Annotated in this window: 47 protein-coding genes and 3 pseudogenes (1 of these 50 running past the window's edge); 35 read left to right on the forward strand and 15 right to left on the reverse strand. The window is 46.4% G+C overall.

Features of this window, described 5'->3' with window-relative positions; all coding sequences use genetic code 11:
* Positions 1 to 691: 691 nt before the first annotated feature.
* The 6 genes from C558_RS0113940 (at position 692) to C558_RS0113965 (ending at position 5,088) form a co-directional block, all read left to right on the forward strand.
* The gene (locus tag C558_RS0113940) at positions 692 to 1,399 is read left to right on the forward strand and encodes an HAD family hydrolase (RefSeq protein ID WP_018756895.1); all 708 of its coding nucleotides are present in this window, start codon (positions 692 to 694) and stop codon (positions 1,397 to 1,399) included.
* A 48-nt stretch (positions 1,400 to 1,447) separates the two neighbouring features.
* The gene (locus C558_RS0113945) at positions 1,448 to 2,104 is read left to right on the forward strand and encodes an HD domain-containing protein (RefSeq protein ID WP_018756896.1); all 657 of its coding nucleotides are present in this window, start codon (positions 1,448 to 1,450) and stop codon (positions 2,102 to 2,104) included.
* A 296-nt stretch (positions 2,105 to 2,400) separates the two neighbouring features.
* Positions 2,401 to 2,880 carry a MarR family winged helix-turn-helix transcriptional regulator gene (locus C558_RS0113950; protein ID WP_245583802.1) on the forward strand — a complete coding sequence of 160 codons (480 nt, stop codon included), beginning with the start codon at positions 2,401 to 2,403 and terminating at the stop codon, positions 2,878 to 2,880.
* 54 nt (positions 2,881 to 2,934) lie between these two features.
* A complete protein-coding gene (locus C558_RS0113955) occupies positions 2,935 to 3,777 on the forward strand; it encodes an SDR family oxidoreductase (protein WP_018756898.1) in 843 nt (280 codons plus the stop codon).
* Positions 3,774 to 4,262, forward strand: coding sequence for an anthrone oxygenase family protein (locus tag C558_RS0113960; RefSeq protein ID WP_018756899.1), 489 nt, complete (start codon positions 3,774 to 3,776; stop codon positions 4,260 to 4,262). Before C558_RS0113955 ends, C558_RS0113960 begins: the two co-directional genes overlap by 4 nt.
* Before the next feature lie 274 nt (positions 4,263 to 4,536).
* Complete coding sequence (locus tag C558_RS0113965) at positions 4,537 to 5,088, forward strand: hypothetical protein (protein ID WP_245583803.1); 552 nt, start codon at positions 4,537 to 4,539, stop codon at positions 5,086 to 5,088.
* 614 nt (positions 5,089 to 5,702) lie between these two features.
* On the opposite strand, the gene C558_RS0113975 is transcribed toward C558_RS0113965, so the two are convergent.
* Positions 5,703 to 7,421: an alpha-keto acid decarboxylase family protein gene (locus C558_RS0113975; protein WP_018756902.1), complete on the reverse strand. Its 1,719-nt coding sequence runs from the start codon at positions 7,419 to 7,421 to the stop codon at positions 5,703 to 5,705.
* A gap of 264 nt (positions 7,422 to 7,685) precedes the next feature.
* Between C558_RS0113975 and C558_RS0113980 the strand changes: the two genes are divergently transcribed.
* On the forward strand, positions 7,686 to 9,155 hold the full coding sequence (locus tag C558_RS0113980) for an erythromycin esterase family protein (protein WP_018756903.1): 1,470 nt from the start codon (positions 7,686 to 7,688) through the stop codon (positions 9,153 to 9,155).
* Between the two features lie 76 nt (positions 9,156 to 9,231).
* Here C558_RS0113980 and C558_RS0113985 read toward each other — a convergent pair whose 3' ends face one another.
* Complete coding sequence (locus C558_RS0113985; protein WP_018756904.1) at positions 9,232 to 9,975, reverse strand: suppressor of fused domain protein; 744 nt, start codon at positions 9,973 to 9,975, stop codon at positions 9,232 to 9,234.
* Between the two features lie 167 nt (positions 9,976 to 10,142).
* Here C558_RS0113985 and C558_RS0113990 point away from each other — a divergent pair, with 167 nt between their 5' ends.
* The 5 genes from C558_RS0113990 (at position 10,143) to C558_RS0114010 (ending at position 14,636) form a co-directional block, all read left to right on the forward strand.
* Complete coding sequence (locus C558_RS0113990; protein ID WP_018756905.1) at positions 10,143 to 10,568, forward strand: MarR family winged helix-turn-helix transcriptional regulator; 426 nt, start codon at positions 10,143 to 10,145, stop codon at positions 10,566 to 10,568.
* Between the two features lie 3 nt (positions 10,569 to 10,571).
* Positions 10,572 to 11,618: a hypothetical protein gene (locus C558_RS0113995; RefSeq protein ID WP_018756906.1), complete on the forward strand. Its 1,047-nt coding sequence runs from the start codon at positions 10,572 to 10,574 to the stop codon at positions 11,616 to 11,618.
* Between the two features lie 132 nt (positions 11,619 to 11,750).
* Positions 11,751 to 12,635, forward strand: coding sequence for a helix-turn-helix transcriptional regulator (locus C558_RS0114000; RefSeq protein ID WP_018756907.1), 885 nt, complete (start codon positions 11,751 to 11,753; stop codon positions 12,633 to 12,635).
* A 218-nt stretch (positions 12,636 to 12,853) separates the two neighbouring features.
* Positions 12,854 to 13,057, forward strand: coding sequence for a helix-turn-helix domain-containing protein (locus tag C558_RS0114005; protein WP_018756908.1), 204 nt, complete (start codon positions 12,854 to 12,856; stop codon positions 13,055 to 13,057).
* 343 nt (positions 13,058 to 13,400) lie between these two features.
* Entirely contained in the window at positions 13,401 to 14,636 is a 1,236-nt protein-coding gene (locus tag C558_RS0114010; protein WP_018756909.1) for a site-specific integrase, read from the forward strand.
* A 79-nt stretch (positions 14,637 to 14,715) separates the two neighbouring features.
* On the opposite strand, the gene C558_RS0114015 is transcribed toward C558_RS0114010, so the two are convergent.
* Together C558_RS0114015 and C558_RS0114020 are read right to left on the reverse strand one after the other, a co-directional pair.
* Positions 14,716 to 15,717: an N-acetylglucosamine kinase gene (locus tag C558_RS0114015; protein WP_018756910.1), complete on the reverse strand. Its 1,002-nt coding sequence runs from the start codon at positions 15,715 to 15,717 to the stop codon at positions 14,716 to 14,718.
* Positions 15,717 to 17,018, reverse strand: coding sequence for a 6-phospho-beta-glucosidase (locus tag C558_RS0114020; RefSeq protein ID WP_018756911.1), 1,302 nt, complete (start codon positions 17,016 to 17,018; stop codon positions 15,717 to 15,719). The genes C558_RS0114015 and C558_RS0114020 overlap by 1 nt, the downstream gene beginning before the upstream one ends.
* Positions 17,019 to 17,285: 267 nt before the next feature.
* Here C558_RS0114020 and C558_RS0114025 point away from each other — a divergent pair, with 267 nt between their 5' ends.
* The 11 genes from C558_RS0114025 to C558_RS32575 all read left to right on the forward strand — a co-directional run bounded on the left by C558_RS0114025 (position 17,286) and on the right by C558_RS32575 (position 34,281).
* The gene (locus C558_RS0114025) at positions 17,286 to 18,149 is read left to right on the forward strand and encodes a MurR/RpiR family transcriptional regulator (protein ID WP_018756912.1); all 864 of its coding nucleotides are present in this window, start codon (positions 17,286 to 17,288) and stop codon (positions 18,147 to 18,149) included.
* A 179-nt stretch (positions 18,150 to 18,328) separates the two neighbouring features.
* On the forward strand, positions 18,329 to 19,243 hold the full coding sequence (gene murQ, locus C558_RS0114030; RefSeq protein ID WP_018756913.1) for an N-acetylmuramic acid 6-phosphate etherase: 915 nt from the start codon (positions 18,329 to 18,331) through the stop codon (positions 19,241 to 19,243).
* A gap of 22 nt (positions 19,244 to 19,265) precedes the next feature.
* A complete protein-coding gene (locus C558_RS0114035) occupies positions 19,266 to 20,726 on the forward strand; it encodes an ABC transporter substrate-binding protein (RefSeq protein WP_018756914.1) in 1,461 nt (486 codons plus the stop codon).
* An 86-nt stretch (positions 20,727 to 20,812) separates the two neighbouring features.
* Entirely contained in the window at positions 20,813 to 21,715 is a 903-nt protein-coding gene (locus C558_RS0114040) for a carbohydrate ABC transporter permease (protein WP_018756915.1), read from the forward strand.
* An 18-nt stretch (positions 21,716 to 21,733) separates the two neighbouring features.
* The gene (locus C558_RS0114045) at positions 21,734 to 22,594 is read left to right on the forward strand and encodes a carbohydrate ABC transporter permease (protein WP_018756916.1); all 861 of its coding nucleotides are present in this window, start codon (positions 21,734 to 21,736) and stop codon (positions 22,592 to 22,594) included.
* Between the two features lies 1 nt (position 22,595).
* On the forward strand, positions 22,596 to 23,792 hold the full coding sequence (locus C558_RS0114050) for an anhydro-N-acetylmuramic acid kinase (RefSeq protein ID WP_018756917.1): 1,197 nt from the start codon (positions 22,596 to 22,598) through the stop codon (positions 23,790 to 23,792).
* A 291-nt stretch (positions 23,793 to 24,083) separates the two neighbouring features.
* On the forward strand, positions 24,084 to 25,052 hold the full coding sequence (locus C558_RS0114055; RefSeq protein ID WP_018756918.1) for a GNAT family N-acetyltransferase: 969 nt from the start codon (positions 24,084 to 24,086) through the stop codon (positions 25,050 to 25,052).
* A 2-nt stretch (positions 25,053 to 25,054) separates the two neighbouring features.
* The gene (locus tag C558_RS0114060) at positions 25,055 to 25,759 is read left to right on the forward strand and encodes a PIG-L deacetylase family protein (protein WP_018756919.1); all 705 of its coding nucleotides are present in this window, start codon (positions 25,055 to 25,057) and stop codon (positions 25,757 to 25,759) included.
* A gap of 18 nt (positions 25,760 to 25,777) precedes the next feature.
* Positions 25,778 to 26,923: an exo-beta-N-acetylmuramidase NamZ family protein gene (locus C558_RS0114065; RefSeq protein WP_018756920.1), complete on the forward strand. Its 1,146-nt coding sequence runs from the start codon at positions 25,778 to 25,780 to the stop codon at positions 26,921 to 26,923.
* A gap of 39 nt (positions 26,924 to 26,962) precedes the next feature.
* Complete coding sequence (locus tag C558_RS0114070) at positions 26,963 to 27,883, forward strand: N-acetylglucosamine kinase (RefSeq protein WP_018756921.1); 921 nt, start codon at positions 26,963 to 26,965, stop codon at positions 27,881 to 27,883.
* 695 nt (positions 27,884 to 28,578) lie between these two features.
* Positions 28,579 to 34,281, forward strand: a complete 5,703-nt coding sequence (locus tag C558_RS32575; RefSeq protein WP_018756922.1) for a family 10 glycosylhydrolase — start codon at positions 28,579 to 28,581, stop codon at positions 34,279 to 34,281.
* A gap of 100 nt (positions 34,282 to 34,381) precedes the next feature.
* Here C558_RS32575 and nagA read toward each other — a convergent pair whose 3' ends face one another.
* Genes nagA through C558_RS0114090 form a run of 3 tightly spaced genes read right to left on the reverse strand, consistent with a single transcriptional unit; the run spans position 34,382 to position 37,151 of the window.
* On the reverse strand, positions 34,382 to 35,560 hold the full coding sequence (nagA, locus tag C558_RS0114080) for an N-acetylglucosamine-6-phosphate deacetylase (RefSeq protein ID WP_018756923.1): 1,179 nt from the start codon (positions 35,558 to 35,560) through the stop codon (positions 34,382 to 34,384).
* Complete coding sequence (gene nagB, locus C558_RS0114085) at positions 35,557 to 36,285, reverse strand: glucosamine-6-phosphate deaminase (protein WP_018756924.1); 729 nt, start codon at positions 36,283 to 36,285, stop codon at positions 35,557 to 35,559. Before nagB ends, nagA begins: the two co-directional genes overlap by 4 nt.
* Before the next feature lie 8 nt (positions 36,286 to 36,293).
* Complete coding sequence (locus C558_RS0114090; protein WP_018756925.1) at positions 36,294 to 37,151, reverse strand: MurR/RpiR family transcriptional regulator; 858 nt, start codon at positions 37,149 to 37,151, stop codon at positions 36,294 to 36,296.
* Positions 37,152 to 38,054: 903 nt separating this feature from the next.
* Here C558_RS0114090 and C558_RS0114095 point away from each other — a divergent pair.
* From C558_RS0114095 to C558_RS33170, 3 genes and pseudogenes are all read left to right on the forward strand, one after another.
* Positions 38,055 to 38,513 carry a phage holin family protein gene (locus tag C558_RS0114095; RefSeq protein WP_018756926.1) on the forward strand — a complete coding sequence of 153 codons (459 nt, stop codon included), beginning with the start codon at positions 38,055 to 38,057 and terminating at the stop codon, positions 38,511 to 38,513.
* Positions 38,514 to 38,775: 262 nt separating this feature from the next.
* Positions 38,776 to 39,210: an ArpU family phage packaging/lysis transcriptional regulator gene (locus tag C558_RS0114100; RefSeq protein WP_156826135.1), complete on the forward strand. Its 435-nt coding sequence runs from the start codon at positions 38,776 to 38,778 to the stop codon at positions 39,208 to 39,210.
* A gap of 189 nt (positions 39,211 to 39,399) precedes the next feature.
* Positions 39,400 to 39,552, forward strand: a pseudogene (locus C558_RS33170) (LuxR C-terminal-related transcriptional regulator); the annotation flags it as partial.
* An 18-nt stretch (positions 39,553 to 39,570) separates the two neighbouring features.
* Here C558_RS33170 and C558_RS0114110 read toward each other — a convergent pair.
* Positions 39,571 to 39,921: a DUF1360 domain-containing protein gene (locus C558_RS0114110; RefSeq protein WP_018756929.1), complete on the reverse strand. Its 351-nt coding sequence runs from the start codon at positions 39,919 to 39,921 to the stop codon at positions 39,571 to 39,573.
* A gap of 425 nt (positions 39,922 to 40,346) precedes the next feature.
* On the opposite strand from C558_RS0114110, the gene C558_RS33790 reads away from it, so the two are divergent.
* The 3 genes and pseudogenes from C558_RS33790 to C558_RS33175 all read left to right on the forward strand — a co-directional run.
* Positions 40,347 to 40,490 carry a hypothetical protein gene (locus C558_RS33790; protein WP_018756931.1) on the forward strand — a complete coding sequence of 48 codons (144 nt, stop codon included), beginning with the start codon at positions 40,347 to 40,349 and terminating at the stop codon, positions 40,488 to 40,490.
* A 26-nt stretch (positions 40,491 to 40,516) separates the two neighbouring features.
* Positions 40,517 to 42,091 carry a recombinase family protein gene (locus tag C558_RS0114125; protein ID WP_018756932.1) on the forward strand — a complete coding sequence of 525 codons (1,575 nt, stop codon included), beginning with the start codon at positions 40,517 to 40,519 and terminating at the stop codon, positions 42,089 to 42,091.
* Between the two features lie 14 nt (positions 42,092 to 42,105).
* Positions 42,106 to 42,204, forward strand: a pseudogene (locus C558_RS33175) (LuxR C-terminal-related transcriptional regulator); the annotation flags it as partial.
* Between the two features lie 75 nt (positions 42,205 to 42,279).
* Here the strand turns inward: C558_RS33175 and C558_RS0114130 are convergent.
* From C558_RS0114130 to C558_RS0114150, 5 genes are all read right to left on the reverse strand, one after another.
* Complete coding sequence (locus C558_RS0114130) at positions 42,280 to 42,531, reverse strand: YolD-like family protein (protein ID WP_018756933.1); 252 nt, start codon at positions 42,529 to 42,531, stop codon at positions 42,280 to 42,282.
* Between the two features lie 158 nt (positions 42,532 to 42,689).
* Positions 42,690 to 44,915 carry a helix-turn-helix transcriptional regulator gene (locus tag C558_RS0114135; protein WP_018756934.1) on the reverse strand — a complete coding sequence of 742 codons (2,226 nt, stop codon included), beginning with the start codon at positions 44,913 to 44,915 and terminating at the stop codon, positions 42,690 to 42,692.
* Positions 44,916 to 45,014: 99 nt separating this feature from the next.
* The gene (locus C558_RS0114140) at positions 45,015 to 46,670 is read right to left on the reverse strand and encodes an extracellular solute-binding protein (RefSeq protein WP_018756935.1); all 1,656 of its coding nucleotides are present in this window, start codon (positions 46,668 to 46,670) and stop codon (positions 45,015 to 45,017) included.
* Between the two features lie 35 nt (positions 46,671 to 46,705).
* Entirely contained in the window at positions 46,706 to 47,617 is a 912-nt protein-coding gene (locus tag C558_RS0114145; protein ID WP_018756936.1) for a carbohydrate ABC transporter permease, read from the reverse strand.
* Between the two features lie 11 nt (positions 47,618 to 47,628).
* A complete protein-coding gene (locus C558_RS0114150; protein WP_018756937.1) occupies positions 47,629 to 48,564 on the reverse strand; it encodes an ABC transporter permease in 936 nt (311 codons plus the stop codon).
* 263 nt (positions 48,565 to 48,827) lie between these two features.
* Here C558_RS0114150 and C558_RS32580 point away from each other — a divergent pair, with 263 nt between their 5' ends.
* The 4 genes and pseudogenes from C558_RS32580 to C558_RS33180 all read left to right on the forward strand — a co-directional run.
* Positions 48,828 to 51,443: a DUF4855 domain-containing protein gene (locus C558_RS32580; protein ID WP_018756938.1), complete on the forward strand. Its 2,616-nt coding sequence runs from the start codon at positions 48,828 to 48,830 to the stop codon at positions 51,441 to 51,443.
* Positions 51,444 to 51,594: 151 nt separating this feature from the next.
* Positions 51,595 to 51,933, forward strand: coding sequence for a hypothetical protein (locus C558_RS0114160; RefSeq protein ID WP_018756939.1), 339 nt, complete (start codon positions 51,595 to 51,597; stop codon positions 51,931 to 51,933).
* A gap of 167 nt (positions 51,934 to 52,100) precedes the next feature.
* Positions 52,101 to 53,264: an outer membrane protein assembly factor BamB family protein gene (locus tag C558_RS0114165; RefSeq protein ID WP_018756940.1), complete on the forward strand. Its 1,164-nt coding sequence runs from the start codon at positions 52,101 to 52,103 to the stop codon at positions 53,262 to 53,264.
* Between the two features lie 424 nt (positions 53,265 to 53,688).
* Positions 53,689 to 53,841, forward strand: a pseudogene (locus C558_RS33180) (hypothetical protein); the annotation flags it as partial.
* Between the two features lie 150 nt (positions 53,842 to 53,991).
* On the opposite strand, the gene deoD reads toward C558_RS33180, so the two are convergent.
* Positions 53,992 to 54,708 carry a purine-nucleoside phosphorylase gene (deoD, locus tag C558_RS0114170; RefSeq protein ID WP_018756941.1) on the reverse strand — a complete coding sequence of 239 codons (717 nt, stop codon included), beginning with the start codon at positions 54,706 to 54,708 and terminating at the stop codon, positions 53,992 to 53,994.
* A 192-nt stretch (positions 54,709 to 54,900) separates the two neighbouring features.
* Positions 54,901 to 55,623, reverse strand: coding sequence for a Crp/Fnr family transcriptional regulator (locus tag C558_RS0114175; RefSeq protein ID WP_018756942.1), 723 nt, complete (start codon positions 55,621 to 55,623; stop codon positions 54,901 to 54,903).
* Positions 55,624 to 55,731: 108 nt separating this feature from the next.
* On the opposite strand from C558_RS0114175, the gene deoB reads away from it, so the two are divergent.
* Together deoB and C558_RS0114185 are read left to right on the forward strand one after the other, a co-directional pair.
* On the forward strand, positions 55,732 to 56,898 hold the full coding sequence (gene deoB, locus C558_RS0114180) for a phosphopentomutase (protein WP_018756943.1): 1,167 nt from the start codon (positions 55,732 to 55,734) through the stop codon (positions 56,896 to 56,898).
* A 137-nt stretch (positions 56,899 to 57,035) separates the two neighbouring features.
* Positions 57,036 to 57,671 carry the 5' portion of a BMP family lipoprotein gene (locus C558_RS0114185; RefSeq protein ID WP_018756944.1) on the forward strand. Its footprint extends 396 nt past the window's final position, so the window shows 636 of its 1,032 coding nt (coding positions 1-636); it begins with the start codon at positions 57,036 to 57,038; its stop codon lies off the right edge, out of view.

Below are 57,671 nucleotides of genomic sequence, written 5' to 3' on the forward strand. Positions count from 1 at the left end.
GAACCGGATCATAAGCCTCGCACCTTTTCTGGACAGGGAAAATCTCGAGAAGTTGATTGGTGGAGTCGAAGCTGAATATCTTAGCCCGGATCTGCTGGCAAGTCTTGCTCCTTTCGTCGATCAAGGGACATTGAGCAGAATGGTGACAAACTTATTAAATAAAGTAAAGTAGACATGTATATCGGAGATTGGTGATGCATGGACCGTCGGCGATCCCCAAAGCTACCGGCTTGAAATTTCGGTAGCTTTTTGTTTGGATTTTCGGATCATTGTGAACCAGCAATACACAGAAACCTTCCAAAGTTTTATTGTTGTCACGACACCAAGAGGCCAAACCGATTGTCGCAGACGCTGCTACTGGCTGCGGTAGTCTTGAGAAAATAAAGCATTAGACTGAAAAATAAAGGATTCGATTGTTGAGGATAAAGTTCTGGACTAGGCAACGGCGTTAATCTAACGGGACACGATAGTTCAATAAACATCAGGACGAGGCTGCCGGCATGTAACGGCAGCCTCGTTGAGCTAACGGGCAGAATAATGGTATACACAAAGGAATTTATTCAAGAACTGTGGAATTACTTGTTTAAACTCCATTTTTTATTGCTCCACTTGGATTGATAGAATTGGTAAAGGCAAGTAATACTTGACTAACTGCGGATGAGCATTCGACGCTTTCAATGGGGGAGACGATTTGAGAAAATATAGTTTGCTATTATTTGATTTGGACGATACGCTCCTAGACAATTCTTCATGGTTTAGCGTTGGACTCATTCAAACTCTTGGAATTCATTCCGTAACTAGAACACTTGACGCATCTGTATTCTTAGAGCAAATGTTGCATCCTCCGAAAATGATTTTGGAGCCATTTATAAGACGCGAGATTTCTCCGGAGGCATTCAAGAAAGCTCGATGGAGCCATGCTTTGTCCTATTTCAATGTTAGATCGGATGCAATACTCATTGATGAAATTGATGCGCTTTTCTTCAAGACAAGTATGGATTACGTCTGCGCAAATGAATCAATTTCCGCATTACTCAAGGATTTAAAACGTTACTATGACGTTGGAATCGTCACCAATGGATTATACGACCCTCGATTAAAAATTCAGCAAATGGGACTGGCAGAAGTGTTCAGTGATGACACCATATTTCACGCAGAGCAGTTAGGGTATCGCAAACCAGATCCGCAAATTTATGCCGTTGCGTTAGAGCACTTTGGCAAAAAATCCGATGAGACGCTCTTTATTGGTGATTCTTGGACTCACGATGTAGTAGGTCCAATGGAAACTGGGATAGACGCTATCTGGGTTAACCCAAAGGGGCTCCACCAAACTACAAACCATAGTCCAGTAGCAATTGTGCCTGATGTTACAGAAATACGGCGTTTATTACTCAATTAATTGGGGGGACTAAATGAGCGATTAAAAACATAACATGGAGTTGATTAAATGGAGTTTGTTGAAGATAGATTATATGCAGAGCAATTGTTAAATGAGGCGGCAATATCAAATCCAGGAACTTGGGTTCAACACTCAATAAACGTGGCAAGAGCGGCGGAATATATAGCAATAGATTTACTAAAGGCAGGGTACGAAATTGACCCGAATATTGCTTATACAAGTGGACTATTACATGATATCGGTCGGTATGTAGGTTATACCCCATCAGTTACTCATTCATTGGATGGTTATTTATTTATGATTAATAAGGGCTACGAGGGAACAGCTAATGTTTGCGTTACGCACTCATTTCCATCAACAAACTTAGAGACAATTAACGGTTGGAAGGAAATTCCTCCGCACGTACAGATACAATTAAGTGAGATACTAAATCAAATTGAATGGACTATCTATGACAAACTAGTTACATTATGTGATGCATTAGCAGATGATAAAGGATTTTTAACAATAGAAAAGCGAATTGTTTCGGCTGCCATTAGAAATGGAATCAATTCTAATTCGCCAATTTTATGGAAGGGCTACTTCAGTATTAAGCAAGAAATTGAGAAAGTAATTCAAAAATCAATTTACAGGTTGCTTCCTAATATTGAGGAATCCATATATACGGATATGGCGTTAATAGGAACCGTAAGTACCATGAAATAATCCAATTTAGAACTGCCATATAAGCACTCATTCATTGAACTAACGGGGAACGTTGAATAACAACAGTGGCAGTCTAAGACTTTATTTTTTTAAGTCTTGGTCCGCCGCTGTTTTTTTAATGGAGCAGTCCAATACTTATTCTTCAAAAGTTATCCTTTTTTCAATTCAAAAACTGAGTCAAATCAACGACTCCTGCTAATACTTTATTTTCACCAACATGAAATGCAAAACAGTTTAAAGTAAGTGATGTAAAAAAAATGGGTTTACATTTATTGGGATATCCTTTATAATTGTGTGTGCAAGCAACTTTAATTACTTTTACTCAGAAAGAAGGCAGAAAAATGCTTGAGATATTTTTCAAAGAATGTCTGTATTTTACCGCGAGTCGTCTTAGCAGGGTCATTACCAAAATGGCGGAAAGGGAATTTGCAACCATAGGATTGTCGCCGACTTCTGCATTTTTGCTGATGGCCGTGTATGAAAAAGAAAGCATTTCACAGAAAGAGATCGCGCAGATTCTTCACCTTCAGCCTTCAACGGTGACTCGATTAATCGAAAAGCTTATTGCTAAAGGCGTGATCGTTAACCGTGTGGAAGGGAGGATGTCGCTAATATCGTCGACAGAAAAAGGCATAGCATTGGCAGATGAGATTCAACGGTGCTGGACGAATCTTCGCAGCAATTACAATGATATTTTGGGTGAAAAGCAAGGAGATGAATTAACTTTACAGATCTTTGAGGCAAGCGAACAATTGGAGTTTATAGAAAAAGGTTAGGTTCTTCAATAAAAAAATTGTATGTACAAACAATTAATTATGAGGAGGATGTTTATGAATATTCGTACAGGGGAAAAGTTTTTGGTTCTAGGCGGTACAGGGAAGACAGGACGTCGTGTGGCGGAAAGATTGACTGGTCAAGGATTGCCAGTTCGCATCGGGTCTCGTTCCGGTGAAGTGCCTTTTGATTGGGAGAACCCGTCTACATGGGAAGCGGCTCTGCACGATGTTAGAGCAGTCTATATCACTTACTACCCAGATCTGGCTGTGCCAGGGGCAGCCGATGCAATTGGTTCTTTTGCCAGATTGGCAGTGGAAAACGGGATAAAGCGGCTGGTACTCTTATCAGGCCGAGGTGAGGAAGAAGCTCAGCTTAGTGAGCTGGCACTGCAGAACTCAGGGGCTGATTGGACGATCCTGCGGGCGAGCTGGTTCAGCCAAAACTTCAGTGAGAACTTCTTGCTCGACTTTGTACTGAGCGGTACGGTCGCCTTGCCGGTAGGCGATGTGAAGGAGCCGTTTATCGATGCGGATGACATTGCGGATGTCGCCGTTGCGGCACTTTCCGATGATCGTCATATCGGCAAGCTTTACGAGTTGACTGGGCCGCGTTTGCTGACCTTCGCGGAAGCAGTTAGGGAGATTGCTAATGCGAGCGGGCAGGATGTTAGGTATGTGCAAATTTCCGCGGAGGCGTTTACGTCAGCGCTGACGCAGGAAGGTTTACCGGAAGATGTTATATCACTGCTGAACTATTTATTCATTCAAGTGTTGGACGGTCGTAACGCGCATCTGACGGATGGTGTTCAGGTAGCTCTTGGTCGTGAACCGCTTGATTTTGCTGACTATGCGAAGAAAGTGGCCGCTGCTGGCATCTGGGGAGCCACGCAGAAATGAAAGGTTTTCTAACTTTGTTAACTTTTTCTTCGGCACTGGGGTCCGGATTGATTGCCGGAATATTCTTCGCCTTCTCGGCATTCGTGATGACAGCTCTCTCCCGCATCCCTGCAGCACAAGGGATTAATGCCATGCAATCCATTAATGTCGTCGTGCTCAATTTTTGGTTTAGTTTCGTATTTTTCGGAACAGCTTTAGCAAGTGTTGTACTCGCGATCGTCTCTCTCGCTAGATGGAGTCAGGCAGGATCGAAGGCTCTGTTCATCGGCAGTCTTTTATATCTAATCAGCTTTATGGTGACGGCAGTACTCAATGTGCCATTGAATGATTCGCTTGCCGTCGTTGATCCAGGCAGTACAGCTGGGGCTGACCTCTGGTCGCGTTATGTCGTCAGTTGGACAGCATGGAATACTGTACGTACGCTTGCATCCTTAGCTGCACTTGCTTCTTTCATCATTGCGCTCATATCGGCAACTCGCGGTTAAGCGATTTCGAAAATAGGAAAAAAAGATAAACGGTTCTTTCGCAAATGAAGCGAATGGTGTTAGGCTAGGATAAGGCACCTTTTAAAGCACTACATGCTTCCCGCGTATGTTCTTTAATTAATAATTGGAAATGAAATATAATGAAGAGGACGTAGCCCACGCAAAGGCGCGGGAGCGTCCTTTTTTGTTGAACTAACGAGCAGATTAGTGGAACAAAGAGGAGGAAGAGGGAGAGTAGCTAATTATGAGGAGATTCCGCTTATTTTTACTTATTATGGTTATTTTGTTTTTATCGGCTTGTCAATCATCAGAACAATTAAAGCCGATAAAAGAAGAAACAATTGATTTCGACATAAACACTGCAATTGAAATGGTTGAGAGGAAAGAAAAAATGATCATTGATTTAGCGTTGAGGGAAAAGGTGTCAGAACTGGAGTATAAGGAATTAGAGAAATCTTTTACCGAAGAGTTTGGAGACCATGCTAAGGATATTCTATCTATATTATTTATCAATAATATGGATTCCGATCCCGAGTCAGATAAGTATGTACAACAGAACACATTATACCCAACTGTCTTTCATAAAGGAATAACAATAACAAATGCGGTCATTTATAAGAGTTACTTCGAGAATGAGTTTTTTAATCAAACTAGATTAAGCATTAAGGAAGAATATGTTGGTGATGATGAGAAGCTAAAGGATTGGAAAAGAGAATACATGTTTACCCCAAACAAAAATGGAGAGTGGGAATTAAATGGATTTTCTGGAGAGATGAATTTCTTAGGAGAAGATTATAATATGAATTATTTAGAGTTAAAGAGGTAAATAGTTAATCATTGAAGACCATCTCATGTCGATATGGCAAAAGAATCTCATGGAGCACAAGCTACAAATTACCGAGAGATCGTGCGCTCGAACCAACAATTATAATAGTGAGATTCAAATAAAAGTTAGCGTGTGATAACGTTTGTTACATATGAAGGAATGGAACATGGTATCCCCAACTATGGAAGCCGTCAAAATAAATTTATTAGATGATACGAAAGTTGAACAAGCTATCGAGGAATTAAGAAAACTATGGGATTTGACTTTAATTGTTTAATTGATTGATATGTATTGGGACATGATTCGCGAGCGCTACCCCGAGTTGAAATTATTAAGCTAACGAGAGACGTTAGCGTGGAGTAGCGTGCTGCGACAGCTGCTCCTTTTTCTATTGAAGTAACGGGCAGTTTAGTTCAAGATCATTCGCGGTGGACCTTACCACAAATGGCGGCTAAATTTCTTGGCGGGAAGGGTTTAATGGCGATTAAAGATACTGGAGTGTGTTGGAATAGGTGAGGCCCGATAAGCTTGGTTCATGAGCTTATCGGGCCTTTTTTTAAGAATGCTTATCATGTTTACGAAGTAAGAAAAGTCTAACCTAGGTCCCGCTGATTCTAATTCTGGCTTCGCTGCTTCTCCTGCATCTCCAAATAGTTACGCATCCGGCGCATATTTTCGGGTGCGTCCATAGGATCCGCGGCGATCATTTCAATGATACAGATTCTTCCGGCACGTTCCTTATCAGCTTGGGTTATCGCCTGATCAAGCTCTCCATAGGTCCGGACAGTCACGGCAAACGCATTGCCTCCAAAAGCTTCGATCAGCTTGGAGTATGACCACCGCGGAATTTTGTTATATTGCTGATCCTCTGTTTTGACATTTAAATATTTCTCGATCGTATAACCATCGTTGTTCAAGACGAAGATAATGGGCTTGCATTCATAATAGAGCATGGAGCTGATCTCTTGTGCTGTCAACTGCAAGGAGCCGTCACCTGTAAATAATAAAACCCGTCTGTCCGGCGCAGCGATACTGGCACCGTATGCTGAGGGTGTGGCATAACCGATGGACTCCCAGCCTCCCTGAGCAATATACGTTACATTGCGCGGCAGTCTCACCTGCGCCATCCCGTTGTAAAACGTACCGGTCTCGGCGATCACAATATCTCCCTCTTTCAGCATCTGCTGAAAACGAGGATAATAAATGGCCGCAGTTAGTGGCTCATCAGTACCGCCGGTTATTTGGTCGTACGGGAATGTCGCTTTTCCCGCCAAACCTTGGCCTTTGTACCCAACCTTCTGCACCGCAAGCAGCATGTCGGCTGCGAACACATTCGGATATTCCGCTTCTGCGACCTTAACCATGTCCGGTTGAATATTGACTGTCACCAGTGGGTTCAGCTTCGCGGTGAAGTTTGCGGTGTTAGTGTCCGCCCATACCATGCCTACCGCAATGACACAGTCTGCATTTTCTACCGTGGCTTGGACTTCAGAACTTCCGAAAGAGCCTTCGTACATCCCGATATAATTCGAATGGGTTTCGTCGAATGCCCCCTTTCCGAACATCATTGTCGCAACAGGTACATTCATGGCGTCGGCCAACTGCCGAACCGCTGTCTCTAGGCCGAAACGCATTGTTTTGACATCAACCAGAATGACTGGCCGGTGGGTACGGTCCAGCAGCTGGCGGACATGTTCCGTTGCTGCCTGAAGGGTTTTCAGATTGGACGTTGGACGCGGCGGTATCGGCTCTCTCCGGGCAAGGATCGGTTTGGTCACTAAATCATCAGCCACAACCAGGTATACCGGCTTTTTCTTTTCCTTCGCAATGCGAATAGCGACAGGAATTTCAATCTCGGCGTTTTCCGGTGTCAGCACCGCGGTATAAGCTGTAATCAGCTCATACACTTTGTGGAAGACGTCGAAATTTCCATTCATTAGAGTGTGGTGCATTAGCTTGTGTTCCTTTTGATCCTTCTCTGGAGGCGCACCCACGATGTGTATCAGCGGCACATGCTCGCTGTTAGCTCCCGCTATCGCATTGCAGGCACTGAGCTCTCCGACCCCGAAAGTCGTAATAAGAGCGGACAGACCTTTGATTCTTGCGTAGCCATCCGCCGCATAACCTGAGTTCAATTCGTTCCGTCCACTCATAAACCGGACGCCGTTATACCGCTCCAGCGTATCCAATAGTGAAAAATTATAGTCTCCGGCAACGCCAAAAATTTCGGTAATGCCCTCCAACTTTAGGCAATCGAACAAGTACTGGCCAAGTGTTTTTTGAGCTGCTCCAATTTGAGGGTTAGAGCTGCCCACCCCTGACATCGTTCCCATCTCTTGCTCACTCCCTATTCTTTTAAGTCTGTTCTTGTATAAGATTCCCTTTTCATTGGACTGGTTATTCACTAAGGGATGTTCTATATGCTAGTGTTCTGTGTGACCAAGAATACTCCAAATCCAAGTATCCATGACTATAATCAACTCCAGCAATATTATTGTGTTCAAATAAAGATAGCAATAATGATCAAAAAGGTAGGGTGCAATTTATGTATTCTTGAAAAAGAACGTAAATTACTTTTCGGTGAGGAGTTAGATTCAATGACATGGAACACGAATACCCTTGGTTTGCGTCGCTTTTTGTGCATGCCGCTCACGTTGATCATGCTTAGTGCCTCGATGACATCTGCTGTTATTCCGGTAAAGACCGCATATGGGGAAGCAGCGGTGGGAACTTCGTCCCAACCCATGAACGAGACAATAGTACATGAACAGCAAGTCAGAACAGCAAGATCGTATCAGGCCGCTTTATCCGATTGGAAGCGTTGGGCCGCGGATCATGCTTATGCATTAAATTCGATTCAACCGGAACCATGGTCTTCGAACGGAGGATCCATTGCGCAGGACAAATTTAGCGACCTAGATATGCTGAACCCCTTGCTCGCTGATAAGCGAATTGTCTATTTAGGAGAAAATTCACATGGGGTGGCCGAATTTAACCTCGTCAAAACGCGCTTCATTCAATATTTGCACCAAACGCTAGGATATAACATTGTTGCATTTGAAAGTGGTTTGGGCGATGCTGCCCTTGCACAAGGACGGATAAAAAAGACGGCGACCCAGGAGACGATGATGCGTTCCATATTTGGCGTATGGTGGACGGAAGAGACAAAGCCGTTGTTCGAGTACATGAAGGAGACACATAAGAGCGAATCTCCTTTGCGGCTGATGGGTTTCGATATTCAGGTGCAATCCCCGCTATTTCAGGATGCGAATTGGATTCCAAGCAAAGGGCTGAAGGACAGAGCGCTGCAAGCGGAACAAGAGGTTCATAAGTGGAGAATGAGCAAGGATCTCAGAGGATTCCTCAAGGCCAAGCCTGAGCTGATTAAGGTGTATGAAGAGCTATTGCAGGTCGTGACTAAGAATGAAAATGCGCTGAAGATGGACTATCCCGATGAGCCGCATATCGTCAAGTTGATGAAGCGAGCGCTAGAGGATCGCATCCGGGTCATCCAGGAGTTTAATGAGCTGTGCATCCAATCCAATCTATTAACAGAACAAGGGGATTATAGCGGCGCTCAGTCCATGATGGAATGGCGCGATCGTGCGATGGCTAGCAATCTTGCATGGCTGGCGACAGAAATTTATCCGGAAGAGAAAATCATCGTATGGGGACATAATGGCCATATCAGCAAAGCACAGTCTCTCATTCCCACCATGCCGAAGAGTATGGGAGAGCTCATGCCGAAGGAGCTGCAGCAGGAAAGCTATGTCATGGGTCTATTTATGGGTGAAGGACAAGTGGCCGAGAACACGAGGGAACCGCTTAAGCTGGATCCGATGATCCCAGGGTCTATGGAAGATATTTTATCGGCAGGAGGACAGCCATATACAATCATGGATTTACACTATCGGGAAAATGAACGGGGAAATTCGTGGATGTTCGAACGGATGATAGCCTCTTATCAGGTGATGATGCCGATGCCGCTAGAGCTAAGACGGCATTTCGACGGCGTTCTGCTGATCAAACAAGTGAAGATGCCGACATATTTGCCGAATAAGAAATAGGTGACGGCAGATATACGAAGCTGCTTTCTGTATGGAACAGAAGGCAGCTTGTTTAGCTTTCACTCAGGTCGATGTACTATTTGCAAGTATTCATTCTGTTTGCATGTAACTCAAGTACTTCATCGTCCAACTCCAATAATTTGTCCATCAGTGCATCCATGCCATGCTCTAACTTATAATCCATCTCCTCTTTATACAGAGGAATCAAGAAATAGGTATGAATCTTATTCCCGTCTTTAGTAGGGATGACGCTGATCTCTTCATTTAATTGATAGAGTACAACCCCATTCAACCCCGTTCCGTCGGCATAGGGTTCATAGTCCTGGTAATTGGGGATGGTATGTCCATAACCCAACCACGTATTATACTGATGGGGAAAACGAGCCATCTGCTTCATGAGTCGGATCGGCCAGTAGTTGTTCTCATCCTTGACGGATTCTTCAGTCATTTCCCAGGAAGCGGGAAGAAACATCATAACTTCCGCCCGATCGTATTGATCGTCGAGCTCAGCTAGTATTTCATCTGGAAGCGTCATCGGCAAGTCACTCATACCGTTTGTGTATAGTACCCAGAATGGCTCTTCTTCCGTAGGTTCCATGATATTTACATCAATATGTATGGTGTCGGATATAATCTCATGAAAGACACTGCTTGTTCGTCCGGGAAATACCGTTTCGAAATGTGCAACGATTTCTTCTACGTATTCCATTGGAGCTGGCGGCGCATAATAGGCACTTTCTTCGTATTTGTAAATCGTAGTGCCGTCATTCGACTTTTCTCCGTCGTTCTTACCGCCGAATATCTTTTTAAGGAAACCCATCTAATCCTCTCTCCTCATCTCAGTTGGTGGAAAATATTGATAATGTTAGTCTATCATATTACAGCCCCCTTCTGACAAGGATATCCTCGCCTTATTTTCATATGTACTTTTACTTTACCTTACCTTATAGTTAAGTTAACTTAATTATTAAGTGGGGTGTATTAAACGTGAAAAATGATCTTATTCAACAAATTAACGGTTTACTAAATCGTTTAAGCGTTCAATTAGCAAGCAGATTTGAGCATCAAATTGATAATGAGCTTACAGTGAAGCAGGTTTTATTATTAGAGCTCATCCGGACCGGCTGCGCTTCAACGAAGGATTTAGCTGCCCAATTGAATATATCCATGAGTGCCGTTAGTCAAATTCTCAACAAACTAGAGACCAAAGAATACATTACCCGCAGTATCAACCCGGAAAATCGTCGTGAAATTGTACTGAAGCTGGCGGCGAAGGGCGAGCGGTACTTCGAAGAGGCGCAAACGCTTGAAGAGGAGATCAACCGCGAGATTTATGGACAGCTGCCTGTAGAAGACTTGGAGCAAATGGTTCGTATCCTCGAACAATTAAACGGGATTGTGAAAGGGGAATAGTCGATGCGTGTCATTGAAAGAGGTAAGTATGTTTGGCTTTTATTGTTGGGATTTGTTCTATGCAGCAATTACATGCTCTATCGCACGCATATCGGAGATCAATTACTCCCATCCCACACGAATGGGGTCGTATTAGGGTCCTTATTTGATCTGATCATCATGCTGCCGCTACTCTCGATGTTGTACCGTAAGAAGTTCTCTCTTAAGACAGCTGTAATTCTGTCTGCGGCAGGATGCATATTAGCGAGGTTTCTCATTCCGCATCATCTATTAGAACCTTTTACAGCGATTACTTGGGCCGGTATTGCAGTCGAGGCGGGGCTCATCATCTTTGAACTGATGCTCATTGTTACGCTTGTCCATTACATGCCCAAAGTCATAAAAAAGGTGAAAACGAGCACACTACCGGCCGTTTTTGCTTTCCCTCAGGCAATCGATGAACACATACACAAAAATCCAATCATTCAGATGATCTGTTCAGAAGCGATGATGTTCTATTATGCTTTCTTCAGTTGGAAAAAGACGCCGCCGCCAGGGATCACACTGTATAAACGCTCAAGCTACATTGCATTCCAAGTGATGATGATCCATGCCATTGTCATTGAAACATTAGGTCTCCATCTATGGCTGCATCAAAAATCGATCGTTATTTCGATCATCTTACTCGTTCTGAATGTATATTCGGTCATTTTTTTCTTGGCAGATATTCAAGCGGTCCGATTGAATCCGGTCCATATCCACAAGGGCTCCTTGTTTCTCTCTCTTGGATTAATGAAGCGTGTAGAGATCTCATTTGACAATATTGAGTGTATCGTTGAAGATCGTGCGATTCTTGAAAGCAAGTTATCGAAGGATACGATGGAGTTCATTGCGCGAGATTTTGAAAAGATTCATCCGGATCTCATTTTAAAAATGAAAACACCTGTCAAAGCAACCTTAATGATGGGTATCCAAAAGGAATATTCTCAAATCGCTATTCGTTCGGATCAGCCAGCACAGCTAAGAGAAATGATTGTGCATCAAATGGAGAATAACAGCCTGAAGTTTTAAATCGCAGCACGTGAGGAGATGGGGTGATATATCCGTTCCCCACGTGTTTTTTTCAGAGCAGGCGAAACAAAGCAATATATGTCAAAAAAGCAACGGCTGCTTCTGTTATTTTGTTCCTAAGGAGGTTATGAATTGAGCTATAGTCCGATCATCCAACAGTCGATTGCCTTTATAGAAACGCATTTGCACGAAGAATTGTCGCTAGAGAGCATGGCTAAGTTTGCAGGGTTTTCAAAGTATCATTACCATCGGATTTTTCAGCAAGAGGTTGGCGTAACCGTATCGGAATATATTCGATTTCGGAGAATTGCAGATTCGTCCAATATGTTACTGTTCACAGATGACAAAATTATAGATATTGCGATCTATTATCGCTTTGAAAGCCAAGAATCGTTCACCCGTTCTTTTAAGAAATACTATCAATTACCGCCAGGGCAGTATCGCAAAATCATGGGCAAATTAACGATGCAAAGGGAGGAAATGAAAATGAAAAATGAACAATTATTAAAAGGATGGCAATTAAGCGGAAGTCACCCCTTTAATTATCAGATGGGGATTGACCGGGAAACCTTCCATCAAGGGAAAGCATCCGGATTTTTAAAGTCAGTTACAGTTGTACAGACGGAAGGCGAATTTGCAACGATGATGCAGCAATTCAAAGCGGACAAATATATCGGCAAAAGATTAAAGCTCTCAGGGTTTATCAAAACAAAGGCAGTGAGCGGGTTTTGCGGGTTCTGGATGCGAGTCGACGATGCGCTTCATGATGTACTGCAATTTGATAACATGAGTGACCGCCCTATTATCGGAGATACGGCGTGGAACCATTACAGTATCGTGCTGGATGTGCCGGATCATAGTGCCGCGATTGCTTTTGGTGTGCTGCTGTCCGGAAGCGGGCAGGTCTGGATTGATGGGCTGCAATTCGAGGAAGTGGATACCAAGGTACCTACGACGAATATTGATTTTTCGTGTGATCTTCTAGACGAGCCTATGAATTTATCGTTTGAGGAGTAGGCAAAGAAGAACATTCGTATATCATAGCCATCTAGTCGCATTTGATCATACTAGAACCTGTATGATTTTAAATCTGCGACGGCTTCGGTATACGAATGTTTTTTTTGTTTCAGTTGGTACTAATTTCGGATATTGGAGTTGCATAGGAATCATTTTAAATAACTTAGAGTAATAGGACAATTCATGCGAATTGTATAAATGACATAAGAGGTGATTTCATGCTGACACGAAAAAAAGAAGATCTACCTGAAGTAATGACTGTTGCGGATATTCAGAAATTTTTAGGTATTGGGAAAGTTCAAGCATATGATTTAGTTAAATCAGGCAAATTCCACGTTGTACATGTGGGGAGAAGGATTATCATTTCAAGGAATGGATTTTTAAAGTGGTTTGATGGAACTAGTGAGGAGCAGGCTGAGTAACCCCTGCTTCTTTTTTTGTTTTGGCACTACATCCGGCACTAAAGTTGGCACTATACTCCCGATGATTATAAGCTACATAAGGAATTAATAAATTATTAGGATCCGCATAGAATCTAGATATTCCAATACTTTGAATGATCTCTGAAGTCTAATAATGATTGGAGATAATAACCAGATAAATGACCCCAACACTATTGAAGGGTAGGGCAGATGAGAAGAACCCTCTGTTCACAAAGGTTTTTTTCTAATGCTGGGTAGTCGTTGGCGGGGAATTGGCGGCATATACTGATACGGATTAGACCGTATGTTTCAGGCGGAAGCTTGGTGTAAAGGGGATGATTCGATGCCTGTGTATAAAAATCCGAAGGCGAAGCGGAACCCATGGTATATCGAGGCGGAGGCGGGGCGAGATCCGCAGACAGGCAAGCGGATACGCTACAAACAGCGCGGATTCAGCACGAAGAAAGAAGCGGAGCTTGCGTTAGCGAAATGGCGATGCGAGATCGAGGAAGTGTTGCGAAAGCCAGAATATGGCGCAAGTGTAGATGTTCCGCAGCGCAATACAGCAGGATCCGTTGGACTGAATTTTGCCACTTATGCGCAGCGCTGGTTAGCGCAGCGTCGCGGTCTAAGTGAGAATACGCAGGAGCTGTATCAGTCGATTTTACGGACTCATCTTCTTCCCGCGTTTGGCATCATGCAGCTAACCTCGCTGACACCGCAGCAGGTTCAACATTTTGTAGATACCTTGTACTCGAAGTCTTTAACGGACACGACCATCAAGCGCATCTTCTCACTACTGCATGCGATATTACAAGCGGCGGTTAGGGCAGAACATATTCCTCGCAATATAGCGGCGCAGATCGAGAAACCGACCATCCGTCGCCGGAGGTTCGAAGTCTGGTCACTCGATCAAATTCGTGACTTTCTGATGCGTCTACAGGCAGAGGGAGATCGCTACGCAATCGCATTCTCCCTTGCTGTGCTCACCGGCATGCGGCAGGGAGAAATTCTCGGCTTACGTTGGCAGGATGTCGATTACCGGCAAGGTGTTATTCGGATGCAGCAGACGCTCACCCATCGTGGGAAGGCTTTTCAAGCAGGAGGCAAAACAGCGCAAAGCGTGCGGGTCGTTGCGTTATCGCAGGAGACGGTTCGCATGCTTGAGGCGCATCAGGCTTTCTTGATCGCAGAATGGGAGGAGAAGCGTAGATTAAGGTGTCTACATGAGATCGAGAGCGAACATGAGGAGCTTGCAGAGGAGACGCTGAGACCGCCAACACTTGTCGTCAGTACGCCTGAAGGTGGCCCGCTCTCGCCCCGCCTGCTGCATCGTTTATGGCTGCGCCTGCTTAAGGATTGGCAGCTTCCGCGCATTACGTTTCACGACTTGCGGCATACCCATGCGAGTATTCTGCTGCAGCAAGGCGTTCACCCCAAAATCGTATCCGAACGGCTCGGTCACGCCTCCGTTCATATGACCCTCAATACGTACTCCCATCTTCTTCCTCATCTTCAGCATGATATGATCGAGCCCCTAGACCAACTCCTTTTTAGTCAGCCTTTGCTCCCGCATTAACACGCATTAACGCCAAGAAGCTAAGGCGGAATGACAGCCTTAGCTTCTTTGACTTGTGAAGGAAAACCATGGATTCATGCTACGATCGATTATCTACCGAGTGGATGACCTTCTGGCGAGCTGCTTGATCCACCGGTTGACCGTGCGCAAGCTCCAACGCCCATAACACGGCGCCTGTAGCTGGCGGTACTTGCAGCAGGATATAGTTGCAGTGATGCGAGGTTAATTGTTCGATATATCGTTTGTATTTCTGTAATAGTAGGGGGCTCTCTGCTTTGACCCATACCGAACCAGCGAGTACAATGTCCACCTCATGATCGAAGTCTAAATGATGCATGCAGCCAACCGTCGAGCAGGCAAGCTGCTTGGCTGAGTGTTCGATGATGTCCAGTGCCGCCATATCCCCTCGATCTGCACAGGAGAACAGGATTTGCATCAGCTCGGTATTCGGAAGTGTTCGCTGAAGCATACCAGTTAACGCATATTCAATGAATAATTCCTGACTTGGGATCTGAAGCAGCTGCATCACCGGTCCGGTCATCGCCGTTGTCGGTCCCATCCGGTAATAGGCGTCGTATACTGCCCGGAGCGTTTTTCTTGCGAGATAAAACCCTCCCGCTTCATCGCCGGACAGTTCGCTGCCAACACCACCTACCTGCAGGCGCTTTCCGCTTGGGGATATGCCGCCAGTGGAGGTGCCGGAGCCGTTGATGGAGCATATGCCGTATCCTTTTTCACTGCCTGCTTTTACGCCAAGAAAAGAGTCATTGTCCATCGCATAATGCGTAAACCCGATTTCCTCAATCACTCGGCATAAATTCTCTTTCTGAGAAGGGATGTCGGCGCCAGCGAGTCCGAATGCCCCAGCTGCAATGTCGCTCATGGTTAACTGATTCCGCGTCAGCAGATGCTGAATATTCTCATTCATGATACGGAATGAGCTTGCATAGGCGTCGGCAAATTGCTCATGACTACATGTGCCAGTGTTGATGTGATCCACGAAATTTCCTTGCAGATCAAACAGGAAATAGTCGGTTTTGCTATTGCCGCCATCGACACCGATTATGTGATTTCGATTCATTATACCTTCGTTTCCTTTGCGAAAAATTGCGGGAGATCGGCCTTGTGAGCAGCTTTCAACTCACTGAAGCAGTGATAAGCGGCATCGTAGTCGCCGACCAATGGATTCATTAACAGGGCACGCATCGCCGCGTCCTCGTCCCCGTGTACGGCAGCAGCAACGGTTTCGCGCTCATAGGCTTTGAGCATCCGCATGTAGTCGATAATATGCCGATTTTGGAAGTCGCGAACTTTGACCGGTACGGCGCCGTCCTTGCCAACAACCGCGCACACTTCAACGGCGTCCGTGTCCTCCATGAAATCTAAAGCGCCGTTATTCAGCAGGTTCACGACATGGATTTCTTGTTTATCATTATAGATCGCATCCACAAGACTGATCGCGACTTCAGAATAGTTCGCGCCTCCGCGGGTGGATAGCAGCTCAGGTTTGGTATGAAGCTCGGCATCCATGTAGATCTTCAGCAGTTCTTCTTCGATCTGCATGCACTTCTGGCCGCGCGTTAATTCACTTTCTTTGAGTAATTTAAGCTTCTTTTCTTTGAAATAGTAGTATTCCAAATAGGAAGAAGGGATCGCCCCTACCATTTGAATGATATCTTTCGAGAATCCACTCGAAGGGATATTCTTCATTGCTTCGCTATTCAGGCCCATATCTAGCGCGGTTTTTAGATAGTCTTTACCGTCTTGCTCGATGGATGTAATCCAACTCAGATGGTTAAGGCCAATATAGGTGAACTTTGCACGTTCGAGCTGCAGGGTTTCGCGAATACTCTTGAACATGTTGAAAGGCACATTGCATAGGCCGAGCATCTTGACCTTGGTGTGATTGAGAATCGCTTCGGTAATAATGCCTGCCGGATTAGAGAAATTGATGAGCCATGCGTCCGGGCATAGCTCCTGCATGCGTTCCGCAATATGCAGCATCACCGGAATGGTGCGCATTGCTTTGAAGAATCCGCCGATACCGCACGTTTCTTGGCCGATTAAATTATATTTCAGCGGGATCGATTCATCGATGACTCTGGCGGGAAGCTTGCCGACGCGAATTTGCGCGAGTACGAAGCACGCATCACGCAATGCTTCATCCAAGTTCTGTGTCATGACTACGCGGCAGGACAGGTTCGCTGCCTGAATCATCCGTTCGCATAGACTGCCTACAATTTTAAGCTTTCTATCATCGATATCCATCAGAACGAGCTCATCGATCGGCAAAACGTCTTTACGCTTGATCATGCCTTCAATGAGCTCGGGCGTGTAGGTGCTGCCTGATCCGATGATCGCAATTTTCAATCTACTATTCATCCGCTTCTCCACCCTTCGATCCTTAGTTATCCGGAAAATGTTGCCATAAGATTACGCTGTTATTATAGCATTGCATTTTGAATTGCCGCAATATAAAATAGAATTAATATTTCATAATGATAATAAATTTTTGAAATAAAATTTTGGACTTGTCTTCTAGTTGGCCCTGCTTCGGCCTCTGGTATAATTCTTGTATTTTTACACCATTCCCCTTATGATGAAATTAAATTTTGCAACATAAATCATAATGACGAGTAGGGAAGAGACATGTCAATTAACGATAATATTCTAATTAAGATTCGGGACATGAAAGAAAGTTTGACGCCTGTAGAGAAGCTGGTTGCCGAGTATATCTTAGAAAACTTGGAAGATATCCCGCATCTCTCTATCAAGAATCTCGCACAACTGACCAAGACTAGCGACGCATCGGTCCTTCGTTTCTGTAAGACGATGGGCTATACCGGCTACCGCAGTTTTATCGTAAGTATTTCGGCTTCGCTCGGTTCGATGGACGAGGACGAGAAGGATCAATATACGGATATACAGCCTGGAGACGATCTGTCCGTCATTATCTCGAATATTTCTCGCAACAATATCAAATCGATTGAAGACACGCAGAGCGTCATCGACAAGAATGAAATCGCTCGGGCGGTCCAAGTACTGCGTCAAAGCAAACGGATCGCGTTCTTCGGGATCGGCGCTTCGAGTCTGATCGGTATTGATGCGGAGCAGAAATTTACCCGGATTAACAAGGTGTGTCATACCTATGCGGACGGTCACAGTCAGCTGACGGCAGCGGTGCTCATGGAGAAGAACGATGTGGCTATCTTTATTTCGAATTCCGGCGATACGGTGGAAATCCTTGATTCGCTCGAGATTGCCAAGAAGAACGGCGCATGTACGATTGCCATCACCAAATATCATAAAAGTGAACTGGCGGATAAAGCGGATATCGTGCTAAGCATCTCGACGCCAGAAGTTACGATTCGAAGCGGGGCGATGGGATCGCGAATTGCGATGTTGACCGTGATAGATATCCTTTTTGCAGGTGTAGCCAGCGCCGAGTATAAGAACGTCAAGAAATATTTAACCAAGACGCATAATATATTATCCAGCAAACATCGGAAATAAGTCATACAGACATCGGTCTATTGCCATAGAGCCGGTGTTTTTTGTCGAAATAGGGAAATAAAAAAACAATAATTTATTTTATAATAAAATTTTATTTCAAAAACTATTGACCGAATTGAAAATACTGGATAATATGAATTTAAGATAAATACATCACCAGGATGGATAGGAGGATGGCAATGGATGAATATCTGGCGAGATTGACTACGGAAGCGATCAATGAGACGACACGGATAATTGATGAATGTTCAACCGAGGAAATGGTGCGTCTCATGAACGAGCAGGATGCTACGGTTCCGGGTGCAGTCGCAGCAGAAATACCGCAAATTGCAAGAGCGGTTGACATACTGCACCATGCGCTCAAGAACGGCGGCAGAATGTTCTACGTAGGAGCTGGATCTTCTGGCAGACTTGGTGTACTCGATGCATCGGAATGTCCTCCTACGTTCGGCATTAACCCGATGATTGTGCAGGGACATATTGCTGGAGGCGATGGGGCGCTGAGAACCGCTGTTGAAGGTTGTGAAGACAATGCAGAGGAGGGTATAGCACTTATTGAACGGTGCGGGGTGACAGACAAGGATGTTGTTATCGGCATTACGGCCAGCGGAAGCGCGCAATTTGTGATTGCCGGACTTACGAAGGCGAAGGAAATTGGAGCCGCAACGATCGGTGTCGTCAATAACAAGAATTCCAGATTAGAGCCTGTCTGCGATGTATGCATAGCGCCCGTTGTCGGGCCAGAGGTCATCATGGGTTCTACTCGATTGAAAGCGGGTACAGCACAGAAACTTGTACTCAACATGCTCACGACATGCACGATGGTGAAGCTCGGGAAGACGTATAACAACCTGATGGTAGATTTGAAGGCAAGTAATAAAAAATTGCGAGACCGTTCCGTTCGTATCATTCGGTCTGCGACAGGCGTCGATGCCGGCACAGCTGCTGTTTATTTAGAAAGCGCTTCCATGAGTTGTAAGCTTGCTATTATGATGATTAAAACCGGTCTGGATGCGAAGGAAGCAGAGCAAGTGTTGGAACAGTTCGACGGCAGTTTGAAAAAGGCAATTAGCAGTTTTAACAAGGTAGTGTAAAAGATTAAGGAGGCATGTATTTATGAAAAGAAAAATGCGTGTATTAGCATCGATTTGTGCTTTAACTTTAGCTTTAACCGCCTTGACAGCATGTGGCAGCTCATCGACGACCAAAGAGGGGACGCCAGAGAGCACAAACAATACGAACAACAACAACACGAATGTGAGCACAGAAGCGGCGAAAGACACCATTACGGCACTGTTGCCGCCAGTATCACCAGCCTATCAAGAAAATTTCTCGCAAATGGAAAAAGATTTTAATGCCTTATATCCGAATCTTACGTTGAAAATTGAACCTGCCAGCTGGGAAGATATGACCCAGAAGCTGGATACGCAGGTGAATGCGGGCAGCCCACCGGATATCGCATTCCTGGGTTCGTCAGGCATTTCGAAATACGTTGAGCAAGGCATGGCCTTGGATATTACGGATGCAGCAACGGCTGAGATGATTGCGGATTTTGATCAAGCACCGCTTGAATACATGAAGAATGGCACCGGTCTATACGGCTTCCCGGCTTATATGGAAGTACACGCCTTAGGGGGAAACAAGGAGTTCCTCGAAAAAGCGGGGATCGACTACAAGAAAATTCAAAAAGAAGGCTGGACCTTCGAGCAATTCCGTGAAGACATCAAGAAAGGCGTTGTATCCGAAGGGGGAAAAACCTCCCGTTACGGATTCGTATTCGCGACGGCCGGCGTAGCGTCGAAAGATTATCTGGCGATTCTCGTCAAAAGTGCGGGCATGCCAGCGGCATTTAATAAAGATCTGAAGTTTGCCTATACGAGTAAAAACTATCTGGAAGTCTTAAAAGATATCCGGGTGATGATCGATGACGGTTCAATGCCGAAAGAGTTGAGTTCGGTTGATGCTGGTAAACGTTGGAATATGTTCCTGACAGGCCAGACGATGATTACAGGTAAAGGGCTGGCGGTGTTCGAGAACTCCGCGAATAAAAATAATGAGAAAATTAAAGCGAATGATGGTAGCGCTGTCAAAGGAAGTATTCCGGCAGAATACATCGTGCTCCCGGTTCCTTCCTTCGCAGGCCAGAAAGCGATGGCAAGTGCTGTCGTAGACGGATACGTCGCGTTCCGCGGCAAGAAGGAGCCAACGCCTGAGCACAAAGCCAATGTGGTTAAAGCAGCTTACTTCTTGGCGAGCGGCAAAGTAGCGGCGACGACGAATAACGATCTGTTCGCTGCGCATATCACGAAGAGCGGTAAAAAAGAAGCAGAGAGCATGACCGTGAACCGGAATCCTGACAATGTCGCAGCGGTAGAAGCGATGCTCGCGACAGCATCTCCAGCTCGTCCTGACATTCCGACAGATTTAGGCGCCAAAGCAATTAAGCTGGAAGATGAAGTCATTATTCCGAAATTGCAGGCATTGATTGCTGGTGAAATCACGCCAGAAGCTATGTATGATGCGGTGAAGGCGGCAGCCATTCAAGCCTTCGGCGAAGATGGTGTTGTAAAAGACTAAGATGTAAGCTGTCTCGGATAGGCGTGCGAATGTTCGTGCGGCTATCCGAAACTTTTATGAAACTGAGATGGGAGAGGGGGCGCAACATGACCCAAATCGCAAAGCCGATAAAGAGAAGAAAAATCAAAGGAGACAGCGGCGCTGGTTATGCTTTTATTGCCGTTGCGTTGGTTATTTTCGCGTTGTTTACTGCATATCCGGTTCTGAGCGCATTGATCATTAGTTTTCAAAAATATATGCCGCTTGGTTCTAAGTTTATCGGATTCGATAATTATATCGACTCGCTTAAGGACCCTCTATTCTGGAAAGCGATTAAGAATACCGTTGTGTATACCGTGCTAACCGTACCTGTAGCTCTGTTCATTTCATTAGGTGTATCTCTCCTAATCCTGCCGCTGAAGAAAAAGCTGCAAACCGTGTTCAAAGCTATTTATTATTTGCCGGCCGTTGCATCCGGTGTCGCATTATCCGTCGTATGGCTTTGGATTTTCGATCCGATGCCGAACGGGATCTTCAACCAACTGCTCGGATATTTCGGCATAAACAATGTGAATTGGCTTGGAGCTACCTCCACCTCCATGTTCTCGCTCGTTCTCATGTCATGGTTGTCGAGTCACGGTACGAGCATCATTATCTATTTGGCCGCTTTGCTCGGTATTGATGACAGCTACTACGAGGCAGCAGAATTGGACGGCGCTTCATTCCTGAAGAAGCTGTGGTATATTGTTATTCCTTGTCTGAAACCAACGACATTATTCCTGCTTGTAACGGGTGTCATTGGCTCATTCCAGGTATTCCAGAACGCTTACCTCATGACGGGAGGCGGCCCGGACAATGCGACGACAATGGTCGGATTATTGATTTTTAACAATGCATTCAAATATTTTGAATTTGGCAAAGCTGCCGCACAATCTCTCATTTTGGCCTTGATTATCGGAGGTATCTCATTGATTCAATTTAAATTCTTAGGCAAAGACGTGGAGTATTGAGGAAGGGGAGAAATCCATATGGCGCTCTATAGTGAACACACGGGGAAAAAGCCGCTCAAATATGCTAGAAATACGGTCATAATTATCATACTACTGCTGTTTGCTCTTGCGACGATATTCCCGATTTATTTTATGATTATTTCTTCCTTAGGCGATCCCGTCGAAGCCGGGGCAATGAGTTATACGTTATTTCCCACCAAAATTTCGTTAGAATCATATAAGTTCTTTTTTGACTATAGTGATTATTCTTTACGATGGCTTTTAAATTCCCTGATTGTGGCAAGCGTCGTCACCGTTTCGAATGTGTTTTTTGCCAGTATGGCGGGTTATGCATTCTCTAAAATACGATTTAAGGGCAGATCCGTTCTCTTTGCCATCTTGCTCGTTGCCATGATGATTCCGTATCAGGTCACGCAAGTGCCTTTGTACATCCTGATCGTTAATATTTTTGAAATCCAGAATACCTATAGCGCCCTGATTCTGCCGGGACTTGTAACGGTATATAACATATTCCTGTCGAAGCAGTTCATGAGTAGCATTCCTGGAGAAATTCTTGAATGCGCGAAGATTGAAGGGTGTAACCAGTTCCAGGTCTATTTGAGAATTATTCTCCCATTATCCAAAACGGTTCTCGCCGTTATGGCGATTCTTACCTTCATGGAAAGCTGGAATACTTTCTTCTGGCCGCTGCTCGTCACCAATACGATGGATATGCAGACGATTCAAGTCGGGCTCAAAAACTTCAGATTTGCGAATACGACGTACTTCGCACCAATGATGGCGGGCGCTACGATCTCTGCGCTGCCGATGTTCATCCTCTTCTTCAGCTTGCAGAAATACTTCTTAAAAGGCGTCACGGTAGGCGCGGTGAAAGGTTAATATGAGCAGCGCGATGGTATCTAAGTCCCAATCTCGTTATGCTGTCGGCCTGATGTCCGGCACGTCCGTTGATGGAATCGATGCGGCTGTCATACGAATGAGCGGGATTCCGGGCGAATCGCCGCAGGTCGAGCTGATCGCGTTCGAGAATACGGCCTATACGGCTGCCATTCGAGAGGAGATCTTCATGCTCTTCGATCCGATCCAGGCAACCGTAGACAAGGTTGGCAAGATGAATGTATTGCTTGGCGAATTATTTGCTGAAGCTGCGCTCTCCGTGATTGCAAGAGCAGGGCTTACGCCGTCAGAAGTTTCGGTCATCGGTTCGCATGGACAGACGATTTATCATGCACCGGATCTGGAGCGTATGCATGGATTTGATGTGCATTATACCGTACAGATCGGTGAAGGTTCCGTGATTGCGGCAAGAACAGGAATACCTTGCGTGTCGGACTTTCGGCCGGCAGATATGGCAGTCGGTGGTCAAGGTGCGCCGCTCGTTCCTTTCACGGAATATCTGCTGTATCGGGAAGCTCATCGAACGATGCTGCTGCAGAATATCGGCGGAATCGGCAATATTACGATTATTCCTGCCAATTGCGCGCCTGAGCAGGTATATGCTTTTGATACCGGACCGGGGAACATGCTCATCGACGGTGTTGCCCAGCGTCTATATCCGGGACAACTAACGATGGATACTGGGGGAGCCATTGCTCGAACGGGCAGCATAGACGCGGGGTTTCTTCATTTTTTGCAGCAAGAGGGGTACTATGCACTGCCTTTGCCGAAATCGACAGGCAGAGAACGATTTGGTTCTTCTTATATAGATAGGTTGCTTCGGTATGCGGAGGAGCACGGAATTTCTTCCGAAAATATTGTAGCAACGGTCACAAAGCTGACGGCGTGGTCGATCGGAGATGCGTATCGACGCTATATCCGAGACCAGAATCCTGCAGATGTCATGCTGGTAGGCGGCGGAGGAAGCTATAATCCCGTGCTGATGGCGTACATTTCGCAAGAAATGGAACCGATGGGCGTGCAAGTGATGACACAGGAACAGGTTGGTCTGAGCAGCGATGCCAAAGAGGCCGTCGCGTTCGCCTTGCTTGCGGATTATACACTGGCCCGGCAGCCGAACAATCTTCCTGCTGTGACAGGCGCCGAGCGAGCTATCGTGATGGGGAAAGTTTCGTATTAGAATTAGAATCGTGTTCAAAAAGTCGGCTTTTCAGCACCTGAAAGTTTTCGAAGAAAACTTACTTCGTAAGCATGGACTCAGGTTGCGAGAATCCTCGGATAATGCTTCCGTAGCGAGTTTTTCTTCGAAAAACTTTTAGGAGGAACGGAGTTTAGGCAAAACCTAAATGAGTACCGGACTTCGAGGATGAACGCAAGATTCGATGTCGAATTCTCTACATGAAACACTTCGTGATCAAAAGATGATTTTTTGAACAACCTTTATGTGCGGCTAAGGGGGGGGCGGGTTCGAATGATCGTATGCTGGGATCCTCAGTATATTCATGAGGTTATTTCGTTGTGGAACGAGGTCGCTGTGAGAGAAGGGTATAAGGAGCTGGATGAGGACAGCTTCGAGCGTATTTTTTTGTCCAGCCCGTATTTCGACAGGGAGAATACGTTTGTCTTATTGGATGCCGGTCAAGTGGAAGGATTCGCTTGCGGATGTACAGGCAATGATCTGCCGCTAGGGAGTATTGCGGGATATATCACCTGCATCGTATTATCCGATGACGTCAGAACCGATGAACACTACCGAATCATGCTAGGGGCATTAGAGCAACGATTTAGATCACTCGGGAAGAAGCAAGCGGATGAGTTGTTCTTCAATCCGATGATGCTGCCGTGGTATATCCCGAATACGCCGAAGCATGAACACAATAACGCGCCGGGCGTTCCGGTAGATAGTCCGCTGTATGCATTTCTGCTGCGGGAGGGATATGCTGAACGCGCCATCGAGTGCGCGATGTATCTGAATTTGGAAGGATTCAACGTCCCGGAAGATATCAAGGCGAAGGAAGCTAGCGCGTCACTTGAGCATTATAGCGTAGCCTTGTTTAATCCTACCCTGCATGACGGCGTTGAGGACATGCTCAGCGGATTCGATAATCCGCTATGGCAGAAAGAGATCGCTCAGTGCGTCAACGCAGGCGTGCCCGTCGTCATCGCGGCGCATCGCGGCAAGGCGGTCGGATTTGCTGGTCCGGTGATCCGTCAACCGAACGGCCGAGGTTATTTTTCCGGGATCGGGGTGCACCCGGAGCATGAAGGACACGGGCTGGGCAGCATTCTATTTTTTAGACTATGCGAGGCCTTTCAGCAGATCGGAACGGCGTATATGTCCCTCTACACCGGTAGTACTAATCCCGCCATTCGCATCTATGAGAAGGCAGGATTTCGAACCGTTAGACAATTTTCAGTGATGCGAAGGGAGTTGTTGTAACTATGAGCGAGCAGCGATTAACGATACTGGCTATTGGCGGTCATGTAGGCGACGCAGAGTTGACAGCAGGCGGCGTATTAGCCAGTCACTCGCTGAGAGGCGACCGAATTGTCACGTTAGCGATGACAGCTGGAGAACGCGGGGTTCCCACAGGCAGAGATATGGCGGAATATCGGATACAGAAAGTGAATGAGGCCAAGACATTCGCAGAGATGCTGGGCGGAGAATCGATCGTGTTCGACGTTCCGGATGGAGAGCTCCAGGACAATGATGAAATGCGGTTTAAAGTATGCGACGTCATTCGCGAGGTCCGTCCGAATATCATTATTACGCATTTCAAGAACAGCATGCACAAGGATCATATGACGACGCACAAGATTGTGAACGATGCACGCTTTTATGCAGGTCTGGCATCCTTTCAGCGAGATAAGCCTGCGTTCTTTGCTTCTAAGCTCTATTATGCGGAGAACTGGGAGGATGCGGTCGATTATAAGCCATACGTGTATGTGGATTTCTCTCAGGAAGCCTATGATTTGTGGGTGCAGGCGGTATCCCAGCATTGGTTCGTTACCGGAAGCACTTCCTTCCCTTATCTGGAATATTACAAGCATTTGGCTCGCGTTCGCGGCATTGAAGCGAGAAAGGAATATGCGGAAACGTTCATGATTCCGGAAGAGAGCATGCGCCTGATTAGAACGGAACTATAAGGATCGAGGGAGACAGTGATGATTCGAAATGGGATAGATTGTATTGCGAACTATGCCGATCTTTTTAAGGGAAAACGATTGGGATTAATTACGTCGCCAACGGGATTAACGCAAGATTTCGGCACGACCATTCAAGTTCTGCATGAGCAATTCAACTTGACGGCTCTGTTCTCTCCGGAACATGGCGTACGCGGCGATCAGGCTGCAGGCGCACAGGTTGACAGCTATCAGGACCCGATGACAGGTGTCCCGGTGTACAGCTTGTACCGTGAAGATTCCAAGCGACTAAGCCCAGAAATGCTGGATGAAGTTGATATGATCGTCTATGATATTCAGGACGTCGGCGTACGGTATTATACATTCATCTATACGATGCTCTATGCGTTGGAGGATTGCGCGAGAGCGGGGAAAGAATTCACCGTCTTGGACCGGTTGAATCCGCTTGACGGGGTAACGGTAGAAGGCAACATCCTGAAGCAGGGGTATCAATCCTTTGTTGGTAATTATCCGCTCTGCATTCGTTATGGTCTGACAGCTGGCGAAGTAGCAATGATGGCGAATGATCAAATGAACTGGAACGGCAAGCTCCATGTCGTGCGTTGTGAAGGCTGGGAGCGGGAGATGCAGTTCCCGGATACTGGGCGAAATTGGGTTATGCCTTCTCTAGGGATTCCACGGTTCGATACGGCCCTTCTGTATGGGGGCACTTGTCTATTCGAAGGGACCAATGTTTCGGAAGGCAGAGGAACGGCAGCTCCGTTCGAGTTGATCGGGGCGCCGTTTATTGATGCCTATCGGCTGGCAAATGAAATGAACGGCAAGAAGCTGCCTGGCGTGATGTTCCGTCCGGTCTATTTTCAACCATATTCCTCCAAATATCAGGGGGAGCTGTGCAGAGGTGTGCAGCTGCATGTAACGGACCGCCATGCTCTGCAGCCAGTGGTGACCGGATTTATGCTGCTGGATACGATCAGACGGAACTATGAAGACTTCCGACTTCTTCCCCCACTGAAGGAGGGTTCCAGACCTTTTATTGATTTATTGTGCGGTGAGAAGTTGTACGGGGATGATACAGCTTCAGTTGACGTGCCGGCGTTGCTGGAGCAATTCCGTACCGAGAGCCAAGCGTTTACCCGCATCAAGCAGCAGTATCATTTGTATTAAGGATCGCCAGATCTGGTCTGAAAGGTCGTGAACATATTGATGAGATTTGTTGCCGGACTGGATGGCGGCGGCACCAAGACGGCGGTCACCATCGCCGATGATCAAGGTCGCGTCGTACATTCGTTCACGTCCGGAGGCATGAACTATAACGGGCAGGATGAGGACAGCGTTCGCCAGAATCTGCAAGAAATTGTCGATACCATTGCGAGCGTCTGTGGAGGATTGGACTACTGCGTGCAGATCTGTATCGGGGCGGCGGGGGTCAGCAATCCTACGGTCACATCGAGGCTGGAAGCCACGATCCGAGCATGTGGCTATCATGGTGATTTGCTCATCTTGGGCGATCAAGAAACAGCGTTAAGCGGCGCGCACGGGCGTCCGTATGGAATCATTCTTATTGCCGGCACAGGCTCCATCTGTTATGGGAAAAATGAATCCGGTGATGTTCATCGATCCGGCGGTTACGGTCATCTGATTGATGACGAAGGCAGCGGCTATAGTATCGGACGGGATTTAATCTCGGCTGTGGTTCGGGCGAATGATGGAAGAGCACCTGAAACGGTGATCACGGAAATGGTATATCGCCAACTGAACATGACGAAGGTTGCGGAGATGATCGGTTTTGTGTACGATGCACGGACCCATAAGAAGGACATTGCAGCACTAGCCCCAATTCTCTCGGAGGCATGCCTGCTTGGTGATCAAGCGGCTCTTGGCATAGCGCATCGAAGCGCTGCTTCCTTGTTCGAGCTGGTCATTCCTGTAGCAGAGAAGCTGTCTTTACAGGAAGGAGTATTAGCTATGGCGGGGAGTGTTTTGCTGAAGAACCATTTCGTGAAAACCGCTCTGGTCGACATGCTGCAAGAGAAATATCCGAAGCTGCAATGCATAACCCCGAAGCAGGATGCATCCATCGGCGCGGTTCTCATGGCGTTGGAGCGGTTGAATCGAGCAATATAATAGGTGAAGCACGCTGGATTAGATGATCCGGGGTGCTTTTTTTGATAGACAAATAGGGGAATCGTCTTTGAAGCCAGGGGCTGTCCAAATCATTAATTGACTTATGGGACAGCCCCATTTGTGTTATTCGTGGCCTTGGGGAAGTCGCTAATCGGGGGGAGTGGAGAGTTGCGTGTGGTGCTGAATGGTTCGTGGTGCTGTAGCGTGGCTAGCGAATTGTAGTGTGCTTATCGGGGCGAAATGGTGCGTTTTTGCAGGCTAAGGAATCGTGATAGCGTTATTGAACTCAAAATGGGTGGTTTAACGTGAATAAGGTGGGATTAGCGCTCGTAGGATTCGTTACATTTTAAAAATGGATAAATTGGAGCGAATAAGCATATGTGGGTTCGTTAGAGGGATCAGTGCGGAATGCGTCGTTTTTGGTCGCTTGAAATCATTGAAATGAAGACAAAAACAGTCATGATTCGCTATATACAAATTTTAAGCATTCAAGCTAAACTTGAGGTGTAATCATGAAATTAAATTTCACTATTATATATAAATTTAGAAAAATATTTTGGAATAAAGTTCGGATATTTCAAGAAGGACGGTGATGCGATGAAACACTGAATAGCTGATCGATCAGAGTTGAGTGGACACGAATGCATGGACTGAAACGAATGGTTGGAACAATCACAGAAAGGATGTGCCCTTGCGTGAGAAACTTCGTGAATTCATTGCGAGTGAAAATGAATGCAGCATTAGCTGCGGTGTTGATCTGCAGTACGGTGGTTTCAGGATTTGTAAGCGTTTTACCGGCGGCTCATGCACAAGAAGGCGGTGTCAACACGATGGCTGCAGCGGAATCTGCCCCGATTCGTGAGAAGGTGATGGCGAAAGACTCTGTAACCAGAACGATCGAGCTTGAATTGAAAGGAAAGGTCGAGCTGAGCGATACGCTAACGGTGGAACAGCACTTCGGCCAGACCGTATTAACCAAGACGCTAAGGGATGTCATGGTTGGCGCTGAGAATGTGGATGTCTATCTCGGAGCGGATGGGAAAGCAGCCAAGATTGTGATTAACGGCGAGACGCCGATGAATCGTATGCGCGTCGGTATCCGCAAGGATATCACCGATATTGCAGACATGACACAGCTGGGCCATTCGCAAATCGAGATGAAATCGATCGATAGGTTACGTATCATAGACAAAAAAGGCGGCACAAGCCTGGATATAGCTGCTGGATCGCTCCTCTTATTCACCGTTGACAATGGGCAGATTGCGGTGAAACAGAATGGCGCAGAGCTGATTAAGACAGCGAATCGCCTAATTATAGAGCCTTTGAACAGCGGCTCACTTATTCAGGTGACGTCCATCACCCGCAGTCACGGGAAGCCGCAGTATCGAGGAATATTCGAGGTGTCACTGAATCCAGAGAAGGATAAGCTGCGGCTGATTAATGAACTCGATATCGAACAGTATTTATACCAAGTCGTTCCTAGCGAAATGCCGGCATCTTATGGATTGGAAGCGTTGAAAGCACAGTCCGTTGCGGCAAGGACGTATGCGCTTACCGATTATATGACGAGCCGATTCGCGGATCGCGGCTTCCATATCGACGACAGCACATTAAGCCAAGTGTATAACAACCAGGCGGAGAACACGCTGACGACACAAGCCGTACAGGCGACGTCCGGCAAAATTATGAAGAGCGGCAGCGAGCTGGTCGATGCGAGATTTTATTCGACATCAGGTGGCTATGGCGCATCGAAGCATGAAGTATGGCAAGATATCGACACGAATCAATTCCCAGGTACGCCGCTCCCTTATCTGATCGGAGACAGCTATACATATGATCCGGCGAACAGCAGCAGCTTGCTCAAGATCGATACGGCGAGTGAGGAAGTGTTGAACGCATTCTACAAAAGTTTGAACTATACAGGCTACGATTCGGAATCTCCGTATTTCCGCTGGAAAGTCAGCCTGACGCGTACGGAGCTGCAGAACACTGTCAATAAAAATATGATTGACCGTTATGCGGCAGAGCCGATGTTCGTGTTGACGAAGGACGCTAACGGCAGCTTCGTCAGCAGACCGATTCCGGCGGAAGGCGCAGGCACCATCAGCAACATGTATGTCGCGAAGCGAGGCCGAGGCGGCAACGCGATGGAGCTCGTGATTGAAGGCAGTACGGGCACTTATAAAATTATTCGTGAATTCAATATTCGCTTCACCATTAGACCGAGCAAGACGTATACCGGCGGGACGACGGACATCCTCGCTTACCGGGCCAAAGGCGGAGCGGGGGCTTACGATAATGCTCCGCTTAAAAACCCGAGCATTCTCTATTCCGCCTTCATGACATTCGATCTTGAACGGGATGAGAATGGCAGCTTGAAGAACGTCACCTTCTATGGCGGTGGCAACGGGCATGGCGTCGGCATGAGCCAAGTTGGTGCCCAAATGCTCGGGGCGCAGGGCTGGAGCTATGACCGCATTCTGAACAGCTACTACAAGGGCATGCAACTTGTGGATCTGAATGCGGCGGTGCCCAGCCGTCTGGAGATCTCGCCTGCGGTCGCATCCGTGGAGCGAGGGGCGGAGCAGACTTTTACGGTGAAAGGGTATGACAGCAGCGGCAACGAAATGGCGGTGCAAGCCGATCAGTTGACGTGGAGCCAAACGGGCGCGATTGGCACCATATCAGCTGGTGGCGTGCTGAAGGCAGCGACCAATCCAGCTGCAGGCAAAGTCACCGTATCGACGGGGACCGTTCGTGCGGAAGCGGCGGTCATTGTCGGCAAGCTTGCTCAACTCGTGGAAGACTTCGAGGACATTCAAGACATCGCGGCTTCAAGCGTGCGCGCCGTGCCGGATTCCGTGAAACTGACCCGCGTTGCAAGGCCTGAACCGGTTCGCGCTGGCGTGTATGCCGGTAAATTCGCCTATGATTTCACTGATACCAAAGGAACGTCGGCAGCGTATATGAACTTCAAGGATGCGCTTGGTGGGACGGGACGCGTCTTGGAAGGCTATCCGAAGAAGCTTGGGATGTGGTTCTACGGGGATGCGCAGAAGCATTGGCTGCGCGCAGCGCTCCAGGATGCGGCAGGCAACAAACCTACCGTTGATTTTACGGCATCCGGCGGATTGAACTGGTCCGGATGGAAATACGTTACGGTGGATATGCCGACAGGCCTTACCCCACCGATCCGACTGAATCAGGTATACATTGTGGAGACGAACGACGCCAACAAGAATGGCGGAACGCTATACGTCGATCAGTTGTCCGCCTTGTACACGAACACTGATGTATTTGAGCTCTCCCTCTCGGGACTTACGCCGATGGTCATCGGAGAGACGAAGCAAGCGAGCTTGCTTGCAGCTTACGCAGGCAGCACGGAGCCCGTGCCGGTGCAGAGCGGTGTATCTTACTACAGCAGTAATTCGAAGGTAGCAAGCATCGATACAAGCGGTACGGTCAAGGCGCTCCAAGAGGGAACAGCAACGATTATCGCATTGTACGGCAGCGCACAGCCGGCTGAATATCAGCTGAAAGTAACGAAGGAGGCTCCAGTGCTCGAACGTGTAGAAATGACGGGACTAAGTGCAATGGATACCGGTCAGGCGAAGCAAGCGAAGGTGTTCGCAACGTTCGCAGGCAATCCGAACCCGGTTGAACTTATCAGCAGCGAAGTCACATTTAGCAGTAATCAACCCGATGTGGCGTCGATCGATGCCGCTGGCCAGGTGAGTGCACTGAAACCAGGACGGACGACAATCACAGCATCGTATGGCGGGAAATCAGCGCTCTACGAGCTGGAGGTCAAGAACCCAGTTCCTGTATTGCAGAGCATTGAGATCAATGGTCTTAGCGCCATGACGATTGGTGATACACAGCTTACCAAGGTTACGGCGAAATACAGCTTGACGCCTGATCCGGTGGAGCTGACGAGCGGCGTCACCTTCACGAGCAGCAATCCGCAGGTTGCAACGGTTGACGAAGCAGGGAAAGTCAAGGCGCTGAGTGTAGGAATTAGCGCAATAAGAGCTTCCTTCGGAGGCAAAACGGCTGAATTTACCGTCGTTGTCAACAAAGTAACTTCCTCTCCGAAACGGGAGCTGAGAGCAGCTTGGATCGCATCGGTTGAGAATATCGATTGGCCGAAGCAGGGCGTTGTGAAGCCGGAGGATCAGAAGCGGGATTTCTCCGCGCTGTTGGACGAATTGGCTGGCATGGGCATGAATGCCATCATTGTTCAGATTAAGCCGACCGCAGATGCGTTCTACCCGTCCCAGTATGGACCTTGGTCCGAATATCTGACTGGCGTCCAAGGGAAGGATCCGGGGTATGACCCGCTTGCCTTTATGATCGAAGAAGCGCATAAGCGCAACATGGAGTTCCATGCCTGGTTCAATCCGTACCGTGTCAGCATGAAGGATAACATCGGGAACCTGGTCGAGAACCATCCGGCAAGGCAGCATCCGGACTGGATAGTCAGTTATGGCGGCAAGTTGTACTATAACCCGGGCGTACCTGCGGCAAAAGATTTTGTCGTCGGAAGCGTCATGGAGGTTGTCCGCAATTATGATATCGACGCCGTGCATATGGATGACTACTTCTACCCTTATCCGGTCAACGGCCAAGACTTCCCGGACGCGGACACTTATAAGACGTACGGCGGAGCTTTCACGAACAAAGCCGACTGGCGAAGAGACAACGTGAATCAGCTGGTTCATGAATTATCAGTCGAGATTAAGCAGGAGAAGAACTATGTCAAGTTCGGCATCAGTCCGTTCGGCGTATGGCGGAACATCGCGGATGATCCGACGGGTTCGGATACGACGGCTGGGCAGCGCAACTATGATGATTTGTACGCGGATACGCGCAAGTGGATTCACGAAGGCTGGATCGATTACATTACGCCGCAAATTTATTGGAACTTCGGATTTAGTGCGGCTGCTTACGAGAAACTGGTCGATTGGTGGACGAAAGAAACAAAGGGAACGAATGTGCATCTCTATATCGGGCATGCCGACTACAAAATTAACGATAACAACGAAGCTTGGGCCAAACCCGATGAGCTGCCGAACCAGCTCAAGTACAATTGGAACTTCGAGGGGGTTAAAGGCAGCATGCATTTCAGCGCCTCGGATCTTATCCGAAATCCACTCGGCATCAAGGATAGACTCATCCAAGACAGCTATAAATTGCCTTCCCTTATTCCTGTTATGCCGTGGCTGGACAATAAGGCTCCTAAAAAGCCTGTTCTGCAGTCTGTGACTAAAAAAGGCACGGCAGGCATCGAAGTCACCTGGAAGGGTGAACAAGGCAGCGATGAGACTTCCTATGTGCTATACCGGATTGAAGGCAAAGAGGGCTTAAACGTGGATAATCCCGCTCACATTGCAGCCATCATTCGCAAGCAGTCAGCGGATGTTCAGCATTATACCGATAAAAATGCCGTTGAGGGACGTGTGTACACTTATGCCGTCACGGCCGTGAACCGGCTTCATAACGAGAGCGAAGCCAGCAATCCAATCACCCTTGGCGAGAGCGTGAAGCGGATCGAGCTCGGAATGCTGGGCGAGCTTGCTGTAGGCAGTACCAAGCAGGCGCAAGTATTCGCCTACCTTCCGAACAGTGACGCGCCGATGGATGTGACGGGCAGCTCGCAATTTGCAAGCAGTCAGACTGCTGTTGCATCGATCGACGCAGGGGGATTGATCACAGCACATCAAGAAGGCACGAGTGTCATTACGGCGACCTATGGCGGGCTTACAGCAACGGCGACCATAGAAGTTCGAAAGCAAGAGCAGCAGCTATCGACCGTGTTAACGGGGCCAAGCAAAGTACAGACCGGCCAGCCGTTTACCGTCCAATTCGGTCTTCATGGCGTTACGTCGAATGTATACGCTCAGGACATTACGATTGCGTATGATGAATCGATTGCCGAATACGTCTCGTCAGCACCGTTGATGAACGGGATCGATATCCTGTCGGAGAAGAAGAGTCCAGGCAAAGTCCGGCTCATTCTGGTGAGTCAAGGTGCGGGTAATTCGGTTAGTGGCAACGCTGAATTGGTGAAGCTCTCCTTCCAAGCGAAAAATGTCACACAGTCGGCTTCAGGCGAGATCTCGGTCACCAAAGCATGGCTTGGCGATGGGGAAGGAAACGAGCTGGAGGCGCGGCCAACATCGATCCGAATTGAAGTCACGGTGGTTCCACCAGGTTTGCCGGGTGACGCGAACCATGACGGCAAGTACACGATCGGCGACTTAGCGTTCGCGGCTGCGAATTATGGCAAAGACAAAAAACATCCGGACTGGAGTCGGATCAAGGCCGCCGACTACGACGGCAATGGCGTGATCGATATTGATGACCTCGCTGCCATAGCGAGAAAAATTGTGGAATAGTATGTAACACAAAGACCAACCGTATTAATTAACTACGGTTGGTCTTTTGTGTTTCGGACGAATCAGGAATTCCGCCGATGGGATCGGGAAATGCTAAATTTTAGGCTTTGTTGCCTTTGACCCAAATGGATTGAATATTCAGGGCCGTGTCCAGCAGCAGCAAGTCGGCTTGCAGACCTGCACGGATGCTGCCTGTACGATCATCGATACCAAGCTGCTTCGCAGCGTTGTAGCTCGTAAGCTGTACTGCTTCTTCGATGCTTACGCCGACGCGGTGGATGATGTTCTGGAATGCAACAATCATCGTCAGCAAGCTGCCCGCAAGGGAGCCACCGTCTTTCAGACGTGCTTCACCGTTCTTCGCCACAACGGCAAGACCGCCAAGATCATAATCGCCATCGCCAAGACCCGCAGCAGACATCGCATCGGTAATGACCACGAGGTTGTTGTTCGTCTTGCATTTTACCAGAACTTTCATTGCTGCCGGATGCACGTGAATGCAGTCTGCGATTAGCTCTGCCACGATCCGGTCTTCACTCAGGACCGCACCGACTGTACCTGGCGCGCGATGCGTTAGAGGCGTCATCGCATTATACGTATGCACCGCTTGGTTCAGACCCGCTTCGACAGCCGTCATCATCTCTTCGTATGTTGCATCCGTATGTGCTGCTGCGACGTTGATGCCGTTCGAACGGGCCCAACGAATCGCTTTGATTGCGCCGTTACGCTCGGCAGCAAGGGAGATTTGCTTGATCACGCCTGGATATTTCGTATTCCAATCTTCCAGCCAATCCACACGTGCTTCAACCATGAATTCAGGGTTCTGTGCACCTTTATATTTCGGGTTAATGAAAGGTCCTTCCATGTGTACGCCATGTACTTGTGCGTACGGCATGGAATTATTCTTATATTCGTAGACTTCTGCCAAGACACGTTCAATCGCATCGTGCGATTGTGTCATGGTCGTCGCCATAATGGTTGTGGTCCCTTGGCTCAGGTGGAACTTCGTAATGGTATCGAGCACTTCTTTGTTCGAATCCATGAAGTCGGCACCGTATCCACCGTGCACATGCACATCGATGAATCCAGGAATAATCCATCCGCCTTGTGCATCAAGCGCTTCATGCTGCCATGCCGCAAGGTCTGCGACCGGCACTTCCGCTTGTGTTCCAACAAATACAATCGTTCCATTCTCGATACGTACACAACCATTTTCGATGATTCCTTGCGGGGTTACGACGTTTGCGTTAACGATAAAAAATGGGTCCGATGTACTCATTGCAATTCACCTGCCGCTTCTTTGTCGAGTAGTACAACAACATTCGAGTGTGTTTGAAGCAAGGAAGCCGGGCAATCGGTTGTGATTGGGCCTTGCAGCGCACGTTTCACGATGGAAGCTTTGTCTTTGCCGCGAACGACGAGGATGATCATTTTCGCTTTAAGGATCGTACCTACACCCATCGTAATCGCTTGGGTAGGAACTTCATCAATGGAGTTGAAGAAGCGTGCATTCGCTTCACGCGTTTGTTCTTTCAATTCTACCAAATGCGTTCCGCCGTTCAGCGTATCGTCTGGTTCATTGAAGCCAATATGTCCATTGTGGCCAAGGCCGAGCAATTGCATGTCCACTTGCTTGGAAGTCGACATCATCTCATCGTAGCTTAGACATTCCGCGTGCAAATCTTCCGCATTACCGTTCGGTACATGCGTTTGTTCCATTGGAATATCGATATGGTTAAAGAGTTGGTTGTTCATGAATGTACGGTAGCTCTCTTGATGACCTTCAGGCAAGCCAACGTATTCATCTAAGTTGAAGGAAGTGACATGTTTGAAGCTCACGAGACCATTCTGATATTGACGGATAAGTTCTTGGTAAATCCCGATTGGCGTACTACCTGTTGCAAGTCCTAGAACGGAATAAGGATTCGTCTGCACGAGGCTGGCGATAATGTTCGCCCCGACTTGGTTCAATTCTTCATTCGTCTCAAAAGTCAAAATATTCATGTGGTAAATTACCTCCCCTTATCATTGCGGTACTTCTGTACCATTTCATACGATCTTTCAATACGTGGAATGTAGCGTGTATACTGCTCGCTGACGAGACCTGAGAACAAGATATCAATGACATGCAGCTGTGCAATCCGGGATGCCATGTCGCCTCGGCGCATGCCTGCTTCCATCGTTGATGTGAACAATGGAATATCCGCCATGGTCGATACCGTAGAACTGCCGTATTTCGTTAATGAAATCGTCGTTGCCCCATTTTCTTTGGCACATTTGAGTGCATCAATCGTCTCTTGGGTCTCACCGGAATGCGAGATCGCAATTGCGACATCTCCCGGTGTCAGGTTCGAAGCGGAGATGATCTGTAGATGTGAGTCTGCGCTGTATCGTGTTCTCTTGCCGACAAGCCCTAGCTTGTAGCACAAATCCTGTGCGACGATCCCCGATGTCGCCATGCCGTATACATCAACCAACTTCGCCTCTCGCAGCACATCTAATGCGCGTTCAAGTTGATGAAGATCTAGTAAACGTGTTGTATCAACGATGGAACGCAAGTGATTGGCTTCGATGGCTGCAACCACACTTGCAAGCGGGTTGCCAGCGACAATATCTTGATACTCTTGCGCTTGTTCCTTCTGCGCGATGTCCGCGGCGAGTCGCATCTTGAAGTCTGGAAACCCGCGAAAATGCAAGGATTTACAGAACCTCGTCACCGTTGCTGCGCTCGTCGTGGATTGTTCCGCAAGCTCGGTAATGCCCATATTGACTACATTTCCCGGAAAGCTCAGGATGTAGTCGGCAAGCTTGCGTTCTTGCTGATGAAAGGTGTCAAGCTGCTGTTCAATGGCATTCAAAATGCTGGACAAAACTCGCACCCCTCTGTGTTCATGTGTGAAAAAGATTTTAATATTTTAACCATTAACCATGAAAATTATTTCAATACCATCATATATGATGGCTCTTTTTTTTTCAATAGAAAGGGTTGGATACGGTCATTTTTATTCGCCATTGGATGGATAGCGAGTAAAGGATAGGCGCCAAAAGTTGACTCTTGGTGGCCTATCCTTTTTGTGTTGAGGGTTCCTTATTCGGTGCAGATTACCCATTATCGTACAGAGGTGTCCAAAGAAAAATCAAAGGAATAAAACAGAACAAAATAAGAACACTTGTTCTGTTATGTGGTAAATTTATACCATAGAGATTCGAGGGAAACACGGAACGCCTAATCAAGTAATCGATATGCAGTCCTAATAATGAAGGCTGTACGAACAAATGTAGGCATGGATCGGTGACAACTCGAATCTCTTATTTTTCACACTGAGGGGAGGCGGTAAATATGCGAACAAGGATCGAAGGAAATGAGGTGATGGACCCTGTTAACGACACTCGCACATGTTAGAAATTTCGTCTTTACGGCAGATCAGGATGGACCGGCTAATGAGCAGCTGACGATGCTGCTCGCAGCGGCTTCGCAAGGCATTGAAGCGTATTGCAAGAGGTGGTTCGCTGGGGCTCGTAGAAGTCTATAAGCTTGAAGACCAAGCAGAGATTATTACGTCCCTACAAGCTGAAATGGAAGCATTTAGGACGAAAGTTTGTGATGCCCTTATCGCTGATGGTCACCCCGAATTAGTAGAGTAGGATGATACTGCGCAATAACATTAGTTATTTTCACGATTATAAACACACCTTAAGCGCGCTCTCTAAGCAGGCGCTATTTTTATGCCCTTGGTACCCCCGAGGGCATTTTATTTCAAAGGAGGAATGGCATGGTAGATAAAGCGTTGACGTTCATTTTTGGAGTCGTTGCAGCGCCGGTATTTAACTTTTTCTATGGAGGTGGAACGATGTCGAGTGGGGTTATGATTGCACTCGTCTTCTTTGTCGCACTTGATTGGATCACAGGTGTCCGCGCTGCCCAGAAAGACCGACCCTATGCTAGCAAATACGGGATCGACGGGGTGTTTCGCACTTTTTTTATTCTATTATTGCCAGCAGGCGGGCATTTGCTCGATGAAGCTTTTCAAATGCCGGACATTTTGTTCGGTGCCATTTCGGTGGGTGTGCTGTATCGCAATTTGCAGTCGATGACAGCGAATGCGATCAGCGCTGGGTGGGGGAATTGGTTCCCGGAATGGATCATGACACGAATTACGGAGTGGGTGAGGAGTGAACTGGACAAGAAGACAGAACGGGCCGAGAGCCGAAAGGGGGAATCCAAATCATGAATACCGTTATGTGGGACGCAGGGCATGGGGGCAAAGATCTTGTAGCAACAGGCTATGGACTGTGAGAGAAGCACATAGTCCTCCAGATTGCTACAGAAGCAGCCAAACAATTGGAACAACAATATGAGAATCTTGATGCCGACGTCCATTGGGACGCAGCGAAGCAACAAATCCATATCTCGAAAAAATAAGAACAAATGTTCCTGAAATATGCTATAATGGTCTAACCAAGACGAACAAGGAGGGACCTCGATTGGAACCAATGATTATCCCTACGTTACAGGAATTGGACCGTAAACGAACGCAAGCCGCTGTCGATGACGCGCTGGAGAAGTATCGATTTTTCAAGACGATTACCTTCGAAGTTAGGGAGAGCAGCATAACGGCCTCATACCAAGAGCGCCTTCATGGATCGACGAATCAGACGAGTGATAAGACGGCGAATATCGCGATTTATAATGTGGACGAGCCGGAGAAGCGTAAGCTATATTGTGAGCGGATCGAGCAGATCATTGAACATTTGCCGCAGCGGGAGAAGCTGCTCATGACGGAGATGACGAAGAAGGATCGAGTCTATAACTACGTGGTATACAACCAGATTTTTGATCCTCCGATTAGTGAATATACGTTCTACAAGCTCAAATGGGAAGCGACGAAGAAGCTTGCCTATGCACTCAACATTCAGGTATGCAAGTGAAGTTAGGACGGGCGAACAAGGTTGATTGGTGGCACGCTGGCGGCGTCCGCAGCGGATATTTCTGTGATGGACAGCCGCCTGAAGCGGGAGAACAAGCTAACTAACGATTTTCTTGATCACGAGGAAGCCCCGGGATACCGCATTAAATCTACATACGTGCATTTCATCTCCTAACGACTGACAATACTATTGAAGGGTAGCGACCATAAAACGAAATTTTTGTTGACGAATCGCGAGCGCGAAGTATTCGAGCTGTTGGTACAAGATAAAACAACGAGAGACATTGCAGGGCAATTATTTATCAGTGAGAAAACGGTGCGTAATCACATTTCCAAGGAGATGTGATTTGAAATAGACGGATTACAATCTCCTTAACAAATAGGATTCGACTAATGCAGCAATTCCTGCGACGGCGAACACCACCACAATCGGATTTAGAACGGGGATATAGTAGAATACGGCAACAACAGCCATTGCACACCATATGCCAGTGCACCAGTGGCAGCTTAGTAGCGTTCCAATCCAATATCGTATTCCGGTTCCTTGAATGCTCGTTTCGCGAATGATTGTCCCCTGATCATCGGTCGTGTAAGTCACGGAGATAAATGGTTTCCGTAGAAATTCCATGATATCATCATATACAATTAGATGGGTCAAACGAAATGAAGCCAGCGCCAGAATAAGCAACTCTAACCAGTTCAGTTCGATCAATTGTCATAACCCTCTCTCTTAACGATATGGCAGCTATTTCACTATTTTTATGAACATGTCAATTTCGTCCAACCTCATTGTCGAATCTATCATAGGATATACAAAGATTTGAAATCGGAGGTGACTGGCAAATGTGTTTCTGTCATTCAGTGAACAACGTGAATAAGGGCAAGGGCGTCGTCGAAGTTTTTCATAAAGGCCCAAAAGTACAAGCACCTCAACCTATTGGAGTGACTGCTAGAAAATTACAAGGCGTCGTCGTATTACCACAGCATAAATAATCGTACTACAAGCTATGCAATCGGAACTGAAGTGTGAAAGATATATCGTCGGTATTGCCGGAGAAGGAAATCGTCCTTCTCCGGTTTTTTTCTGTCATAAGACAATCTGGGTGATCCATAAGGTGTACTTGAGGTGATGCCTGGATGGAACCTAAACCAATTAAAATTGTGTTCAAGGAATGTGCTCGAGAGAGTTCACTGGAACAAATCTTGGATGAACTTGTGAAGGACGCCGTCAAAAGAATTGTGATGAAGTATGAGCATATCGTCCTCCAAGATGAGCAATAATCTTTGACTGGGTGGTGTCTAGTCCTATGAAAGACGAAACCGCGATATACGTAAGGGTATCGACCATGAAGGATTCGCAAAAAGACAGCCCTGAGCATCAGCTGGGAATCTGTGAAGAGAAAGCGAACGCTCTACATTTACATGTGAAATTTATTTACGAAGACCGAGATACGGGGACATCCATTGTGGCACGGAATGAAATTCAGAGGCTAATCGCCGATGCGAAACATGGAAGGATTAAGAATATCATCTTTGCTTCACTCTCTCGGTTTTCAAGGGATACACTAGATTCTTTGAACCTAAAGAGAGTTCTCGTGGATGCTCTGGGTATAAGATTAATATCCATCGAAGAAGGGTATGACTCGGCGAAAGATAATGACGAATTGAAATTTCAAATTATTTCCGCAGTGAATCAAAAGTTGAGTGAACAAATTAGCTTGTCATCCAAACGGGGGATTCGTCAGTCTGCGTTAAAGGGGAATTTTACAGGAAGCATTACGCCTTATGGATACAAGAAAGTCATGATCGGAAATCGTAAGACACTAACCCCGGACGATGAGACCAAATCGGTCGTACAAATGATATACAAACTATATACAACGGATAAATTGGGTGTGAAGGCGATTGTGAACTATTTAAATGAAAAGGAGATACCTTCTCACAAAGCTGGCGTATGGGGGATCTCTAGTGTTCAAAGAATACTAATGAACGAAGTGTATACGGGGAATAACGTGTTTAGTAAATACGAGATGAAGAAGATCTACAATGACATTAATAATATGGCAGACAGGTCTAAGAAACAAGTGCAGCGCGATAAAGAAACTTGGGAACGAAGTGCCTTTAAGACACATGAGCCAATTATTGAAGATGAGACATTTCATCGCGCACAGGAAATACGTTTACAACGCAGCGGAGGAGCAAGAGGGGGTATTCGTAACCGAGTGAATCTATTTGCAGGCATCATCTTCTGTACACATTGCGGGTCAGCGATGGTCATGATGAAATCAAATGGGAGCAAGTCCAGAAAAGAAATTCGAGAATACCGGTACCTTATTTGCTCAACGCGTCGTAGGCAAGGGGAGAAGGGGTGTGTGAATAATCTATCGTTGCCTTACGACAATGTACGTCATGTCATATTAGATGAAATAAGTCAGAAACTAAAAATAGCTGTTCCTATCGAGACAATTGTGAATGACAGCATACAGAGAATCAAGAAGAACAATATTGCAGAAGAAACTAAAGGTAAGGAGACAAAAAGACTCGAGAAAGCCATAGATACCAACCGGAATTTATTATTTCAATTAAGGAAGCAAAAGATGCTAGATGATCTAGACGAACAGCAGTATTCGTATGAAAAGGAAATGTACGAGCGAGAAATAGGCAGTATGCAACAACGGTTAGATCATATAAAAGGCGTGAATGAAGAGACACTTAACCTTCATGTTATACGTGAAGAGATTCGCACGGCCATTCATGAACTTGTTGAGCTTCGATTTGACAATCAGGATCCATTACGGCTGATTCTAAATACATTGATCAAACAAATCACGGTGAATGTTACGGGTGAGGTTGAAATCCAAACGCCATTAGCCCTGGTGTGAAAAAATCATGGTGTATTTCAAACCACATTTCCAATGTAATGCAGAAACTCAATGTAAAGGGTCGTTCGCAAGCGGTTGTCGAGTTGATCAAGCTTGGGGAGCTAAAAATTTAGTTGAGCTTGTTATGCTCTAATTGGCCTTCTTTGCCTTTGTTTCCTTAGGGAACAAGGGTGGGAAGGTTCTTTGATTTAGTCCCTTGGATAATCAATTCTCATAATATCCATAAAGGGAACTTTTATTGTCTCGCTTCCTTGTTCAACATGAACTTTACTGGTTCTTGAATCTAGATGGACAATCTGTCCACGAGCTTGTTCTTCCCATCCCCATACCGTAAGTAATACCTCTGATTTTTCATGAAAAGCTTCAGTAATTTGATTTCCTAACTCCTCTAACACAAATTCATCACGTGTTGGACGTTTTGGGATTTTTGTTTTTGCCATTATGTTTGTCCTCCTGATACAGTTCTAATTAGAATAGGTATCAATTGTATCATATTTTAAGATAAATAAGAGCCCCTCGCACTTGCAGAGAAGGCTCCTTCACACGTAGACATAGACAGTTATACGGCGCTTTCTGTATCTTGTTCTCTAGTTCCACCTTAAATCGCCATCTGCATATACTCATCCGGCTTAATCCCCTCATACCGGGTAAAAGCCCTCTTGAACGAGTATACATTCTCATACCCCACCCGAAGCGCGATCGCATCGATGGCGCATTTCTTCTCCCGAAGCAACTCTTTTGCCATTTCCATCCGCAGACGGCATAGATAATCATAAAAATTGATCCCGGTTACCTCTTTAAAAATCTTTGAGACGTTCGACGTCGACATTTGGAACATTTCGGCTAGCTTTTTAAGCGATACGTCGGCACTTGTATAGTTCTCATTGACATATTGCAGCAATTTGCTGCCAACCTCCATCGTGGAGGAGGTGTTCGAATACCGATTTCTCTCACAGATTAGCGTCCCTACTTCATAGACATAGCTCCACATCGCAATGGTGTTCCCCGCACTAACCATACTGGCGAATTGTTTGGCATAAATGCCCGTATCGAGATTCACCTCGTGAAGCACGCGGAGCATCGTTTCCATCAGTAACGAGACCAGTCGAACCGTACTGTGATCCGATAGTTGACGTTTCTCATTCTCGCTACTAATCTCTTGCAGTATGTGCATGGACGTATCCAGATTGCCAACTTTCAGATTGTTGATCAGCTGCACTTCCCAGTCGGTCGGATAGTAGTAATCGACTTCGTCCAGTATCTCTTCCTGCATCGTACGGATATGCCCGCGTGAAAATAATAGATACTGCAATTGTTCATGGGCTGCGTAATAGGATTTGCTAATGCCGACAAGACCTTGCTCCACGGTACCATGCAAGACGTCCAGATGAAATCCGCAGTTCTGTTCAATTTCAGCTGCAACTTCGGAGGCAATCTGTTCGATCATCCCATCGTCTCCAAAACGATTATCGGAGGATACAATCAGCGCTTTGTCCGCGTTGGTGATCTCGAACAGCTCATAGTCCAGGCGATAATGCTGCATGACTTTCTCGACGACCAGCATCGTGATCATCTCTATTTTTCGAATTTTAGCAATATCGGTAACCTCGTGAATGCCGTGAAGGCTGACCAGCATTGTGCAATAGAACATGTCCTCGTTGTAACGGATCCCGAATTTTGCAAGTCCGTTGATGTGCTGATCCTCTGGAAAATAACCTTTTAACAAACGAAGAAACATATTCGATCTGGCAGCGCTTTCAAATGCCTGCATGGATTGTTGAAGCTCCAGGTTCTCATGCAGCAATCGGTCAATTGATTTCTCGATATAGTTATACTCGGAACCGGAGGCGGTTCCATTCCTCTCATCGTCGTACCGAACAGCAACTGAGAGCTTGTTCAGCAGGGCGTGAAGCGGGCGATAGGTGATGCGAGTTAACACAAAGGCCGAGCAGGTGCCAACGGCGATCGATATAAGAATGGCCAGCAAGGAGCTGAATAGATTATGGATCCATACCCCACTGCTGTCCGTATAGGAGATGCTGTATTGCCATTCACTCGCTTGAGATGGCAGATCAATCGTATAAGCTCTTTCGCTACCACTTTGCACGTCTGAAGTGCTCTGTGTTTGCTTATATACGCTTGAACGATGTGCAGAAATGGAGATATCTTTAAACTCGGTACCTGCGAAACGATGCATATAATCCGAGAAGTAAGCGCTATCAATATAAAGAACCAAAACAGCTCGCGGTTGATTCACGACCTCTAAGCTTTGAAGGACAGGAATAACGCGTTTTTTGATATCCCATAGCTCCAAGGCGACCGGCTGCATAATTTTGAAATCGGCTGTGGAACTTTGCATCGTGTGCTGTGTGGCTGGGTCGAATACAGCGACATGCGAGAAGAAATCGTCTGCTTGGAAATTGCCAATGGAAGACAGGACCCATTGCTTCTCAGGGAAAAAAACCATGCCGAAGGAGAGAATGCCCATGGAATTCACATCATTGTCCAGGTCTTTCCGAAGCTCAATCATTTTTAATAAATCGAATTCCTGATCATACACGTTCGTATTTTGCATGAGTTTTCTAACCCATGTTTTGCTGCTCATCGTTTTGCCGAATTGTTTGAGTTCATTTAATTTGTTGTCTACCATATCCGCGATCCGCTTGGCATCCGACGCATGTTTGTCATATTGCTGACGCTGTTCCTCCAGGATGTTCCGATGTGCGTTCAAGCTACTAAAGATGATGATGGGAATAATCAGGATGGCGGTGTAGGACATAAATATATTTCGAAACGTGCGGTTTCCGAATCTTTTCTTATCCAAATGTGTCCCTCCTTCGGCATGGAATCCATCAAGATCAATGAAAGAAAATGGCAGTCCATCATGTTGTGTGAGGTCTGCCATTTTCCTTTTTTTGTAACGTTACTGGATGCTGTTGTACCTGTCAAGCAATTGTTGATCGATTTCAATCAATTGGTCGAGGCCAAGCTTTTTCAGTTCCGCGATATATTGATCCCAGTCATCAAGCGATTTTTGACCTAACGCCAGCTTTGTTGCAAGCTCCGTGGAGTAAGTGTTCAGGTTCGTCAATATTTTGGTCTTCGTCTCTAATTGCTTGTCATCCGGAATCGCTAAGAAGTTGTTGTTCATGTTGACATAATACGGCTTGTAGGTCAGGACTTGCAGTTCATTATCCGCTTTATATTTCGGCGCACTGGAAAGCTCGTACTCCAGGTTGGAGAACTGCACGCGCGGGAAGACGGTATCGCCGAGCAGCATGTTGCCCGTCACCTGTTTCGTTTTCGCTAATTCTTCCGCCGGTCCGTTGTTCAGATATACTTTTGCACCGTTGCTCTCGACTTTATAGGTCTGTCCTTCAATGCCCCAGAACATCAGATCCGCATATTTCTCTGAGTAGACCATATCGAAGAATTTAATGGCTGCCGCGGGGTCTTTGCAATCTTTTGTAATGGCATATTTATTGAAAATAAGGAAGTGAGGCTCCTGTTGCATGGCTGGCGTGATTCCCTCAACAGCCTTCAGCGGCATGAGCGGCAGGAATTCGCCTCCGCCTTTAATTGTCGGTTCTTGATAATTCTCCAAATTATAGTCGTGCAGGGAAGCTATTTGATTATCCGTCATTTTCTGTTGATTCTGCTCACCTGTCGCTTCAATGAGGCTTGTATCGAGCACGCCTTCCTTTACGAGCCGCTGCATATAGCGGAAGTAATCCTTAACGCCTTCTTGATACCATGGAGATACGATTTTTTTGTTCTCGACATCAACGGCTGTAATGCCCGAACCTAGCCCGAACCATTGGGCGATCGCACCCGTGAATTGACCAGGATAATTGTAGGCGAGCACCTCGTCCTGTTTGCCGTTGCCATTGGCATCAAGCGCTCTGAATTTCTTGAGTGTCTCCAGATATTCATCAGCCGTTGTCGGAACGGGGAGATTGAGCTTTTCAAGCCAATCTTTGCGGATGAGCATCGTAAGGGAGACCGGCGCCGGATCTTTGCCTTGGTATGTCTTTTTGTGCAGATTGCTGAACCAGTACATTTTGCCGTCCGGAGAGGTCGTCGATTTTCTCGCGTAAGGGAACTCTTGGTCGTACATTTTCTTGATGTTGCCGTTGCTGTACTTCTCGATGAGAGGGTTCAGGTCGAGCAGCACGCCTTGCTTCGCAAGGTTTAGCACGGTTGTATTATCCAGCTTCGAGATGTTCACGATGTCAGGCAGATTGGATCCCGACGCCATTCTTGTCTTGAGCACCACTTCATATTGTTCTGCAGGGACAAATTCGTTGTCCAGCTCGAGTCCTTCATTCTTCAGCAGCTTGTCGATCTCGCTCCATACCGGGTAATTCTCGCGATCATCGTATTTAATATATTTGTTAATGCCGGCGGGGCCGAGCATTTTTAGTTTCGTAACCTTCTGTTCGGAAGAAGTGGTGCTGCCGTTGCCTTCCTGCTTCGTGCCGCTCGCGTCATTATCGGTTTTGCTGCTGCAAGCAGCGACGGATCCGACGAGCAACACAGCCGTCAACCCGGATAGAAATGTTCTTTTCCAAAGCTTCATGGACGAATTCCCCCTATAATTAAATGTTTATACTTCTATTCTTTTAATGAACCTAGCAGAGCGCCCTTGATGAAATATTTCTGAAATAATGGATAGGTAAAAATAACGGGTAGTGTCGTAAAGACGATGATGGCATATTTCAATTGAATGTTCGATAACATGTTCTCTACGGCATTTCGGGTATCTTGGAGCGAAAGCGTCTTCAAATCAACCGATTGCTGTACCACGACGCGGTAGAGATACATCTGCAGCGGATGCAGCTTCTCATTCGGCAGATAGACGAGCGCATCGAACCAACTGTTCCAAATGGCGACGATCGAATAGATGGCAATGACCGCGATAATCGGTTTGGATATCGGCAGGACGACTCGGAACAGCATCTGCCAGTGTGAGGCACCGTCAATAAAAGCGGATTCTTTCAGCCCTTCCGGGATCGTCGCGAAGAACGTCCGGACGAGAATGATGTTCCAGATGCTCACCATGCCGGGAATGATGACGGCGAACATGGTGTTGTATAGCCCGAGCTGGTTCACCAGCAGGTACGATGGAATCAATCCGCCGGCGAAATACATCGGGATCAGGATGAACGCTACAACCCATTTGCGCCCGATTAGTCCGCGTACCGTCAGTGGATAAGCACCGAGCACGGCCATGAGACAATTCAAGAACGCTCCCGCGGATACATAGATTAACGTATTCGAGTAGGCCCACCACATTTTGGTGTCTCGGACAATGAGTTCATAGGAGCCGAGAAAGAACCCTTTGGGGAACCAGAATACGTTCATGGCAGCGACTTCTTGGGGATTGCTGATGGACATGATGATGACGAAATAAAAAGGATATAGTGTAATGAAACAAATGATGAGTGCGATCACGAGCAAGACGACATCGACAAGGACGGAGCCTTGCCGAATCGCGTTCGGATTCCTCTTGAGCGAGGCTATCATCGAACTCCTCCTTACCATAAGGCGTAGTCAGAATATTTGCGGCTTAATGTATTGGCAATGTAGAGCAAAGAGAAATTGATGAGCGAGATGAATAAGCCTACTGCCGTACCCGAGCTGAAATTGCCGCCGAGCAGGCCGTCACGGTACAAGTAAGTGCCGATGACATCCGCCGTCTCATAGACCATCGGATTATAAATAAGTAGAATAAATTCGCTGTTCGCTGACAATAAATTTCCAACGGCAAAGATCAGCAAGATGAAAATTGTCGGACGAATGGAAGGCAACGTAATATGGAGCATTTGCTTGAATCGATTAGCGCCGTCCATTTTGGCCGCTTCATATTGATGCGGATCGACGGAGGACATCGAGGCCAGATAGAGAATGCTGCTCCAACCAAAAGATTTCCAGATGTTCGTGATCGTATAGATGGCAGGAAAATAGCCTGCCTCCGTATTCAACGCAACCGTCGATTCGCCGCCGAACAGCTTCACCATCGCATTGATAATGCCGTCCGCATTAATGAAGGACAAGACCATGCCGGCAACGACAACGTTGGAAATAAAGTGAGGCAAGTAGCTTGCCGTCTGTACGAATTTCTTGAAAATACCGCTCTTCAGCTCATTAAGTAGAAGGGCGAATAGAATTGGCACCCAAAAGCCGAAGACAAGCGTGTAAAAACTGAGTAAAAACGTGTTGCGCATCAGCCTTCCGAAATAAGGACCGCTAAAAAAATCGATAAAATGCTGCAGCCCAACCCAGTTAGCGCTTTCAAAAGAGAAGAAAGGTTTTCCCGGGTAATAATTCTGAAATGCGATGACGATCCCGTACATAGGAATATAGCTGAAAATAAAAATATGCAGCAGGACAGGCAGCATGATCAAATACAGCTGCATATTCTCACGTAAGCGAAAAGAGACGCGCTTACCTGGCTGACTGGTTGCTCTCATAACCTTCTCCTTTCACCGATCGATTGCGGCATTTCCGGGCCCGTTCTTCCGCATGAATTTATCATAATGGGGAATTTTGGGTAGAAGCAAGCAACATAATTTGAAGTGCCGAACAATAATTTCGCACGATTTTTGATACACAAACAATCCTTGAAAAGTAAATAAATGTATATCCAAGTTCATAAAAGTATATTGCAAAGGCTCGCTAGTCCCAACATACTAACCCTGAAATCACAACTACATATGCCAAAGGAGGCAAAGAAATGAAATCGTTCATAACATGCTTATCTATTGTTCTGGTTGTAGCCATCATGTTGACGATGAATCTGAAAGCCCAAGCGCACGAAGCACCCGAGCAACCAGAACGAACAGACCAATCGGGTTTGCGCAATCTTGCCGCAGGACTCGACTATGAATGGTCAGTCGATCCAATTTCCTCTCATCCCGATACCGGGAAAGCACTTACGGACGGAAAGTATGGCAATGTGCAAGACTATAATGATCCGGCTTGGACGGGGCATTTGGATCAAAAAATGCGCACCGTCGTATTTGATCTAGGTGAGAAGAAGTCGATCGGCAGTGTAAAGGCGCACTTTTTGGAGGATTATGGCGCGCATAACATCTTGTTTCCACTGACTGTATCTGTATATGTATCGAATGATAAAGAAAATTGGGGGACCGTTGCGAATTTACCAACCCTGAAATTTTTGCAGAGCGGTCCGCCGAGAGAGCAGACCTATGAATGGGAAGGAAGCAAGACGGGGCTGCCGTCCAATCCGGATGCAATGATGGCTTATGCCCGCTATGTCAAAGTCTCTTTTTACACCCATGTCACGGCATTGATCTTCATTGATGAAATCGAAATCTGGGGTGCCGACGGACAACAAGATGGAGCTGTTGAAGTACCTCCGTATCATCCGGCTTATCAGGAAGTGGGAGAAGCCACCTCTGGCGTTCACAATCTCGTGTTCCTACCGAACGGTTATTATGCAGGAGGCAAAGGTGATTTCCCGAAGGAAAAAGTCATCCCGTTCATCAGCTATGTAAATGAACATGGCGAACCGGTAGACTGGTTGTTCGACAGTGTGTTCTTTGCTGCAGGTTCTTCGCCAAGCGGCCGGGATGTTGGATTAGGAAATGGGACGATCGAAGACTGGAAGTGGCATCTCGAGAAGACTTATAACGTGGAACATGGGGACATCCGGCAGCTAGAGGAAGCAGCCAAGGAAGTGGCTCTTAAGCTGAATCAACCGGATCATAAAGTGAAAGTTGGATTAATGATCCCAAATCCAGGCTTTTGGCTAACCGATTTTGGCGATGTGGATGGTGACGGCATCTCAGAGAATTTCAATGCCGGCGTTGTTGGCGAAGAGGCTGCAGCCGCGAATCGGGAGAAAGCGATCAAATGGTGGCTTGAACAAGCGAAAGCAAAATGGGATGAAGGGAACTATACCCATCTGGAGCTTGCAGGGATGTATTGGCTTGACGAGGAGGTAAGTGGCAACAGCGCAGGCGAAGAGTTGGTTCGTACCGTAAGCCGTCTTGTTCATGAGAAGAATTTGAAGCTGTTCTGGGTTCCACATTTCAACGCGTACAAGAGCTTCCTCTGGAAAGATCTTGGAATGGATGCTGCTGCCTATCAGCCGAACTATTTCTTCGAGGAAATGAATATTAATCGTCTTGAAGATGCCGCTAATATTGCGAAGCAGTATGGAATGGGCATTGAAATGGAGTTCGATAACCGCATGATCACGGATGATGTATTCCGCAAGCGGTATATTGAGTATCTAGACGCTGGAGTCAAGTATGGATATATGCAGCCCAATGTTTTTAAAGCCTATTATCAAGGCAACGACGCGGTATATGAAGCTGCGAAGAGTACGGTTCCGAAAACTCGCATTTTGTATGATTGGTTGTATCAATTCTTGAAAGGAACCTACCAGAAGACGGATTTTACGGCTCCGACGATCAACGTGTCGATGAATGGCAAGGAATTGCTAGGTGATGCGACCGTGCCGGAATCCGAGGCATTCAGTTTTACATGGGACGCCCTTGATGAGGATAGTGGAATCGCGGATGTGAAGGCGGTATTCGATCGCGGAACATATCAAGCAGGATCGACGATCGATCTTGCAGGAAAGCCCGGCAAACACCGATTGGACATTACAGCGATTGATATGGTAGGCAACACGGCCAAAAAAACGATCTGGATTGAGGTCACCACAAGTGTCGACGAGATGATCAAGGTGGTTACACGTCTCGAAGCGGAGGGGAATTTCACGACCCGTGGGAACGCTCGTGCGGTGCAAGTCCTGTTAGATGTTGTGAAGAAATTTCAGGAACAAGGCGACATAGAGAAAGCAATGAAGCATTTGAGAGATATGAATATCATCCTGAACATTGGGCGTGAAAAGGCGCTGATGTCGGAGAAGGCGTATGATATCGTGCAGACGGATGTCGATCATCTGCTAGGCAGCGATCTGGCTCTGCATCAGAAGGCCGAGGCCTCATCCGTGGAATCGGCCAGACCAGATCTATCTCCCGATCAAGCAGTAGACGGGGTTTATGGAACGAGATGGTCAAGCAACTATACGGATGATTCTTGGTTTACGGTGGATCTGGGCGAAGTGAAAGATTTCGATACGATTGTTATCGATTGGGAAGCAGCCCACGCGAGAACGTTCAAAATCCTCGTATCGAATGACAAGGAACAATGGACCAATGTGATAGATCAAGATGGAACGATCGAAGGCAAAGACGGCAAGCAGACGATCCGTCTAACGACGACCACAGCGAGATACGTCAAGTTGCAAGGTATACAGCGAGCAACGCCGTACGGTTATTCGTTCTACGCGTTTGAAGTGCATAAACGATTCTAGCAGGCAGTACTTCAGAGAAGGCGGATCGAAGACATTCGATCGTCTTCTCTTTCATTTGTCGCCTCAATATGGTTGATTTTGAGAAAAGGGAGTACACTGAGAAATATCGAATATAGTAATGATCGATCGTAAGGATAAAGGAGATAACCACATGAACATCAAGAACACCTTTGCTGTTGCGAAGGAAATGGAAACACTCGCGAATGGATATAACGAGCTTGCCGCCCAAGCTGCTAGCGAGGAAATGAGAAACATCTATACGGAAATGACTTATCACCTGGACGAACTGCAATCGAAGCTATTGCAAATTTCGAATTATTACCCAGAGGGGCAAGTCGAGAAGGCTGTCACACTTCATCGAGAAATCAGAGAGCTTCCTGCAGGTAGCGAGATTACTTTGCTTCATAGCTACGACAACGAGAATCTAGCACTTGTCGAGGACGAAGCGATGGAGCTGTATTTGATCCCGCTCGATGCGCTTGAGGGATAATATTAGAAAACAAGGCCTCCGGAGATCCGGTGGCTTTTTTACATGCGGAAATTATGAAAGTGGGAGATTACTTCGATATAGGCATAAGGAAAATAGAGGAACGTACCGAAGATTTGTTGTACAATTAGGTAAATGTAACCAAGTAAAGACAAATTGGGGGAAGCATCATGAAGTTTGGATATCGGATAGTAAGTGGAATTATTGCAGGGGTGCTTTTGTTTAGTGGGATGGTATCAGCAGTCGGCAGTACGACAACAGATTCACTACCCAAGGATCCAGAATGGAAAATCGCCTTGAAGAAATTAGATGGGTTTACAGAAGCGCCATATCACGTTCCTAATTCAAATACAGTATATTTGCAATCTTACACACTTGTAAACTCAGCAACTAAAGTTTGGGATGTAGGTGTAGTAACAGCTGCTGATAAGACGACTGGCAAAGAAAAATGGTCATATCAATTTTATAAAAAGGGTACCCCTTTTCCTATGAATACATCCAAATTTGCTTATAGCAAAGGTGGATCAGTATATGCTCTCGTTAGCGATGCGTTAGGCACAAAGCTACACTCCGTAAATTCGTCGGGCAAGAGCAACTGGACAATCGCTGTGCCAGAAGTACAGGACGTTTACGCAATGAATGACGGCACGCTGTTGCTAGTTAATCGCTTCACACGAGACTCCAGTGGTAAATTCAAGGTGTATGCCTTCAACGCAAACGGGAAAAAAATATCGGAACAATCGGTAAGCGATATGTATGCTGTTGTAGGAGGACAGTATCTGATTTCGCAAATAGCAAAGCAGGGAAGCGCTAAGCTAGAAGTTTTTGGACCAAAACTAAACCGTCTATTTACATATCCACTGCCGGATGGAGCTGTGACTTCCATTGATGAAGGTTCATGGGTGATAAATAATGGAGACATTCTAATACGGATGAATATTCCAAAATCAGGGAACAGGTTGATATCCTTGAACTCGCAAGGTAAAACTTTATGGGGCCGTACCATTGCTGGAAATGCGTCGGTACAATCAATTGGCGATTCCTATGTTGTGTACGAAAATGGAGAAATGAGCCTGTTTAATTCAAAAGGACTTATTAAGAAGAAAAATATCAAATTAGACGATCCAATGCATGAGATCTTGAATACTCCGGATAATAAAATTCTTGTTTACTCTGAAAATGGTAGAAGTATTATTGATCCTAGCACTCTTGAGTTGATTTATAATTATCCATTTGATCAAAAATTATTGAATTACTACTATGCCGGTGACGGATATTTGTATGCAATAAGCGATGAATATCAATTGTTGCAATATAAATTATCTAAATCCTAACCTGTTCCTTAGCTTAAATATGGGGTTGAATGGTCGATAGTACGGAATACGGAAGAACGTGATCCGATCCGCTGAACAATGGGTTCACTTTTTCCATAACTCTATAGATATATTATTTTGACGGTTTCGTAATAAATGTAAAAACTTAAATATAGTATTATTATGGTATTTATATACTCTAAAATAATGGCTACTATTTTTTCGCGCCGTTCTCTCGACTGTGAAAATTGTGGTCCAAAAGATACACGAAAAGTGTTATTTGGCAGAGTTTTAAGATTAGAATACATATGTGGACGGGCGGGCGATGTTGGTCCAAAAAAGAAACGAGAAAGATATTTGTTACGTTTCTCGGTCATACAAATTATGATTAGTCCGTTGCACGATAAATGGAATCGAATGAAAATGAGTAGGTGTCAATGCGGCCGTACAACAAGAACTATTGACCGGTTACTACGACAAAACGTTCCGTGCGAACGAGCGCATGACGCGTGAAGAACTCGCGGCGATCATCGTACGGGCTATGGGACTTGCATCCCATAGCGAGACCGAAGCCTTAACGTGCCTAGACGCCGATTAGATTTCAGGGTGGGCGAAGCCATAACGATCATCATCAACTTGCTTAAACAGATGAACAAATAATTGAACTAGAAATACATGAAACCACCAAAAAACCTCCTCCAGCGCTGCTTCCGATAAGCAGGCTGGGGGAGGTTTTTATTCTTGTGTATTAACCTTGAAGAATAGCTGTCTCAAGCGCTACCACGATCATGTCGTTGAACGTCGTTTGACGCTCTTCCGCAGAAGTTGCTTCATGCGTGATCAAGTGGTCACTTACCGTGAACATGCCAAGACCTTTGATCTTATGTTTCGCTGCCAATGTGTAGAGCGCCGCAGTCTCCATTTCAACTGCTAATACGCCGTATTGGCCAAGCTTCATCATCGTTTCTCTATTGTTATCTTCTGTGTAGAACACATCGGAAGACAGGATGTTACCTACGCGAAGGTTCAAGTTCTTTTGTTGTCCGATTTCGTAAGCTGTTTTGATGAGATCGAAATCAGCGATCGGTGCGAACGAGTACCCAGGGAAACGCGTGTGGTTGATCGAAGAATCTGTACATACCGCTTGTGCGATGAGTACGTCACGGATCTTCACATCCTCTTGGATCGCGCCGCAAGTTCCGATACGGATAATTGTTTTCACGCCGTAATCTTGGATCAATTCTGTCGAGTAGATCGCGAACGATGGAACACCCATCCCGGAACCTTGAACAGTAATGGGTTTTCCTTTATACGTACCTGTGTATCCTAACATGCCGCGCACTTCGCTATAGCATTTCGCATTTTCTAGGAACGTCTCTGCAATATATTTCGCGCGAAGCGGATCTCCTGGCATTAGAGCTACGGGTGCAATGTCACCTGGTTTTGCTGCTAAATGTACACTCATCGTAATAAAAGCCTCCTTCGTGAATTTCAAGCCATTTGTTTTGAAAACGTTTTACTTCACTACAGTAACATACCTCATTCAATATTTCCGTAACCCGTACCATTCCTTTTATGTGAACTAGATTACAAAAAAACCGTGCAGAGGTTAACTGAACTTCTTGACCATTAGACCTATAATCGAATTGTCACGAGGCTACGCATACCAGATGCGATGCTTCGGCGGGACGTGACCTACGGAATCACAAATGCTGCGAAGCTTGGCGAGATCCGTAATCGTAATCGTCTTTCGTTCAATCGAGATGATGCCCTCATCTTGGAAATCCTTCAACACTTTGGAGATGGACTCCCGCGTTACGCCAATCATATTGGCAATCACATGATGTGTGAGTTTGTAGTCAATAATGTAAGCGGATTCAGTGTCCGTTTCCATTCCAAGGTTGCAATACAGGTCGTAGATGAGGTTGGCAGCCTTCAGACGTGTATCTAGGAAAGAGATATATTGCGCTTTACGATTCAGAATTCGAACACTCTCCACGAGCAACCAATAAGCCCGGCGGAGCACGCTTGGATATTCATCCACGATTTTGAGAAAATCTTGCTTAGTAATAAACCACGTATGAACGGTTTCCATCGCCGCGATCGAGGCAATGCGGTAATCGTCATAATAGATAGCTTCAATCTCGCCGACGACGTGGCCGGGGAAGGCGACCCCATATATGATTTCCTTATCTTCTAATAAACTATACACTTTGATCGACCCTGAACGAATAATGAACACATCGCCATTCTGATCTTGTTCGTAGATGATGACTTGGTTTTTCCGGAATTGACGTTTCTTGAGCATCGGCATGATGCGTTCCACGCCCTCATCGGGCAAGTCTTGAAAAATGGTGATTTGTCTCAAATCGGTTATCATGGGTAGACCTCACTTTCGGGTGGTTTCATGGGATTCAACTTTTTTATTGCAAGAGCCGAACATTTTTCCATGAAATATAGGCAAATATAACAACAGGAGTGGTGACTTATGACTTTCAAACGAATTACGACGATCGTATTAGACAGCGTTGGCATCGGCGAATTACCGGATGCTAATCAATTCGGGGATGTAGGATCCCATACCTTAGGGCATATCGCTGAGCGTGTGCCGACTATTCAATTACCGAACCTTCAGAAGCTAGGGTTAGGGAATATCGCTCCGATCGCTGCAATCCCACCAGCTGGAGAGCCTCTTGCGATGTATGGTAAAATGGCAGAGACATCGGTCGGCAAAGATACAATGACAGGCCATTGGGAGCTTATGGGCTTAAATGTTACAATACCATTTGATGTATACCCGAATGGATTCCCTGCTGAATTGATTGAAGAGTTCGAGAAACGTACAGGCCGTAAAGTCATCGGGAATAAACCGGCGTCCGGGACGGAAATCCTAGTCGAATACGGCGAAGAGCAAATGCGCACAGGCGCGTGGATTGTCTATACTTCAGCTGACAGCGTATTCCAATTGGCTGCACACGAAGACATTATTCCGCTCGATGAATTGTATCGTGCTTGCGAAATTGCTCGAGAAATGACGTTAACTGCTCCTTACGCAGTGGGACGTATCATTGCTAGACCTTATGTAGGAACACCGGGCAACTTTACCCGCACACCGAATCGTCATGACTATGCACTTAGCCCGTCTGGACCAACTGTTCTTAATGCATTGAAGGATCATGGACTTGATGTCATTGCTGTAGGTAAAATAAATGATATATTCACAGGCGAAGGCATTACGGAGTACACTTCCACGAAGAGCAATGAGGATGGTATTCTTAAAACAATTGAATATATGAAGAAAGATTTCCATGGCATGTTGTTTACGAATCTGGTTGATTTCGATTCCTTATACGGACATCGCCGGGATCCAGAAGGTTATGCTGCATGTCTTGAAGAGTTCGATCGCTATGTACCTGAGATCCTCTCTACCATGGGTGAAGATGACCTGTTAATCATAACAGCAGATCACGGGAATGACCCGATTCATCCGGGAACCGATCACACACGTGAATACGTGCCGGTACTTGCATATAGTCCGAAGTTCCAAGGGAAGACAACGACGATTGGCGTTCGTTCGACTTTTGCCGACTTGGCAGCGACGATTGCAGCGAATTTCCAAGTATCCTTCGATACACACGGTAAAAGCTTCTTATAGTCATCCGATATATTGTTCTACTTGTTCATTATGACGGCGGGGCGGCGAAAATTCAACATCCTTGAAGTACTGTTCTAGCCAAATGTCCCTGCTGTCAATGAAATATATAAAAAATATGTCTTGGAGGGTCGATCTACATGAAAAAACGAATCAATCTTATGCTCGTATTCGTCTTGATGGTGTCTATGGCATTAACAGCTTGTGGTGCGAAGAAGACGGAAGAAGGCGGCGCAGCTACGGGTGAAGCTCCTGGCGGCAAGAAATTGAAAGTCGGTATGGTTACTGACCTTGGTAGTGTGAATGACAAGTCCTTTAACCAGAACGCTTGGGAAGGTCTTCAGAAGTTGAAAGCTGACTTCGGCTATGATGTAAAATACTTGGAGCCTAAACAAGATTCCGACGTAGATCCAAGCTTGAACCAATTCGTAAAAGGCGGTTATGACCTAACTTGGGCAACAGCTTTTACACTCGATGATGCTGTAACAAGAATCGCAAAGGAAAATCCGAACGCGAAGCTTGGAATTATCGATTCCTCGATCGAAGTGCCTAACGTAGCGGCTGTTTCGTTCAAAGAGCAAGAGGGATCTTACTTGGTAGGGGTTATCGCAGGACTTATGACGAAGACGAACAAAATCGGCTTTGTCGGCGGGATGGAAATTCCTCCAATCCAACGTTTCTCCGCTGGTTTCCGTGAAGGGATCAAGGCTGTAAACCCAGATGCGAAATACATCGAGAACTACACGGGTCAATTTACACGTGCTGACATGGGTAAA

The organism is Paenibacillus terrigena DSM 21567 (genome assembly GCF_000374845.1).
GTDB lineage: Bacteria > Bacillota > Bacilli > Paenibacillales > Paenibacillaceae > Paenibacillus_K > Paenibacillus_K terrigena.

What these genes read in the sequence shown, in the direction of transcription:
- C558_RS0113945 (WP_018756896.1), top strand. Translation starts at nt 1,448, where the DNA reads ATGGAGTTTGTTGAAGATAGATTATATGCAGAGCAATTGTTAAATGAG.
- C558_RS0113955 (WP_018756898.1), top strand. Translation starts at nt 2,935, where the DNA reads ATGAATATTCGTACAGGGGAAAAGTTTTTGGTTCTAGGCGGTACAGGG.
- C558_RS0113960 (WP_018756899.1), top strand. Translation starts at nt 3,774, where the DNA reads ATGAAAGGTTTTCTAACTTTGTTAACTTTTTCTTCGGCACTGGGGTCC.
- C558_RS0113965 (WP_245583803.1), top strand. Translation starts at nt 4,537, where the DNA reads ATGGTTATTTTGTTTTTATCGGCTTGTCAATCATCAGAACAATTAAAG.
- C558_RS0113975 (WP_018756902.1), bottom strand. Translation starts at nt 7,421, where the DNA reads ATGGGAACGATGTCAGGGGTGGGCAGCTCTAACCCTCAAATTGGAGCA.
- C558_RS0113980 (WP_018756903.1), top strand. Translation starts at nt 7,686, where the DNA reads ATGACATGGAACACGAATACCCTTGGTTTGCGTCGCTTTTTGTGCATG.
- C558_RS0113985 (WP_018756904.1), bottom strand. Translation starts at nt 9,975, where the DNA reads ATGGGTTTCCTTAAAAAGATATTCGGCGGTAAGAACGACGGAGAAAAG.
- C558_RS0113995 (WP_018756906.1), top strand. Translation starts at nt 10,572, where the DNA reads ATGCGTGTCATTGAAAGAGGTAAGTATGTTTGGCTTTTATTGTTGGGA.
- C558_RS0114005 (WP_018756908.1), top strand. Translation starts at nt 12,854, where the DNA reads ATGCTGACACGAAAAAAAGAAGATCTACCTGAAGTAATGACTGTTGCG.
- C558_RS0114010 (WP_018756909.1), top strand. Translation starts at nt 13,401, where the DNA reads ATGCCTGTGTATAAAAATCCGAAGGCGAAGCGGAACCCATGGTATATC.
- C558_RS0114015 (WP_018756910.1), bottom strand. Translation starts at nt 15,717, where the DNA reads ATGAATCGAAATCACATAATCGGTGTCGATGGCGGCAATAGCAAAACC.
- C558_RS0114020 (WP_018756911.1), bottom strand. Translation starts at nt 17,018, where the DNA reads ATGAATAGTAGATTGAAAATTGCGATCATCGGATCAGGCAGCACCTAC.
- C558_RS0114025 (WP_018756912.1), top strand. Translation starts at nt 17,286, where the DNA reads ATGTCAATTAACGATAATATTCTAATTAAGATTCGGGACATGAAAGAA.
- murQ (WP_018756913.1), top strand. Translation starts at nt 18,329, where the DNA reads ATGGATGAATATCTGGCGAGATTGACTACGGAAGCGATCAATGAGACG.
- C558_RS0114035 (WP_018756914.1), top strand. Translation starts at nt 19,266, where the DNA reads ATGAAAAGAAAAATGCGTGTATTAGCATCGATTTGTGCTTTAACTTTA.
- C558_RS0114040 (WP_018756915.1), top strand. Translation starts at nt 20,813, where the DNA reads ATGACCCAAATCGCAAAGCCGATAAAGAGAAGAAAAATCAAAGGAGAC.
- C558_RS0114045 (WP_018756916.1), top strand. Translation starts at nt 21,734, where the DNA reads ATGGCGCTCTATAGTGAACACACGGGGAAAAAGCCGCTCAAATATGCT.
- C558_RS0114050 (WP_018756917.1), top strand. Translation starts at nt 22,596, where the DNA reads ATGAGCAGCGCGATGGTATCTAAGTCCCAATCTCGTTATGCTGTCGGC.
- C558_RS0114055 (WP_018756918.1), top strand. Translation starts at nt 24,084, where the DNA reads ATGATCGTATGCTGGGATCCTCAGTATATTCATGAGGTTATTTCGTTG.
- C558_RS0114060 (WP_018756919.1), top strand. Translation starts at nt 25,055, where the DNA reads ATGAGCGAGCAGCGATTAACGATACTGGCTATTGGCGGTCATGTAGGC.
- C558_RS0114065 (WP_018756920.1), top strand. Translation starts at nt 25,778, where the DNA reads ATGATTCGAAATGGGATAGATTGTATTGCGAACTATGCCGATCTTTTT.
- C558_RS0114070 (WP_018756921.1), top strand. Translation starts at nt 26,963, where the DNA reads ATGAGATTTGTTGCCGGACTGGATGGCGGCGGCACCAAGACGGCGGTC.
- nagA (WP_018756923.1), bottom strand. Translation starts at nt 35,560, where the DNA reads ATGAGTACATCGGACCCATTTTTTATCGTTAACGCAAACGTCGTAACC.
- nagB (WP_018756924.1), bottom strand. Translation starts at nt 36,285, where the DNA reads ATGAATATTTTGACTTTTGAGACGAATGAAGAATTGAACCAAGTCGGG.
- C558_RS0114095 (WP_018756926.1), top strand. Translation starts at nt 38,055, where the DNA reads ATGGTAGATAAAGCGTTGACGTTCATTTTTGGAGTCGTTGCAGCGCCG.
- C558_RS0114100 (WP_156826135.1), top strand. Translation starts at nt 38,776, where the DNA reads ATGATTATCCCTACGTTACAGGAATTGGACCGTAAACGAACGCAAGCC.
- C558_RS33790 (WP_018756931.1), top strand. Translation starts at nt 40,347, where the DNA reads ATGGAACCTAAACCAATTAAAATTGTGTTCAAGGAATGTGCTCGAGAG.
- C558_RS0114125 (WP_018756932.1), top strand. Translation starts at nt 40,517, where the DNA reads ATGAAAGACGAAACCGCGATATACGTAAGGGTATCGACCATGAAGGAT.
- C558_RS0114130 (WP_018756933.1), bottom strand. Translation starts at nt 42,531, where the DNA reads ATGGCAAAAACAAAAATCCCAAAACGTCCAACACGTGATGAATTTGTG.
- C558_RS0114140 (WP_018756935.1), bottom strand. Translation starts at nt 46,670, where the DNA reads ATGAAGCTTTGGAAAAGAACATTTCTATCCGGGTTGACGGCTGTGTTG.
- C558_RS0114145 (WP_018756936.1), bottom strand. Translation starts at nt 47,617, where the DNA reads ATGATAGCCTCGCTCAAGAGGAATCCGAACGCGATTCGGCAAGGCTCC.
- C558_RS0114150 (WP_018756937.1), bottom strand. Translation starts at nt 48,564, where the DNA reads ATGAGAGCAACCAGTCAGCCAGGTAAGCGCGTCTCTTTTCGCTTACGT.
- C558_RS32580 (WP_018756938.1), top strand. Translation starts at nt 48,828, where the DNA reads ATGAAATCGTTCATAACATGCTTATCTATTGTTCTGGTTGTAGCCATC.
- C558_RS0114160 (WP_018756939.1), top strand. Translation starts at nt 51,595, where the DNA reads ATGAACATCAAGAACACCTTTGCTGTTGCGAAGGAAATGGAAACACTC.
- C558_RS0114165 (WP_018756940.1), top strand. Translation starts at nt 52,101, where the DNA reads ATGAAGTTTGGATATCGGATAGTAAGTGGAATTATTGCAGGGGTGCTT.
- deoD (WP_018756941.1), bottom strand. Translation starts at nt 54,708, where the DNA reads ATGAGTGTACATTTAGCAGCAAAACCAGGTGACATTGCACCCGTAGCT.
- C558_RS0114175 (WP_018756942.1), bottom strand. Translation starts at nt 55,623, where the DNA reads ATGATAACCGATTTGAGACAAATCACCATTTTTCAAGACTTGCCCGAT.
- deoB (WP_018756943.1), top strand. Translation starts at nt 55,732, where the DNA reads ATGACTTTCAAACGAATTACGACGATCGTATTAGACAGCGTTGGCATC.